This is a genomic window from Streptomyces sp. NPDC001219 (assembly GCF_053597915.1).
Genome location: NZ_JBSFJF010000042.1, coordinates 1 through 57671, shown reverse-complemented (window position 1 = coordinate 57671; position 57671 = coordinate 1). Strand labels below are relative to the sequence as shown.

Below are 57671 nucleotides of genomic sequence, written 5' to 3'. Positions count from 1 at the left end.
TGACCTCGGTCCAGACGTTCGCCTGGGTGCCCAGGACGTGCGCGGCCTGCTCGGGCGTGAGCTCCGGCGGTACCGGCTCGAAGCGGTAGACGTCCTCCAGGGTCCGTACGAAGCCGATCGGCACCGGCTCGTCCGGGGAGGGGTGTTGACGGTGGTCGAGGTACACCTGCTGTTCGGGACACATGACGACGTCATGGCCGGATTTCGCGGCTGCGACACCGCCCGCGCAGCCGCGCCAGGAGGAGACCACAAAAGAGGCCGCGCACTGCGCGTCAGGCAGGGCGGTGGCGGGCGACGGGCGGGAGCCGTCGGCCAGGCCGCCCTCCAGGATCTCGTCCCAGCCGATCAGCCGCCGGCCGCGGGCGGTGAGCCAGCGGTCGAAGTGCCGGATGAACCAGCTCTGCAGCCCGTCCTCGCCGGCCAGCGACAGCTCGGCGATCCGCGCCTGCGCGGTGGCGGAGGCGCGCCACTGGTCCTTGGGGCACTCGTCGCCGCCGATGTGCACGAACGGCGAGGGGAAGAGGGCGAGGACCTCGTCGAGGACGTGCTCGTAGAACCGCAGGGTGTTGTCGGTGGGCGCCAGGACGTTGGGGTTGACGCCCCAGGTGTCCCAGACCTTCAGGGAGGTGGTGTCGATGACGTCGGTGTTGCCGAGTGCGGGGTACGCGGCGATGGCGGCCTGCGAGTGTCCGGGGATGTCGATCTCGGGGACGACGGTGATGTGCCGCTGGGCGGCGTAGGCGACGATCTCGCGGATGTCGTCCTGGGTGTAGTAGCCGCCGTGCGGGCGTTCGTCCCACAACGGTGAGGCCCGGTGCCCGAGTTTGGTGCGCTCCCGCCAGGCACCGGTCCCGGTCAGCTTCGGGTAGCGCCTGATCTCGATCCGCCAGCCCTGGTCATCGGTGAGGTGGAGGTGCAGGACGTTGAGCTTGTGGGCGGCGAGCAGGTCGAGGCAGCGCAGCACCCCGTCCTTGGGTAGGAAGTGCCGGGCGACGTCGAGCAGCATGCCGCGCCAGCCGAAGCGGGGCGCGTCCTCAAGGGCCAGCGATGGCAGGACGGGCTCACACCCTGGTGCGAGCGGCGCCCGGCGGAAGGCCCGCGGGCCGAGGAGCTGCCGCAGCGTCTGCGCTCCCCAGAAGACGCCGGCCGGGCCGCCGCCGGTGATCCGTACGCCCCGGCGGGCGTCGGCCGCCAGCCGGTAGCCCTCCGGGGGCAGGGCCGGGTCCAGGCCGAGGGCGAGGGTGTCCGCCGCCGGGCCGGAGCCGGGCGGCAGCGGCAGGCCGAAGGCCTCGCCGAGGGTGGCCCGCAGCCAGCGCGCGGTGCCCTCGGTGCCGGGCCCGGCCGCCAACGCGGTGTCCTGGCCCAGGCGTACGGTGCCGCGCCCCGGCCCGTCGATGCTCAGCGGCGCCGGGATCAGGCCGCCGCCCGGTGCCGTGGGGGTGGGGTCCGTGTCGGGCATGCCGTCCGTCCTTCACCGAGCCGAAGGCCCGGCCGGCCCAGGGGCGTTCCGGCCGGTACGCGTACACAGCGGAGCGGACCGGCGCGGGGCCGGTCGTCACGGGCGATGCTGCCACGGTCCCGCGCCGTACGGGCCGAACGGCGTGCGGGCCGAACGGCGTGCGGAGGACTGCCGGGCGCGGAGCGGGGCGGGGGGCGCCCTGGTGGTGCGGGCGGAGCTGACCGGCACACGGAGCGGGCGGGGGCGGGCGCCGAAAAACGGCGCAATTCCGGCGAGGAGGCGGGAAGTTGTGCGCCGGGGTACGCGAACGGGCCCGGGCCGCGAGGGACCCGGGCCCGTACCCGAGGCGGGACGCCGTCACCGCGGGACGACACCGGTGTCCTGCGGCTCTCGGCTTTGGGCGCTCAGGGGCTGAGCGTGAGCGGGCGCCGCTGAGCGACTGCGGCGCGCCCGGCCGCCGTGCCCGTGCACCGGCGGCCCGACGGGCCGTCCCGGCGGGGGACGGCCCGTGGCGGCTGCCTGCGGCTACTTCTTGCCGCCGTCCTTGCCGCCCTTGTCCTTGTCGCCACCGGCGCCCATGGACTCGAAGATCTCCTTGCACATGGGGCAGACCGGGTACTTCTTCGGGTCGCGCCCCGGTACCCAGACCTTGCCGCACAGCGCCACGACGGGGGTGCCGTCGAGTGCGCTCGCCATGATCTTGTCTTTCTGGACATAGTGGGCGAAGCGCTCGTGGTCGCCGTCGCCGTGCGACACCTGCGGTGTCGGCTCTACGAGGGTCCCCGTGCCTGCCCCGCGCTCGGGCTCAACAGTGCTCATAACAGCCAAGGGTACTCACGCGCGCGACAACCCGGGAGCCTCGGCCCACCGCCGGGTGAAGCACCGGAGCCACCGCCGCCACCCGGCGCCACCCCGGGCAGCGCGCACGGCGCCGGGCCCGCCCCGCGCCCCCGCGGCCGCTACGAAGCCACCGCCATCCCGTCCCGCTCCCCGGCCGTCAGCCCCAGCTCCGTGGCGAAGGCCAGGGCGGCGTCCGGCCGGACCTCGTACCAGGCGTCCGGGCCGCAGACCGTGTCGAGCAGGGTGGCGACGTCCTGCGCGCGGACCGTGCGGGACTCGGCGGCGGCGAGGAAGGCGCGCACCGCGCCCACGGCGTCGACCTCGGTCTCCGTGAGCGCCACGAGGTCCTCGGCGATCTTCCTGATGGCGTCGTCACCGGGCGCCACCCAGCTCATGGCCGTCTCCAGGCCGTCGTCCGGCATCTTCTCGGGGTACGGGGCGCGGCCCCAGGCGCCGTCCTGCCACCAGTAGACGAAGCCGAAGAGATTGCCGTCGGCGTCCTCCCGCAGGTCCGCCCAGGGAAGCCACTCGGGACCGTCGGCGAGGAAGTCGATCCGGCGGCCTCCGCTGTGCGTGTGACTGCCGTCGGAGTCCTGCCCGCACAGCAGGGCCCGGCCGTCCTCGAACATCTTCAGCCGCCACCAGTAGCTGCCGCCGACGTTCCAGCACTGCAAGCCCTGGTCGCTCCAGGAGAATTCGTCGGCGTCGTCCACGGCGGCCGCCACTACCGCCAGTGTCGCGGCGCGCGCCCACAGGCGCTCCGGGTGGTCCAGATCCTCGGGCACGCTCGGCCTGTGCATGGCCTCTCCCCGTGTGTCCAGCACGGCCCCGCCGACGCGGCCGCGCACCGTCCCCTGTCATCCCGCACCTTAGCGACGGGGTCCGACAATTCCCCATGACGAAGCCGTCACAATAATCAAGTCGTCAACAAAATTTGGCCGAGTGTGCACCTGCCACCCAGGGCCGGAGGAATCAGTTCCAGCCAGTCTGCCCGGCAGCCTCAGCCAGACCGCACGGCACCTCCGGCCACCCCGCGGCCGCGCGCCCCGGCAACCGTCAGTTCAGCGACGGATCGTCCGGATACGTGGCTACCATCGCCAGTTCGTTGCGCTGCCGCCGCAGCACCGCGCGCCACAGCTGCTCCGGATCGGGCGAGGAGACGTCGCCGGGCTCCGACTCGACCACGTACCAGGCGCCCTCGACCAGCTCGTCCTCCAGCTGGCCCGGACCCCAGCCCGCGTAGCCGGCGAAGATCCGCAGGCTGCCGAGCACCGCCGCGAGCAGTTCCGGCGGGGCCTCCAGGTCGACCAGCCCGATCGCCCCGTGCACCCTGCGCCAGCCCAGCGGCTCGTCACCCGACTGCACGCCCGCCCGGTCCGCGGCCGGCGCCCCGGCCGGCGTCGCGCCGTCGCCGTGGGAGAGGGCGCCGCTGTCCACCGACGGGATGCCGCCCTCGCCGGACATCCCGCCCGGCACGACGGCCACCCCGAGCGCCGAGTCCAGCGACACCGGCCCGCCCTGGAAGACCACCCCCGGCTCGCCGGTCAGCGCGGCCCAGGGGGCGAGGATGTCCGCGACGCCCACCGGGGTGGGACGGTTCAGGACCACGCCGAGGGAGCCCTCCTCGTCGTGGTCGAGGAGCAGCACCACCGCGCGGTCGAAGTTCGGATCGGCGAGCGCGGGTGTCGCGACGAGCAGCCGCCCTGTGAGCGAGGACACCTCGGTCATGGCCACATGATCCCGCACTTCTGCCCGGAGCGGGGAGTCAACGCCGGGACCCGTGCGAGAGCAGGGCAGGGCGTACGGCGGCAGCACCGGCGCACGACCTCGGCGCCGGACCGCCCATTGCCGACAATCCCTGGCAATTGCCCCAAAGGGCGATTACGAATCAAAGGCGGACCGTAGCGGAGCGTGTTGTGACAAAGCCATTACACGTTCAAAGCCTGCACGGGCCTACGGGCACACCCTCCGCCGCCCTTACCATTTCAGCTTGGCCCCTGCCCGTCTCCAGGAACGCGAGATCCATGACCGTCTCTACTGACGACGTACTGCTTGTCCACGGCGGCACCCCGCTCGAGGGCGAGATCCGGGTTCGCGGCGCGAAGAACCTTGTGCCCAAGGCCATGGTCGCCGCCCTCCTCGGGAGCGGCCCCAGCCGACTGCGCAACGTGCCCGACATCCGCGACGTACGCGTGGTGCGCGGGCTGCTGCAGCTGCACGGTGTCACGGTGCGCCCGGGTGACGAGCCGGGTGAGCTGATCCTCGACCCGTCGCGCGTGGAGAGCGCCAACGTCGCGGACATCGACGCGCACGCGGGCTCCTCCCGGATTCCGATCCTGTTCTGCGGCCCGCTGCTGCACCGCCTCGGCCACGCCTTCATCCCGGGCCTGGGCGGCTGCGACATCGGCGGCCGGCCCGTGGACTTCCACTTCGACGTGCTGCGCCAGTTCGGCGCGACGATCGAGAAGCGCGCCGACGGGCAGTATCTGGAGGCCCCGCAGCGACTGCGCGGCACCAAGATCCGGCTGCCGTACCCGTCGGTCGGCTCGACCGAGCAGGTGCTGCTGACCGCCGTGCTGGCCGAGGGCGTCACCGAGCTGTCGAACGCCGCCGTGGAGCCGGAGATCGAGGACCTCATCTGCGTGCTGCAGAAGATGGGCGCGATCATCTCCATGGACACCGACCGGACGATCCGGATCACCGGTGTCGACAAGCTCGACGGCTACACCCACCGCGCCCTCCCGGACCGCCTGGAGGCGGCCTCCTGGGCGTCCGCGGCGCTGGCCACCGAGGGCAACATCTACGTCCGCGGCGCACAGCAGCGGTCGATGATGACCTTCCTCAACACCTTCCGCAAGGTCGGCGGCGCCTTCCAGATCGAGGACGAGGGCATCCGCTTCTGGCACCCGGGCGGCCTGCTCAACGCCATCGCCCTGGAGACCGACGTCCACCCCGGCTTCCAGACCGACTGGCAGCAGCCGCTGGTCGTCGCGCTGACCCAGGCGTCGGGCCTGTCGATCGTGCACGAGACGGTCTACGAGTCCCGGCTCGGCTTCACCTCCGCGCTCAACCAGATGGGCGCGCACATCCAGCTCTACCGGGAGTGCCTGGGCGGCTCCGCCTGCCGCTTCGGTCAGCGCAACTTCCTGCACTCCGCGGTCGTCTCCGGACCGACCAAGCTGCAGGGCTCCGACCTGGTCATCCCCGACCTGCGCGGCGGCTTCTCGTACCTGATCGCGGCGCTGGCGGCCCAGGGCACCTCCCGGGTGCACGGCATCGACCTGATCAACCGCGGCTACGAGAACTTCATGGAGAAACTCGTGGAGCTCGGCGCCGACGTCGAACTGCCGAACGGCGCACTGCCCAACTGAGCACGGACGGACCGGCTTTACGCTCCGGCCCCGGCGGCCCTCGCGGCTGCCGGGGCCGCGTGCTGACAACGGGCGTACGGGCACCGTGCGGTGGAGAACCCCACCACACAACTGGGGCGGACCGCATGGTGTCCGCGGCTGCCCCGCTCCTACCGTTGCCGCATGTCGATCACACCCCTGCGAAGGGCCCGCCGGACGGCGGCCGCCCTGTCCGTCGCCCTCCTCACCACGCTCCTCCCCGCGGGCACCGCGGCGGCAGCCGCCACCCCCGCCTCCCGTATGCAACGGGACGCCGACGCGCTGCGGGACGCCGGCGTCACCGGTGTGTCGGCCAGACGGGACACACCCGAGGGGTTACGCACCGTCCGCAGCGGGGTCGGCGCTCTCGGCACCGGACGGCCGGTGCCCGCTGACGGGTACCTCCGGATCGGCAGCACCACCAAGACCTTCGTCGCGACCGTGCTGCTCCAGCTCGCCGGTGAGGGGCGGCTGTCGCTGACCGACACGGTGGACACCTGGCTGCCGGGCGTGGTCCGGGGCCACGGGAACGACGGCCGCCGGATCACCCTCGGCCAACTGCTCCGGCACACCAGCGGACTACCCGACTACATCAAGGACGTCGCCCCGGAAGCGGGCGCCGCCGGATACCGCCACCACCGCTGGACCGTCCACACCTCCGGGCAGCGCGTCGCCCTGGCCCTGCGCCACCCGCCGACCTCCCGCCCCGGTACGCGCTGGGAGTACTCCAACACCAACTACGTCCTCGCCGGCATGGTGATCAGGGCGGTCACGGGCCACTCCTGGGAGCAGGAGGTCCACAGCCGCATTCTGCGTCCGCTGCGCCTGACCCACACCCGCACGCCCGGCAACCACCCGTTCCTGCCGCGCCCGCACGCCCGCAACTACCAGCAGTTCGCGCCGGACGGGCCGATGACCGACACCACGGTCGCGTACCTCCCCTTCGACGGGGACGCCGACGGTTCGATGATCAGTACGGCGGCGGACACCGGACGGTTCTTCGGCGCGCTGCTGCGGGGGAAGCTGCTGGCCCCCGCCCAGCTCGCTCAGATGCAGCGGACGGTCGACGTCCCCGACGACCACGGCGATCCCCCGGGCACCCGCGCCGGGCTCGGCCTCTTCTGGACGCCGCTGTCCTGCGGCGGCGGGTACTGGGGACACGGCGGCAGCGGGTTCGGCTATCTGTTCTGGCCCGCCGTGACCCCGGACGGGCGGACCACCCTCACCGTCTCCGCGCACAGCCGCCCCGGGGACCAGGACACCGCCCGGCGTCAGATACGGGGCGTCACCGACCTGACCGACCACGCCCTGTGCGACGGGCGGGACGACGGCCCCCGGTGACCGGAAAGCCGCCTGCCGTTGCCGTCTCCCGCATGCGGGAGCGGGCCGGGCCTCGTGCCCGCCCCGTCGTACGGCCGTGACGGCCCCTCAGGCGGCCGCGGACCGGCCCGGCTTCCCAATCCACCCCCGCCGGCCGCCCCGGGCGCCACGGGCCGCCTGGCGGACGCGGGCCCGGGGCCCGGGAGAGGCACGCGAGAAAGCACGCGAAAGGCGGCCACCCCTGGGAGGGATGGCCGCCCTGTCTGCCGTGCTGAGGGTCTTACTTACCCTTGGCGGCTTCCTTGAGCTTGGAGCCCGCGGAGACCTTCACGCTGTAGCCGGCCGGGATCTGGATCGGGTCGCCGGTCTGCGGGTTGCGCGCGGTGCGAGCGGCACGGTGGGTGCGCTCGAAGGTGAGGAAGCCGGGGATGGTGACCTTCTCGTCGCCCTTGGCGACGACCTCGCCGGTCACCTCGGCGAGGGCGGCCAGAACGGCGTCGGCGTCCTTACGGGTCACCTCGGCGCGATCGGCCAGAGCGGCCACCAGCTCACTGCGGTTCATGTTTGTACTCCCGTGTTCTTCTTGCCAATGAGGCGTGAGATCGAAGCCGATGCTGCCAGGGTCCTCGGACAGTCCCCGGACCCGGGTCTGGTGCCAGACCCTCGCGCCCGATTACGCATCCTGCCCCCACCTGCGGCGGTAAAGCCAATCCGGCACCCAGGAGGGTCACACGAAAAGCGCCACTGACTTGCCCGTGGTGACGCTCCGTGTCATTTCCGCTCCGGGCCGGCCCCACAGGGCGGCGGTCGCTTACTGCCCGCCTACCCTATGGGGGCCTCAACGACGGCGTGTCCAGCGACGCGCCGTGCTCAGACCCCCGTGGTGGCCGTCACAGCCGGGTCACCGCTCTTCGCGGCCTCCCGGACCGCACCCGCCACCGCGCCCGCGACCTTCTCGTTGAAGACGCTGGGGATGATGTAGTTCGGGTTGACCTCGTCCTCCAGGACGACGTCCGCGAGGGCGCCGGCCGCGGCCAGCATCATCTCGGTGTTCACCGTACGGGAGTGGGCGTCCAGGAGCCCGCGGAAGACGCCGGGGAAGACCAGGACGTTGTTGATCTGGTTCGGGAAGTCGGAGCGGCCGGTGGCCACGACGGCGGCGGTCTGCCGGGCGACGGCCGGGTCGACCTCCGGGTCGGGGTTGGCGAGGGCGAACACGATCGCGCCGTCGGCCATCCGCGCGACGTCGTCGCCGTCCAGGACGTTGGGCGCCGAGACGCCGATGAAGACGTCCGCGCCGACCACGGCCTCCTTGAGGGTGCCGGTGACGCCCTCGGGGTTGGTGTTGTCGGCGATCCAGCGCAGCGGCGAGTCCGGGTCGGCGTCGACCAGGTCGGTACGGCCGGCGTGCACCACACCGTGGATGTCGGCGACGACGGCGTGCCGGACACCGGCCGCGATCAGCAGCTTGAGGATGGCGGTACCGGCCGCGCCGGCGCCGGACATCACGACCCGGACGTCCTCGGTCTTCTTGCCGACGACACGCAGCGCGTTGGTGAGCGCGGCGAGCACCACGATGGCGGTGCCGTGCTGGTCGTCGTGGAAGACCGGGATGTCCAGGGCCTCGCGCAGCCGCGCCTCGATCTCGAAGCAGCGGGGGGCGGAGATGTCCTCCAGGTTGATGCCGGCGAAGCCGGGGGCGATGGCCTTGACGATCTCCACGATGGCGTCGGTGTCCTGGGTGTCCAGGCACAGCGGCCAGGCGTCGATGCCGGCGAAGCGCTTGAAGAGGGCCGCCTTGCCCTCCATGACGGGCAGGGCGGCCTTGGGGCCGATGTTGCCGAGGCCGAGGACGGCGGAGCCGTCGGTGACCACCGCGACGCTGTTGCGCTTGATGGTCAGGCGGCGGGCGTCCTCGGGGTTGTCGGCGATGGCCTGGCAGACGCGGGCGACGCCGGGCGTGTAGATCATCGACAGGTCGTCGCGGTTGCGGATGGGGTGTTTCGACGACATCTCGATCTTGCCGCCGAGGTGCATCAGGAACGTACGGTCGGAGACCTTGCCCAGCGAGACGCCCTCGATGGTGCGCAGCTGCTGGACGATCTCGTCGGCGTGGGCCGTGGAGGTCGCCGCGATGGTGACGTCGATGCGGAGCTTCTCGTGTCCGGACGCAGTGACGTCGAGGCCGGTCACCGAGCCTCCGTGGGACTCGACGGCCGTGGTGAGCTGGGAGACCGCGGTTCCGCTCGCGGGCACCTCCAGCCGGACCGTCATCGAGTAGGAGACGCTGGGCGCCGTTGCCATGGCCGACTTCCTCTGCTTTCACTGTGTCGCTGGATTGCCGTCCGATCGTCGCACCTACCGCGGAGTACGCGGTAGCCAGCCGGAATTGCGAACTTTTTGTTCGCGGACGCCGAGGCGACTTCGGAAAGTGAATTCCACCATACGAGAAGCGGCACGCACAGAAAAGAGGTCCACGTCACCGGGGTGACGTGGACCTCTCTCACTTCTAGCGGCACCGACCCGCCATGCTCGCCTCGCGGCAAGTGGTCGCTCGTAGCGACGATGGTTGGGCCCGGGGGCTTGGATCGAGCCGGTGCCGTCACCCAGGCTAACAAACCCTCCCCGGAAGCGAATCCCGTCCCGCGGGCCGGATTTCAAGACCCCCCGTACGGCGGCGCGGCCGCCCGGCGCGGGCCGCCGTACGGGTGCCGGCAGGCACTCAGTCCCGCAGCAGGTCGGGCACTCCGGCCGCGTCCGGCTCGTCCCGGGTGGCGGACAGCACGGTCAGCTGCTGGGTGGCCCGGGTCAGCGCCACGTACAGCACCCGCAGTCCGGCCGGGGACTCGTCGGCGATCTCGGCGGGTGACACCACCAGCGTCGCGTCGTACTCCAGGCCCTTGGCCTCCAGGGAGCCCAGCGCCACCACCCGGTCGCCGAGCGGGGCCAGCCAACGGCGGGCCTGCGCACGGCGGTTCATCGCCACCACGACGCCGACCGTGCCGTCCACCTCGCCCAGCAGCCGTTCGGCCTCGGCGACCGTGGCCCGCTCCAGGGCGCCGTCGCCGGCGGGCCGGTTCCCGCCGTCCCCGGCCCCGTCCGCGAGCGCGAAGCGGGGCTCCAGGCCCGTGGAGCGGACCGCCCTCGGCGACGGCATACCGGGCATCGCCAGCGCCAGTACCCGGGCGGCCAGTTCGGCGATCTCCGCGGGGTTGCGGTAGTTCACGGTGAGCGTGAAGCGGCGGCGCGGGCGGGTGCCGAGCGCCTCGTCGCGGGCGTCGGCGGCCTCGTCGGGGTCGGACCAGGAGGACTGCGCGGGGTCGCCGACGACGGTCCAGGTCGCGTGCCGGCCGCGGCGGCCGACCATCCGCCACTGCATCGGCGTCAGGTCCTGGGCCTCGTCGACGATGACATGGGCGTAGTCGGTGCGCTCCTCCTCCAGCCGTTCGCGGCGACCGCGGCCGCCGCCGTTGCGGTCGCTGTAGGTGGTCAGCTCCTCCAGGCCGGTCAGATGGTCCAGCGGATCGGCCTCGCGCGGGCGGGCCGGGCGCATCGGGGCGCCGAGGACCGTCTGCAGCTCGTCCAGCAGGGCGACGTCGTGCACCGACAGCGGCCCGTGCCCGGCGGGGTCCAGCCGCTGGAGCGAGCGGGCCAGTTGGCGTACCTCGCGCGTGTTGAGGAGCCGGCGCGCCCAGCGGCCGAGCAGGCGCTCGTCGGCCATGGCGGCCAGCACCCCGCGCGGGGTCAGCTCCGGCCACCAGGCGTCCAGGAACTCCTGGAAGTCGGTCTCGGTGGTGATGTCCTCGTCGAAGCCCTGGCGCGCCTCGGCGGCGAGTTCGGGGTCGGTGTAGCGGCGGGCGACGCCCGACTTGGTCCACAGGGCGTCCAGGATCAGCCGGCGGGCCCGGGGGCGCAGCAGGTTGACCGGTGCGGTGCCGCCGAGGGCGGACTGCCGGATGGCGCGCAGCTCGTCGGCGTCCAGCTCGATCCGGCCGCCGAACGCGACGACCCGCAGGTGGGCGGGCCGGGCGGCGGGCGCGGTCCGGGTGCGTCTGCGGCGGCCGCCGTTGGCGGGGGTCTCCCGGCCGGTGCCGTCCCCGGCGGCGTCGAAGAGGCCGTCCAGGGACAGCTGGGCGTCGCCGTCGCCGTTCCCGTTCCCGGTCCCGTTCGCCGTGGTGGCGGTCCGGCCGGTGTGCTCGGTACCGGGCGCCGCCAGGTCCAGCGCGCCGCGGGCCGCCTTGCGCAGCAGCTTCTGCATCCGCGACGAGCCCTTGACGCGGGCCACCGCCGGCGGGTCGTAGGCGGTCGCCTCGGCGCCGTCCACGAGCGAGCCGAGCGCCCGGATGGCGACCTGGCCCTCCTCGCCCAGCGACGGCAGCACGCCCTCGGTGTACGCGACCAGCAGCGGGGTCGGGGAGACGATCAGGATGCCGCCCGCGTAGCGGCGGCGGTCCTGGTAGAGGAGGTAGGCGGCGCGGTGCAGGGCGACCGCGGTCTTGCCCGTGCCGGGCCCGCCCTCGACCTCGGTGACGGAGGCGGCGGGCGCCCGGATCACCTTGTCCTGCTCGGCCTGGATGGAGGAGACGATGTCCCGCATGGTGTGGCTGCGGGCCCGGCCCAGCGCGGCCATCAGCGCGCCGTCACCGATCGCCGGCAGCTCCTCGCCGTCCAGCGTCGCGGTGACCTCCGGGCGCATCAGGTCGTCCTCGACGCCGAGGACCTTGCGGCCCTTGGAGCGGATCACCCGGCGGCGGACGACCCGGCCGGGGGCGACCGGGGTGGCCCGGTAGAAGGGGGCGGCGGCCGGTGCCCGCCAGTCGATGACCAGCGGGGAGTAGTCCGCGTCGAGGACTCCGAGGCGCCCGATGTGCAGGGTCTCGGCGATCGTGGCGCGGTTGTTCTCCAGGGTGCCGTCGGCGGGTTCGACGGAGGTGTAGGCGCCGTCCGGGCCCTTCTTGCCGTCCTTGCCGAGGAGCAGGTCGATCCGGCCGAAGAGGAAGTCCTCGTACTCGGAGTTCAGCCGGTGGAGATGGACGCCGGCCTGGAAGACCTGGGCGTCGCGCTCGGCGAGCGCGCCGGGCGTGCCGACCTGGCCGCGCTTGGCGGCGTCGTCCATCAGGAACTCCGCCTCGTGGATCTTCTCCTCGAGGCGCCGGTAGACACGGTCCAGATGCGTCTGCTCGGCCGCGATCTCGCGGTCGCGAACGGAATCGGAAGCGTGATCCGGTGCGTGCGTGGCGTTGTGCGCGGCCACCCAGGCCCCCTTCTGCTGTGCGTAGGGCAGCCGTCAACCGTACGCGAACCGGGCACGGTGCGCACCTGGTGAAAGGGACAAAGATGGGCGAGTTTGGTCGGATGTTGACTCAGGTCGCTACGCCGGGTGAGCCCGGAGGGGGATTCCGGTGGCGTTCCCGGACCGGGCGCCCCGGGCTGTCCGTGTCCGGGGCGCCCGGTCCGGGCGCCCCGGGGGACTCAGGCCTTGACCGTGGCCAGCCGCTTGCCGTCCAGCGTGCTGACCTCGAAGTGGTCGATGTCGCCGCGGTTGAGGGCCGCGCCGCCCGCCGCGTAGAGGGGCTCGCGGTTCCACTTCGCGGGGCTGCCGGGGATGCCGTAGCCGCCCTCGGGGACCGCCCAGGTGGTGACGGTCTGCCTCTTGCCGTCCTTGCCGACGGCGACCAGGTCGCAGGTCAGCGGCCCCTTGACGTTGGCGAGTTCCAGGACGACCTGGGTGCCCCAGGGCTTGGCGGACATGGACACGCCCGCCGAGACCTTGGTGTCGGGGTCGACGGAGGTCACCTTCTCGCCCGCGGCGTACTGGGCACGGACGGCGTTCGCCAGCGGCGGCGCGGGCTCCTTGTCCCCGTCCCCCTTGAGGGCGAAGGTGGCGAGCGGCCCGCCGACGATCAGCACGACGGCCGCGGCCACCAGGAACAGCCGCCGCCGGGTACGGCCACGGCGGGTGGCACGGACCTCGCCGAGCAGCCCGTCCAGCATCCGCGGGCCGGGCACGGCCGTGATCGTCTGCGGGGTGGGGGCGGACTGCTTGAACTCGGCGAGCGCCGGCGTCATCGCCATCAGCTCCTCGAGTTCGGCAGCGCACCGGTCGCAGCCGACGAGATGCGCCTCGAACCGGTCCGCGTCGGCGGCGTCCAGGACGCCCAGCACATAGGCGCCGACGTCGCTGTGCCGGTCCGGCTGCGTGGGCGGGATCACTCCGTCACTCCTCGTTCCTCGAGCGAGAGCTTCAGGGAGCGCAGCGCGTAGAACACCCGGGACCGCACGGTTCCGGCCGGCACGTGCAGCACCTCCGCTGCCTCGTTGACCGTACGTTCCTTGAAGTACGTCTCGACGAGGGCCTCTCGGTGGGCCTGGCTCAGGTCGCTCAGCGCCTCCGAGATCGTCATCAGGCGCAGCGCCCGGTCGATCACATCGGCGGCGGGCATGGTCTCCAGCGGGGTCGCGTCGACCTCTTGGGGCCGGGCCTTGCGGCTGCGGTGTCCGTCGATCACGATCCGCCGTGCGACGGTCACCAGCCAGGGCCGGATCGAGCCGGTCGCCCGCTGGAGCTGGTCCGCGTTGCGCCAGGCACGCACCAGCGTCTCCTGCACCACGTCCTCGGCGCGATGCCGGTCGCCCGCCACCAGCCGCAGGACGAAGGCGAGTAGCGGGCCCGCGTGTTCGTCATAGAGGGCTCGCATGAGCTCCTCTTCAGGTGTCGTCCTGTCTGCCACGACGGCATCCTTACGCACTCCAACTCCCGGGTCGATAGCCCAGATCGCCCAAGATCGACGGGGACCCTGCCATGAATCGGACTTGCGGTGAGGAGTACGGACGGGCCGGGCGGGGCGTTCAGCGTCCGGCGGAATAATTCTCCGCGGCGGCGACGGGGCCTTCGGCGGCGCCCCGGGACTGCTCCCGGCGCACCGTCGTCCGCCGCCGGTGCCGCGCCACCCGCTCCCGGTTGCCGCACACTTCGCTGGAGCACCAACGGCGGCGGCGGCCCCGCGAGGTGTCCAGGTAGACCAGGGTGCAGCTCTCCCCCTCGCACTGCCGCAGCTGGTCGCGCACGACCGGGTCGGTGAGCAGCCCGATCGCGTCCCGGGCCACCGCGGCCAGCAGTCCGGCGCACTCGGGCGGGCCGGGCAGGGCGCGGGCCAGGGTGCCGTCGGCGGCGCGGACGACGCGGGGCGCGGGCGGCTGCCCGGCGGCGGCCGCGGAGTTGAGCAGCGTGAGATCGGCCTCGGCGGCCCGCCCGCGCAGCTCGTCGTGCACCACCCGGAGCAGGAGTTCCCGCAGCCCGCGGAAGCGGCCGAGCCAGCGGCCGTCGACGGCGTCCAGCGGGGTGCCGGGCGGCACCAGGCCCGCGCCGGTCAGCCAGGACCGCAAGTGGTCCGGTCCGGTGAGGCGTTCGGCGGCGCCGTCGGCGGTGGCCGCCAGGTCCAGGCAGATCCGCCCGCAGTCGAACCGCAGGTCGCAAGGCGCCGCCATGTTCCTGTCACTCCTTAGGGGCCGGACGTGTGTGCTCCCAGAGTGCCCGGCCCGCGGTCCGGCCGGAACCCTCCGGAGGCGGCCACTCCGCGCACCCCGGCCACCTGGACACCCTGAGTAGACTCTGCATGTATACACCTAATGTATAGTCCCGCCACAGTGCTCCACGGGCCTCCCGCGCCGGTCCGCCGCATGCTGGGGGAACGCCCCTGTCCACCGGCCAGGCCCCCGTACCTCAGCCCCTCCAGGACGAAGGTCTCCATGTCGCGCAAGTCACTGCTCACGAACCGCGCCGGCCTCCCCCACAAGGTCGGCTACGCGCTCCGCCACCCGGACCGGATCACCCCGTACGTCCGGCGTGCCGCCCGCGACGCCTGGCTGCGCCTCAAGCACCCCGGCCATGTCGCGTACTACCGGGCGGTGATGGCCTCCGACGCGGCCCGCGACCCCGAGGCCGCGGTGGGCAGCCGCAGCCACGACCGCTGGCTGGCACTGGGCGAGATGCAGTTCGACTACCTGACCGGGCACGGTCTCCAGCCCGGCCACCGGATGCTGGACATCGGCTGCGGCAACCTGCGCGCCGGCTGGCGCTTCATCGCCTACCTGGACACCGGCCACTACTACGGCATCGACATCTCACCGGACATCCTGATCTCCGCGAAGCGGACCCTGGCCACCTACGAACTCCAGGACAAGCTGCCGCACCTGACCCTCACCCAGGACCTGAAGCTGGACTTCCTGCCGTCCGCGCACTTCGACGTCGTCCACGCGCACAGCGTCTTCTCGCACTCACCGCTCGCCGTCATCGACGAGTGCCTCGCCCATGTCGGCCGGATTCTGGCCCCCGGCGGCTTCTTCGACTTCACCTTCGACCGCACCGAGGGCGCCGAACACCAGGTGCTGCGCGAGGACTTCTACTACCGGACCGAGACCCTGCTGCGGCTGGCCCGCAAGCACGGGCTGGCGGCGCGCTTCATGGACGACTGGGAGAAGCTCCCGCACGGCCAGTCCAAGATCCGCGTCAGCAAACCGGAGTAGGCCCCGGCGGCCCGAGCGGCCCGGGGGCCGCGGAGCCCCGGCCACTGCCCGCACTCCGCCACTCCCCCACTCCCCTACTCCCCGCCGTACTTGTCCGTCTCCGCATGCGGGTCCAACGACAGCCGGTAGCCGCGCTTGACGACCGTCTGGATCAGCTTGGGGGCGCCCAGCGCCACCCGCAGCCGGGCCATCGCGGTCTCCACCGCGTGCTCGTCCCGGCCCGAGCCGGGCAGCGCGCGGAGCAGGTCCGCGCGGGAGACCACCCAGCCGGGGCGGCGGGCCAGCGCGCGCAGCAGCGCCATCCCGGCCGGCGGCACCGGCCGCAGCACCCCGTCCAGGACGACCGCGTGCCCACGGATCTCCAGCCGCCGCCCGGCCACCGGCAACGCCCGCGCCCGGCCCGGGAGTTCACGGCACAGCACCTGCACCAGCGGCCCGAGCCGGAAGCGCTCCGGCTGGAGCGTGGGCACGTCCTCGGCCTCCAGCGGCACCGCCGTCACCGGCCCCACGCACACCGGCAGCACCTCCTGCCGCAGCGCCGTCAGCACCTCGTCGCGGATACCGCGCTCCCCGGCACGGCGCAGCAGCGAGGCGGCGGCAGGCGCGCTGGTGAAGGTCACCGCGTCCAGCCCGCGCCCGGTCACCGCGTCCAGCAGCCGGTCGACCGGCCCGATGTCCTCCGGCGGCATCCAGCGGTAGACCGGGACGCCGACGACCTCGGCGCCGTCCGCCCGCAGCGCCTCCACGAACCCCGGCAGCGGCTCCCCGTGCAGCTGGAGGGCCACCCGCCGCCCGGCCACGCCCTCGGCCAGCAGCCGGTCCAGCACCTCGGCCATCGACTCGGAGGCCGGTGACCACTTCTCGGTCAGCCCGGCGGCCCGGATCGCGCCGCGGACCTTCGGCCCGCGCGCCAGCAGCTCCACCCCGGCCAGCCGCTCCAGCAGCGCCTCGCCCAGGCCCCAGCCCTCCGCCGCCTCGACCCAGCCGCGGAAGCCGATGGCGGTGGTGGCCACGACGATGTCCGGGGCGTGGCCGATCAGGTCCCGGGTGACCGCGAGCAGTTCGGTGTCATCGGGCAGCGGCACGATCCGCAGGGCGGGGGCGTGCAGCACCTGCGCGCCGCGGCGTTCCAGCAGCGCGCCCAGCTCCTCCGCCCGCCGGGCCGCGGTCACCCCGACGGTGAACCCGTCCAGCGGCCGGACGGCCGGCGCCGACCCCGGCTCCGGCTCCGCTTCCGGTGCCGTCCGCTCCCGCTCGCCGTGCTCCTGCTGCTGCTCGTACATGGTCGTCCCGCTCCGCCCAGAGTGGTGTGGTGCCCTGCGCTGGAGCGCCGCCGCGGCTCGGGCGGCACTCCGTGCCAAGAGGCCAGCGTGCCAACGACACGTGACAGCTCCGGTCCTCCCATATTTCCCCGTCGTTACGCCGCTCCGCACGCCCACCCCCGTGCGCCCGGCCGGGCGCACCCTGACCGGGCGTGCCCCGACGGGCATGAGGGCGGCTCACACCTCCGCGTACACGGGCCGCCGCCCCTCCTCCGCCGGTGCCGCCTCCCCCGCCCGCGCCGTCCGCCGCGCGCGGGCCGCGGGCCGGAGGTATACGGCCCAGGTCACCGCCCCGCACACCACGTAGCACCCGAGGAACGACACAAAGGCCGGGGTGCCCGACCCCGCCGTCAGGAACGACTGCCGGAACGCGAGGTTGATGACCAGCCCGCCGAGCGCGCCCACCGCCCCGATCAGCCCCATCGCCGCACCCGACAGCCGCCGCCCGTAGGCCGCGGCCTCCTCCCCCGCCAGCCCGCGCCGCAGCGCCTGGGCCTGGAAGATGCCCGGGATCATCTTGTACGTGGAGCCGTTGCCGAGCCCCGACAACACGAACAGCGCGATGAACCCGACGAGGAACACCGGCAGCGACCGCACCACCGACGCGTGGACGACGACACCGGTGGCCAGCCCCATCGCCGCGAAGTTGCCCAGGGTGATCCGGGCACCGCCGAACCGGTCCGCCAGCCGCCCGCCGACCGGCCGGATCAGCGACCCCAGCAGCGGCCCGACGAAGGTCAGCGACGCCGCCTGGAGCGGGGTGCGCGCGAACTGGTTCTGCAGCACCAGGCCGAAGGCGAAGCTGTAGCCGATGAACGACCCGAAGGTGCCGAGGTAGAGCAGCGACATCACCCAGGTGTGCGGCTCCCTGGCGGCGGCGAGGGCGGCCCCGGTGTCGTTCGTCACCGGCGCGAGGTTGTCCATGAACAGCGCCGCGCACACCGCCGCGACCACGATCAGCGGCACATAGACGGCCAGCACGATCCGCGGATGCGCGGCCCCCGCGGTCCCGATCACCAGCAGCCCCAGCAGCTGGATCACCGGCACCCCGATGTTGCCGCCCCCGGCGTTCATCCCCAGCGCCCAGCCCTTCTTCCGCAGCGGATAGAAGGAGTTGATGTTGGTCATCGACGAGGCGAAGTTCCCGCCGCCGACCCCCGCCAGCGCCGCGACCAGCAAGAACGTGGTGTACGAGGTCCCCGGCTCCATCACCACCGCCGCCACCGCGGTCGGCACGAGCAGCGTCACCGCGCTGATCACCGTCCAGTTGCGCCCGCCGAACCGCGCCACCGCGAAGGTGTACGGCACCCGCAGCACCCCGCCCACCAGCGTCGGCACCGCCACCAGGAAGAACTTCTCGGCCGGCGCGATCCCGTACTCGGGCCCCATGAACAGCACCATCACCGACCACAGGCTCCACACGGAGAACCCGATGTGCTCGGACAGCACGGAGAACACCAGGTTCCGCCGCGCGATCCGCTCCCCCGTCTCCCGCCAGAAGCCCTCGTCCTCCGGGTCCCACCGCTCGATCCACCGCCCGCCCCTCCTCGGCCGGGCCGTGCCACGGCTGCCGGCCGGGGTCTCGTCGGGGCTCTCACTACGGGTCTCGGCTGCCGCGGCCGTCATCGCGCCTCCCAGGGGTCGGGTCCTGCACACCGACGCTAGGGAGGGCGGGTTTCCGTACCGTGCCGCCCGGTGACGCGTACGAAACCTTGCGCTCACCGGGTGCGGCGGGGACGGGTGAGGCTCACCAGGAGTACGGGTCCGCATGGCGCGCGAGCATAGTGACGCGGCGCGACCGCTCCAGCCGCCCCGCGACGCGTCGTTCGACCGTCTCCTCCTCTTGGAGCGGGCATCGCCGGCTTCGTGTTCTCGGAGTCAATCGTGGCGAGCAATCTCGGGGGCCGGGAGGTCATGCGGGCCCAGATTGCCCACCTGCGGAGCTGCGCGGACCTCGACGGGGTCTCGATGCAGATCCTGCCGCTGAGCCGCGAACATCATGCCGGTCTCGCCGGTCCGTTCGTGGTGCTGGAAACCGCAGATCATCAGCACTTCGCCTATACCGAGGCGCAGCGCAGCAGTGAGCTGACTTCGGACCCGGAGGAGGTCAGCAGCCTCACTCAGAAGTATGGAATGCTGCGAATGCAGGCCCTCGACGCCGAAGAGACCATGGGTCTGCTGGACCGGCTGCTAGGAGAGCAATGACCGACCTGATGTGGTTCAAGTCCAGCCACAGCAGCGACGAGGGCGGCGCCTGCATCGAGGTAGCCGCCCACCCCGCCACCATCCACGTCCGCGACTCCAAGGACCCGCACGGCCCGCACCTCGACTTCGCGCCGGGGGCCTGGGCCGCGTTCACCTCGTTCGCGGCACGTACCACCACCGCCGCCCCAACAGCCCCGTAAACAGCCCTACTCGGCCGCTTCCCGGGGCGCGCCCATCCAGATGGTGTCGGCGCAGATGTTCATCCGCAGCCGCTTGCCCGTCTCGTCCCGGGTCGCGACGGCGCGGCGGCTGCGGTAGTCGTGCGGTGCGGACACCACGGCGGTGTCATTCGTGACCACCACGGGTTCGTTCAGCGACGCGCCGCGGGGGCAGTCCCGGTAGCGGAGCGCGGCGGTGACCGTGCCGCCGCGCCGCAGGTCTATCGGCAGGGGCCGGCCGTGCCCGCGGGCGTCGGACTGCGGCCCCTTGCCGAGGTGGACCGCGAAGCCGGGGAAGCCGCGGAACACACAGGGGTCGGTGCCCTTGTTGACGACGGACAGCCGGGCCTCGCGGTGCTCGGCGCGCGGCTGCTTCTTGAGGACGGTGACCTTCCAGCGCAGGCCCTTGGTCGTGCAGTTGGCGTGCAGTGCCGCCATCCGCGGGGAGCCACAGCCGGTCAGGGCCAGGCCCGCGGTGACGGTCATGGTCAGCGCGGCAGCCGCCGCCACGAGAAGTGAACGCCGTCGCACGGCCGATCCCCCTGTTCGTTGCACAGACGATTCCCTGCCGTTAAGGAAAGTTTTCACGGGCTTCCGGTTGCCTGTGGATGATCAATTTCTGCGACGGTCCGCGTGGCGGCGGGTCGTCACCCGTGGACGCCCATCACTCGCGCGTCCGCCTCCGGGAGCCACCACGCGTCCGCGGGCGGCGCCAGCCAGGCGTGTCGTGCGCTCAGGTCCCGTGCGGCCGCCCGCAAGGCGTCCAGCCCCGGATGCCGCAGTCCGCGCCGCCACACCAGGGACACCGGCGACAACGGTACGGGGTCCACGAGCGGCCGCAGCACCATCCCCGGCACCTCCATGAACTCCACGCTCGCCAGCACCGACCAGCCCCGCTTGCGCACCACCCGGACGAACTCCTGCGAGCCCTCGATCTCCGGGAACGGCGCGGCGGTCGCGATCCCGCGCCCCGCGAAGAGCCGCTCCGCCAGGTCCGTCCACTCCACGGTCTGCGGGTTCCCGGCCGCGGCGTAGAGCGTCTCGCCGGCCAGCGCCGCGAGCGGGACGGCGGGCCGGGCGGCCAGCGGATGACCGTCGCGCAGCAGGACCGCCATCGGCTCCAGCCGGACCGGCTGGTGGTCGAGCCCGGCACGTACCCCGGCGGGCAGCGCCGCGATCCGGCCGAAGGAGACGTCGAGCCGGCCGGCCGCCATCTCGGCCGCCGCGCCCGTCAGACCGCTGTGGAAGCGGGCGACCAGCTCACAGCTGTCCGGCACCCGGTCCCTGGCCGCCTCCAGCACCCCGTGGGCGGTGCCGATCGGGACGCTCACATCGACCAGCAGCGGCCGCTCCGGCACCGGCCGGAACGCGGCGGCCAGCTCGTCCTGCGCGGTCAGCACCCGCCGCGCGTACGGCAGCAGCCGCTCCCCGTCGGCCGTCAGCGCGACCCGGCGGGTGCTCCGGACGAACAGCGGGGCGCCCAACTCCCGCTCCAGCCGCCGGATGTCGCGGCTCAGCGCCTGCTGGGCGACGTACAGCCGGGCGGCGGCCCGGGTGAAGTGCAGCTCCTCGGCGACGGCGGTGAACGCGCGCAGCAGTCGCGGATCGATGTCGTACGGCACCGGCCCATCCTGGCAGCACCGGTGCGGCCGGCCACCCCCACCCCATTGACAACACAGCCGCGTGAATAGGCGCTGACCAGGTGTTGGACGGGCGCGGGGAGCCCCGGCGACCGTAGAGGGCATGATCCTCTTCCTCGCCGCCCGGCCGGTCACGGCCCCGCCCGTACGCCCGGCCCCGCGCCGCCGCGCGCCCCGCCGCCCGTTCGCGCCCTACCGGCGGATCTTCGCCGTCCCCGGCACCCGCGCCTTCACGGCCGCCAACCTCCTGGCCCGGCTGCCGATGGGGATGTTCGGTGTCAGCGCGGTCCTGATGATCGCCGGGTCGCGCGGCTCCTACGCGCTGGCCGGGGCGGTCACCGCGACCGGGCTGGCGGCGACGGCGCTGGCCGGGCCGTGGACCGCCCGGCTCGTCGACCGCCACGGCCAGGCCCGCATCGCGGTCCCGGCCACCGCGCTCGCCGCCCTCGGTTCGCTCGCGCTGCTGCTCTGCGTCCACTACGGCGCACCCGACTGGACCCTCTTCGCCGCGTACGCCGCCACCGCGACCACCCCCAACACCGGCGGGATGTCCCGCGCCCGCTGGGCACACCTCTTCCGCGACGACCCGGCCGCCCGGCACACCGCCCACTCCTTCGAACAGGCCGCGGACGAACTGTGCTTCCTGCTCGGACCGGTGCTCGCCACGCTGCTGTGCACCGGCCTCTTCCCGGAGGCGGGCACGGCGGTGGGCGCGGCGCTGCTGCTGTCCGGGGTGCTGCTCTTCGCGGCCCAGCGCCGCACCGAGCCCCCCGTCGCCGCCCGCGCCACGCCCCACATCCCCACCCGCTCCCCGCTGCGCCGCCCCGGCATCCCGCCGCTGCTGCTCACCTTCCTCTGCACCGGCGCGGTCTTCGGCTCCCTGGAGGTGGTCACCCTCGCCTACGCCGACGCCCACGGCCTCCGCTCCGCCGGGGGCGCCCTCCTGGCCCTCCAGGCGGCCGGGTCCGGCGCGGCCGGGCTGCTCCACGGCCTGCTGCGACCCGCGGACGGCCCCGGCCGCCGCTTCCTGGCCTGCACCGCGGTGATGGCTGCGCTGATGCTGCTCCCGCCGCTGGCCGCCGCGACGGGCGGCCCGGCGGCCCTGGCCGGCGCACTCCTCCTGGCCGGCATGGCGACCGCGCCGACCATGGTCACCGGCATGGGCCTCGTCCAGTCACGGACACCGCCCGGTCAGCTGAACGAGGGCATGACACTCGCCGTGACCGCGCTGCTCGGCGGCATCGCGGCCGGATCGGCGGGCGGCGGCTGGGCGGTCGACCACCTGGCGGCCGCGGGGGGCGCGGCCTACGGGGTGCCCGTGACGGCGGCCGCCCTCGCCCTGGCCGTCACCCTGCTCGCCCACCACCGGCGGCCCCGGCGTGCCCCCGGCGCGTGAAACGACTCAGGCCCCGCCGTCCTCTCGGACAGGCGGGGCCTGGGTCTCACATGGGATGAGTGGAGATGGCGGGAATCGAACCCGCGTCCAACGGTGCGGAATCAGGGCTTCTCCGAGTGCAGTTCGCTGCGATTTTCTCGGCCCCGGAGATCACGCGAACAAGTCTCCGACGGGCTCAGCCACTGTTTGATTTCCTTCTACACCCCGTGACCGGGTCTAGAAGTTTAGTCCCCTAGCTGATGCCAGGTTCCGGGTCGGGAACAGCCCCGGGCTGACACTTCGCAAGTCGCTACTTAGGCAGCGAGGGCGAAGGAATCGCGCTTGGTATTGGCGATTATTGGTTGCGACATATGGTTAACGAGATCATTGCCGCTTCCTCGACTCGCTTCCCCTGCTTCGACATCCGCTGTCGAAACCGATCATCCCCATGTTGATTTATCAAGGTGGTGCCTGCGCCCCTCGTGGGGTGCGCAGCCATCGTACGGGAACAACGCCCGCCGTTGCCAGCGTATTCCCGGGAGACCCGGCCGGGCCGGGCCCCGTCGGGGCAGATCAGGCCCGCTGCCGCCGCCGGGCCGCCGAGATCGCCCGGTCCGTCTCACGGCGGTCCTGCTGCTCGCGGAGCGTCTGCCGCTTGTCGTACTCCTTCTTGCCCTTGGCCAGCGCGATCTCCACCTTGGCCCGGCCGTCCTTGAAATAGAGGGCCAGCGGCACGATGGTGTGGCCCGACTCCTGGCTCTTGGACTCCAGCTTGTCGATCTCGGCCCGGTGCATCAGCAGCTTCCGCTTGCGCCGCGCACTGTGGTTCGTCCAGGTGCCCTGGGCGTACTCCGGAATATGTACGTTGTGCAGCCAGGCCTCGTTGTTGTCGATCTGGACGAAACCGTCCACCAGCGACGCCCGGCCCTGCCGCAGCGACTTCACCTCGGTGCCGGACAGCACCAGACCACACTCGTAGGTGTCCAGAATGTGGTAGTCGTGCCGCGCCTTCTTGTGCTGCGCCACGAGCTTGCGCCCGGAATCCTTGTCCTTGCCCTTGTCCTTAGCCATAGTGCGGCCATTTTCGCACTAAGACCCGCCCCCGAGGCCACTCAATACCGTGCGGGCCCGCTTCTCCGCCCCGCGCTCCACGACCAGGTCGGGGGTGAGGCCGGAGTCGTCGACGGTCCGGCCGGAGGGGGTGCGGTAGTGGCCGACGGTCAGCTCGGCGACCGAGCCGTCCGGCAGCTCGCTGGGCATCTGCACCGCGCCCTTGCCGAACGTCGGGGAACCCACCACGACCGCCCGGCCGCGGTCCTGGAGGGCGCCGGCCAGCAGCTCGGCGGCGCTCATCGTGCCCCCGTCGACGAGGACGACCAGCGGGACACGGGTGTTCCCGTCGCGCTCGGCGTACAGGGCGCGCTGGCTGCCGCGCACGTCGTATGTCGCGACCAGGCCGCCGTCCAGGAAGGCGGAGGCGGTGGCGACGGCCTCGGTGACCAGGCCGCCGGTGTTTCCCCGCAGGTCCAGCAGCATGCCGTGGTGCGGGGAGGCCCGGCGCACCGCGCGGCGGACCGCGTCGCCGGTGCCCTTGGTGAACGCGGAGATCCTGACGCGGGCCGGGCCGTGGGCACCGGACGGCCGGTCGACGACGACATTGCGGGAGCTGAGCCGGGTGCGGTGCAGGGTCTCGGTCCAGCGGCGGTCGCCGCGCTGCAGGTCCAGGGTCACCGGGCTGCCGGCCGCTGCCGCGCCACGGGAGCCGTCGGCGGCGGCACCGCGCAGCCGGGCGACGACCTCGGTGACCGGGACGTGCCGGGTGCGGTGGCCGTCGACGGCGCGCAGCCGGTCGCCCACCGCGACACCGGCCCGCGCGGCGGGGCCGCCGGGCTGGACCCGGGACACCTCGGTCCGGCCGCCGGCCGCCTGCCGCACCCAGAGCCCGACGCCGACGTAGCCGCCGCCCAACTGCTCCTGGAAGTCCTCGTACTGGCCCGGCGTGTAGATCGTCGACCAGCGGTCGCCGCTGCGGCTGACGACCTCGGCGGCCGCCTGCGCACCGGACTTGCCGTCCTCGACGGCTTCGGAGGCGGCCCGCTCGACGGCGGCGCGGTCCGCGAGGGCGGACTGCCGGGCCTTCGCTCCGGCGGACGTACGGTCCGGGGCGGCGCGCCCCACGGCGCCCTCCGCCTCGCCGCTCCAGGTGCCGGTCACCACGCCCGCGGCGAGCACGCTGGTGAGGAACAACGTCAGGGCCGCCCCGCGGCGAATGCGGCGGGGCCGGTCGTACGAACACGGGCCCGACATGCCGGTGAGTCTAGGGGACAAAAGGGCGCCGTACGGCAAGTTGACCGTACGGCGCCCCTTGGCAAAGCTCACACCTTGAGGTACTTGCGCAACGCGAAGAACGCGGCGAGCGCGGGCATCAGCAGCCCGATCAGGAGGACCAGCGGAAGGACCGCCGCCACCGAGTCCCAGCCGATGAAGTTGACCACCTGGATCTTCTTCGCCAGCCAGTTGTTGATGAGGGCGTACTTGCCGCCGACCAGCAGCACACAGGCGAAGGCCGCGCCCAGCAGCCCCGCGATGGCGGCCTCCAGGATGAACGGCATCTGGATGTAGAAGCTGGACGCTCCCACCAGCCGCATGATCCCGGTCTCCCGGCGCCTGCTGAACGCCGACACCCGCACGGTGTTGACGATCAGCATCAGCGCAACGACGAGCATCAGCGCCATCACGACTATCGCGGCGATGTTCATGCCGTTGAGGAGGTTGAACAGCGGCTCAACGGTGTCCCGTTGGTCCTGTACCTCCATGACGCCGGGCCGCTCGGAGAACGCCGACTTGATCACGGTGTACTTCGTCGGGTCCTTGAGCTTGACGCGGAAGGACTCCGGGAGCTGGTCGGGCGTGACCAGCCCGGCCACCGGGGTGTCGCCGAACTGCTCCTTGTAGTGCTTGTACGCCTGGTCGCTGGACTCGTACACCACCGGCTTCTGCACGATCGGCAGCCGGTCGAGCTCGGCCTTGATGTCGTTCTTCTGCTGCTGGGTGGCGGCACCCTTGGCGCAGTTGGCGCCGGTGTCGGCGTCGTTCTTGTTGCAGAAGAAGATGGAGACGTTGACCTTGTCGTACCAGTAGCCCTTCATGGTGCTGACCTGGTCGCGCATCAGCAGCGAGGCGCCGAACAGACCGAGCGAGAGGGCTACGGAGACGATGACGGCGAACGTCATCGTGAGGTTTCGGCGGAGACCGACGCCGATCTCCGACAGGACGAACTGGGCGCGCATGGCGTCCTTTCAGTACTGGGGGCCGTACACGCTTAGTGCTGGTAGCCGTACACGCCGCGCGACTGGTCGCGTACGAGCCGGCCCTTCTCGAGTTCCATGACCCGCTTGCGCATCTGGTCGACGATCTGCTGGTCGTGGGTGGCCATGACCACCGTCGTACCGGTCCGGTTGATCCGGTCCAGCAGCTTCATGATGCCGACCGAGGTCTGCGGGTCGAGGTTGCCGGTGGGCTCGTCCGCGATGAGCAGCATCGGGCGGTTGACGAACGCCCGCGCGATGGCGACGCGCTGCTGCTCACCACCGGAGAGCTCACCCGGCATACGGTCCTCTTTGCCGCCGAGGCCGACGAGTTCGAGGACCTCGGGAACCGTCTTGCGGATCTGGCCGCGCGGCTTGCCGATGACCTCCAGGGCGAAGGCGACGTTCTCCCCCACGGTCTTGTTGGGGAGCAGCCGGAAGTCCTGGAAGACCGTCCCCACCTGGCGCCGCATCTGCGGGACCTTCCAGTTGGAGAGCTTGCCGAGGTCCTTGCCCAGAACGTGCACGTGGCCATGGCTGGCCCGCTCCTCCCGCAGCAGCAGCCGCAGGAAGGTGGACTTGCCGGAGCCCGAGGAGCCCACCAGGAAGACGAACTCGCCGCGCTCGATCTCGAGGGAGACATCCCTGAGTGCAGGACGGTTCTGCTTCGGGTAGGTCTTGGAGACGTTGTCGAATCGGATCACTGATGCACCACGGTCGACCTGGATAGGGGTACGGGTTGCCGAGTTGCGGCTCCCGTCGGTGTGCGTGACCATACGCGAACCTCGCAGGGCGGTGCAGTCCCGTGGGGGGTTGGTCCGTTTATTCACGGGACCTACGGGACAAAAAGCGCACAATCCCGCGGGGCGCGCCGTTCCGGCGAGGAGCTGGCACAGTGGAGGAGGGAACCAATGTGCCTTCCGGTGCGTTGGTGCTGTGGAGAAGGAGGTCGCATGACGTACGACCGACTGGTGTGCGCCAACTGCGCGGCCCCTGTGAGCGAGGGCCGCTGCCCCGTGTGCCGGGCCAGCAGGGAACGGCTCCAGCAGCAAGCGGGCGGTATGTTCGCCCAGCTCAGCCCAGCGATTCTGGTGGCGCTGATGATCGTTCTGCTCGCGGTGGGTGTACTGCTCCACCAGACCGTCTGAGACCGGTGACGAGGCTTGCCCGGCGCCCGGAGCGCGGACGCCGAGGGGCCCGGGACGCAGTAGCGTCCCGGGCCCCTTTTACCGCTTCACCGCCTGGCGTCAGGCCGCGGCGGCGCCGCCCTTGTTGATCAGACGGGGCAGCATACGGAAGCCCACACCGCCCGCGATCATCGTGGCCGCACCGATGAGCAGGAAGGTGGTGCCGGAGGAACCGGTCTCCGCCAGCTCGCCGCCCTTGGCCTGCTGCTTCGCCTGGCCAGGGGTGTCAGCGATCTGCTCCTTGCCCTGACCGGGCTGCTCGACCGGCTTGGAGCCCTCGTTGTCGGGGCCGGTGCCGGTGTCACCGATGGAGCTGCCACCGTCGCTGGTGCCGCCGGAGTTGCCGGTGCCACCGGAGTTCTGGTCACCGGTGGTGCCGGTGCCGCCGGTGTTGCCGGTGCCGCCGTCGGTCGTGCCACCGTCGGTGGTGCCACCATCCGTCGTGCCACCGTCAGTGGTGCCACCATCGGTGGTGCCGCCGTCAGTGGTGCCACCGTCAGTCGTACCGCCGTCGGTGGTGCCGCCGTCGGTCGTGCCACCGTCAGTGGTGCCGCCGTCGGTCGTACCACCGTCATCGGTGCCACCGATGCCGCCGGAGCTGTCTTCCCCGCCGATGCCGCCGGAGCTGTCCTCGCCGCCGATCTCGCCGCCGGTGCTGTCGTCGCCGCCGACCTGGCCGGCGGTCTCGCCGCCGTCGGTGGCGCCGGTGGTGTCGCCACCGGACTCGCCACCGGAGTCGCCGCCGCCGATGACCCCGCCGAGAATGCCGCCGATGATGCCGCCGTCCTGGCCCGGGTTCTCACCCGGGCTGGCCGCGGAAGCCGCGCCGGCCGCGGTGAGCGACGCACCGGCCGCGATCACCGCGCCGGCCGCAATGCGCGCTACGCGCAGCCGCGTCTTCTTCGTCATGTACTGCTACCCCCAGTAGCTGAACTCGTCATTGGAGCACCGTTGCACGGGGCGGCGGGCCGATGGGGGTGCACGAGTTCCGGCTCCGCACCATGGGCGGGCCGCTCGATTCCCCCGTTCACACACGCGCCCCAGACATACGCATGCCGCGCTCAGCCTTCCCAGTTCGGTGACTATCGTCAAGGTCGATTAAAGGCTGGATGCCCGAATTACCAAGCGTTGGGCGGTACATGGACATACGACTGTGACCAAACCCCCACAGCAAAAACAACTGCCTCCACGAGGGAGGCAGTTGTTTCACGTGCGGAAGGGGTGTCCCCGTTACTTCTCCTGCTGCTTGCGCCAGCGGATTCCGGCCTCCAGGAAGCCGTCGATGTCGCCGTCCAGAACGGCGCTGGGGTTACCGACCTCGAATTCGGTCCGCAGGTCCTTGACCATCTGATAGGGGTGCAGGACGTACGAACGCATCTGGTTGCCCCAGGAATTGCCGCCGTCGCCCTTGAGCGCGTCCATCTTCGCCTGCTCCTCCTGGCGGCGGCGCTCGAGGAGCTTGGCCTGGAGGACGTTCATCGCGGTCGCCTTGTTCTGGATCTGCGAGCGCTCGTTCTGGCAGGAGACCACGATGCCGGTGGGAATGTGCGTCAGCCGGACCGCGGAGTCGGTGGTGTTGACGCCCTGGCCGCCGGGGCCGGAGGAGCGGTAGACGTCCACCCGCAGCTCGGACTCGTCGATCTCGATGTGGTCGGTCTGCTCGACGACCGGCAGCACCTCGACGCCGGCGAACGACGTCTGACGGCGGCCCTGGTTGTCGAACGGCGAGATGCGCACCAGGCGGTGCGTGCCCTGCTCGACGGAGAGCGTGCCGTAGGCGTACGGGACCTGGACGGCGAAGGTGGTCGACTTGATGCCGGCCTCTTCCGCGTACGAGGTCTCGTACAGCTCGGTCTTGTAGCCGTGCCGCTCGGCCCAGCGCAGGTACATCCGCTGCAGCTTCTCGGCGAAGTCGGCGGCGTCCACGCCACCGGCCTCGGCACGGATGTTGACGACCGCCTCACGGGAGTCGTACTCGCCGGACAGGAGGGTGCGGACCTCCAGCTCGTCGACCGCCTTGCGGACGGCGGTCAGCTCGGCCTCGGCCTCGGCGCGCGCGTCCTCGTCGCCCTCGGCCTCGGCCAGCTCGAAGAGCACCTCGACGTCGTCGACCCGGCCGCGCAGGTCTTCCGCCTTGCGCAGCTGGCCCTGGAGGTAGGACAGCCGACTGGTGATCTTCTGTGCGTTCTCCGGGTCGTCCCACAGGGACGGCGCCGCGGCCTGCTCCTCGAGCACGGCGACATCGGCCCTCATCTTGTCGAGGTCCAGGACGGCCTCGATCGACCCCATGGTCGAGGAGAGGGACTTCAGCTCTTCGGATACATCGACGACTGCCACGCACCCAGCCTAACGGCTGCCGCCGCCGACGTGACCCGGCCCCGGCGGGCCGGACCCGCCGGGCTCCGCACCCACCGGGTCCACGGCCGCCGGGGCTCCGGCCCGCGCGCGCCCGGGGCGCGTCACGGAGTGTCGGGTTCCGACTGGTGCACGCCCGGTGTGCCGTCGCCCGGCTCGTCCTCGCCCGAGGCCAGCCAGCCGCCCAGACCGGCCGCCACGAGCGCGGCGGCGGCCGCCGCGCCCAGCTTGATCCGGCGGCGGCGCACCGTCTCCTGGGACGCGCGGTGCCGGGCCGAACCCGCCCGGCGCTCGCCGGCGGCACGCGGGGTCCGGGCGGTGCCGTGGGCGCCGCCCGCCAGCTCGTCCGGGCCCGGGACGCGCATGCTGGTGTGCGTCTCCCGGTTGGAGTCCGGGACCGCGCCCTGGACCAGGGGGACCGCGCCGCGCGGCGGGGTGGCCTCGGCCGGTGCCGCCGACGGGTGGGACGCCTCCTCGTGGGCCCCGGCGGCCTCCTGCTCGCCCTCGGGCTCGTCGTCGTCCGGCTCGTCGATGTCCAGAGGCGGCATGCCCGCCAGACCGGGCAGCAGCTCCCGCAGCCGGGCGGCCAGCTCCGGGGCCCGCAGCCGGGACGCCGGGGCCTTGGCCAGGCACTGGAGCAGCAGCTGCCACAGCTCGTCGGGGATGCCCGGCAGCGCCGCCACGCTCTCGGTCACATGCCGGCGCAGCACCGCCCCGGGGTGCCCGCCCCCGAAGGGCGTGAACCCGGCGAGCAGCTCGTACAGGACGGTCGCCAGCGCGTACACGTCCACGGAGGCGCGCGGCGGCAGCCCCTCGATGATCTCCGGGGCGAGGTAGTCGGGGGTGCCGATGACCTTGGTCGCCTTGGTGCGGCGCGGGGAGTCGACGAGCCGGGCGATACCGAAGTCGGTGAGCAGCGCGGGGTGCGCGCCGCCGGGGCCGAGCGGGCCCTGCATGTCCAGCAGCACGTTCTCGGGCTTCACGTCACGGTGCACGATGCGGGCGGCGTGCGCGGCGGCGAGCCCGTCGGCCACGTCGGCGACGATCGCGACGGCGGCCTCCGGGGCCAGCCGGCGCTCGCGCTCCAGACGGGTGCGCAGGTCGGTGCCCCGTACCAGCTCCATGACGAGCGCCAGGTCGTTGCCGTCGACGACCAGGTCACGGACACCGACCACATGGGGGTGGTCCAGGCCCAGCAGGGCGGCCCGCTCCTGGACGAAGCGGCCGACGAGCTCCTGGTCGGAGGCCAGCTCCTCACGCAACAGCTTGATGGCCACGGCCCCTTCGGGACCCTCGCCCAGCCATACCGTGCCGGCACTGCCGCGTCCCAGGATCTGGTGGGCGGTGTACCGGCTGCCGATCTTCCGTGCCAAGACTGCTCCGACGTGTCGGGCCCCCGAGCGTCCTGCGGGGGCTGAGGTTGGCGTCAAAGCTACGCGGATGCCAGGGGGTTCAATGCCCCGGACGGTGGCAACCTTCACTTCTGTGAGCGAAATTCTCCGCCGGAAGTCGACAAATCCACTGGGTGAGTCCTAGGGCGTGTCCCGCGGAGGACGGCGGACATGACAGCGGCCACCCGCGGGCCCATGGGGCGCGCGGGTGGCCGGGGTCAACTACGGGCGGCCGGAGTCAGTTGCCGAGTTTCCGCACGAAGCTCTGCACGCTGTCGAAGACCTCCCCGAGCTGCGCGAAGAAGCCCTTCGTCGTGCCGATCCACTCCTGGAGCGGGGTCAGCTCCCAGATCAGCCAGGCCGCCACGAACAGGAGTATCAGCGTGAACAGGCAGCCCTTCAGACAGCCCAGGCCCGGGATCTTCATCGGGTTGGCGCTGCGCTGACGGGGCTCGCGCCGGGGCCGCGGCTCCGGGGCGGGCGGACGCTGCGGCTCGTAACGCTGCGGCGGCGGCTCCCGGCGCCGCTGGGGCGCCTGCTGCGGCTGCTGCTGGGCGTACGGAGCGGGCTGCTGCCGGTACTGGGGCTGCTGCGGGCGCTGCGGCGGCTGCTGCTGGGGGGCGGCCTGCCGCTGCGGACGGCGGCGCAGCGGGTCCTCGCTGGGGTCCAGGTACTGCACCTGGGTCTGCTCGTTGCGGTCGCGGGCGGCCCGCAGCTGGGACTCCCACGGGTGCGGCCCGTCGGGCCCCTGCGGCCCGCCGGCCGGTGCGCCCATGGGCATCGGCGGCATGGCCCTCGTCGGATCGCCCTGCCCGGCCCCGCCTGCCTGGCCACCCGGTCCGGCCGGGCCGCCCGTGGACGGCAGCACGCTGGTCGCCGCCGCCGGGTCGTACGAACCGGCGCCCGACGGGAGCACCTGGGTGGGATCGGCGTCGCCGCCGGGCCCGCCGTCGGCGCCCGTCCCGGGGACCGTGGCGGGCGCGGGGTCGGGGGCGAGCAGCGCGGCGACACCGAGCGCGGCCTCGGCCTCCTCGGGGCGGGCGTGCACCCCGATACCGGCCGCGACGGTGCGCAGCGCCCGGGCGAGGTTCTCGGCGCTGGGCCGCTCCTCGGGCCGCTTGCGCAGACAGCGCTCTATCACCGTCCACAGCGGCTCGGGAAGCGTGGCCGGACGCTGCGGCTCCTCGCTGAGGTGCCGGTGCAGCACCTCCAGCGCGGTCGAGCCGGCGAACGGGGGACGGCCGGTGACCAGCTCGTACAGCAGGATGCCGGCGCCGTAGATGTCCACGGCGGAGGTCTGCGGGCGGCCCTCGGCGGACTCCGGCGCCACATAGGCGGGGGTCCCGACGAACTCGTGGGTGCGGGTCAGGCCCGGGGAGTCGGCGAGGCGGGCGATGCCGAAGTCGGTCAGCATCGGGTGCATCTCGCTGCTGCCGTCCGAGCCGGCCAGCAGGACGTTCGCGGGCTTGAGGTCGCGGTGGACCACACCGTCGGCGTGGCTGGCGGCCAGCGCGTCGGCGATCTGGGCGGTCAGCAGCGCGGCGGCCACCGGGCTGAACGGCCCGCTGTCCCGCAGATAGCGGTGCAGGTCGGGGCCGTCGACCAGGTCCATGACCAGGGCGAGCAGATCGCCCTCGACCACGAGGTCGCGGGTACGGACGATGTTCGGGTGGGTGAGCCGCAGCAGGACGGAGCGCTCCCGCAGGAAGCGCATCACCACGTCCGCGTCGTGCGCCAGCTCCTCCTTGAGGACCTTGATCGCGACCGTCTCACCGGGCTCTCCTGCCACGGCGGCCTCGGCGCCCGCCGTCTCCCGCTGGCGGGCACGCCAGACGGTGCCCGTGGCACCGCGTCCCAGCGGCTCCTCGAGCAGGTACTTGCTGCCTACCGGCCGCACGTCATGCGCTCCCTGGTCGTGATGGTTCCCTGGCCCGGCCCGCCCGGTCAGCTGATCGACTCGGCGCGGTCCGTCCGACCCACTGTAGTGCCGTCGCACAAGCTTTTCGGTTCCGGCGGCCCAGTGCGGGCTTGTGGGAAAGACGCGGGTTCGGGACGGATGGTTGCCTGCCCCGCCGGGACGGTGCGGGGCCGCGCCCGCGCGCTCCCGCCGGAGACCTTCCGAGCTGACCACGGCGGTCGAAATCCGGCCGGGCACGGCACGCAAGCAGGCACTTTTTCGCCCTTAGAAGACCAATCAAGATCACGGAACGGCGGTCGGCGGGCGCGGTGTCAGTGGCAGGTGCGAGGATGCACCCAGCACGATGCGGTGGGGGCGCGCGGTCCTTGTCGCGGCGTGCGCTTGGGACTTGTACGTGCCGACGTGCTCGGGTGTGGTGGGGGGAGCGAGCGGGCCCCGCCGATCCCGGCAGAAGGGACCGTTGACGGCGATGCAGATCCGGCTGACCGTCCTCGGGCCGCGCAGCGGCCACCCCACACGGGCCTGCGATGTGCTGGTGACGGCCCCGGCCGGGACCGCGCTGGCGGCGGTGGCCGGCTCGCTCGCCGCCTCCGTGGCCGGCACCGGCGCGGACGTCGGCGGTTCGGGCGGCAGCGCCCCCGTCGTCCTGTACGCCGGGACCGAGCGCCTCGACCCGCAGCGCGCGGCGATCGGCGAGCCCCCACTGATCGACGGCGCGGTGCTCTCCCTCCAGACCCCCGGCCCCGCCCCGGCACACGGCCTGCCGCACGGCTCCGCGCGGCTCCGCGTCGTCTCCGGCCCCGACGCCGGCGGCGTGCACCTGCTGCACGGCGGCCAGATCCGCATCGGCCGCTCCGCCGACGCCGACGTCCCCCTCGACGACCCCGACGTCTCCCGGCTGCACTGCGCCGTGACCGTCGGACCGGACGGCTCGGTGTCCGTCGCCGACCTGCGCTCCACCAACGGCACCGTCGTGGACGGCACCGACCTCGACGAACGGCCCGCCCCCCTGCCGCCCGGCACCCTGCTGCGCATCGGCGAGTCCGCCCTGCGCCTCCAGTCCGCGCCCGGTGCCCCGGACCCCGCCCTGCCGACCACACCGGACGGCGAGGGCCACCTGCGGATCACCCCGGGGACGACGGCCCCGGCAGGACGCGCGGAGGAGCACGGGGGCGACGGGACGACGGGCCCGCACGGCGCCACCGCCGCCGTCGGCGGCGCCTACACGGGAGCCGGGACGTACACCGGGGCCGGAGCCGGGGCGTACGACCGGGTGGACGGCGCCCGTGCGGCGGCTCCCCCGTCCGTACGGGCGGCGGCCGCGCCCGGCCGCCGCGACACCCCCCTGCGCGGCACCCCGGCCGGATACGGCGCGGCAGCCCCTGAGGGCGCCCCGCGCCCGTCCGGCCCCCCGTACCCGGACACCTCCACCGGCCATGTCTACGACCGCACCCCCGACGGCCCGGCCCCGTCCGCCGGCTGGGGGCCCGGCGTACGGGAACCGGCCGGCGGACACCCTGACTCCGGGCAGCAGCGGACACACGGCGGGCAGCAGGCGCTGGCACCGGCCGACGAGGCACCCCGTAAGGGCGGACGGCGGGGCGGCATCGGAGCCTGGGCACGGCGGCTGGCCGGCGGCCGGCCCGCCGTGGAGCAGGCGGACGAGTTCCGCCCGCCGGAGTACGCACCCGCCGGTGATCCCCTGACCTCCTACGCGGAAGCCCCGGACGACGTCCCCGATAGGGAGGCGCCCGCGGGGCCCGCCGCCGAGGAACGCTGGCCGGACGCCGCCGCCATCCTGCTCACCGCACTGGGCCCGGGACCCCGGCTCTGGGAGCGCGGCCCGGACCACCCCGACGCGCTGACCGTCCGGCTGGGCACCGCCGCGCGCGGCGGCGGCCGGACCGCACTGCCGGTCACCGTCGAGCTGCGCCGGGCGGGCTCCCTCGGCCTCGCCGGACCGCGGGCACGGCTGACCGGACTGGCCCGCTCCGCCCTCGCCCAGCTCGCCGCCCTGCACTCCCCCGGCACCCTCGACATCGTGCTGATCAGCGCGGACCGGGCCCGCCCCGCCGAGGAGCGGGTGGCGGACTGGTCCTGGCTCGGCTGGCTGCCGCAGGTCCGCCCGGACCGCGGCCAGGACTGCCGGCTGCTGCTCGCCTACGACACGGACCAGGCGGGGTCCCGTACCTCCGAGCTGGTGCGCCGGCTCGACGACTCTCCCCTCGGCCCCGGCTGGGCGGACGCCGAGCGGGCGGAGATCGCCGCCACCGCGGCCCACCACCAGGGCCCGTACACCCTCGTGATCGTGGACGGCGACCCCGGCGGCTCCGCGCTCCGCGAGACCACCGCCCGGCTGGCCACGGCCGGTGCGGCGGCCGGCATCCATCTGCTGTGCCTGGCCGAGACCCCGGCCTCCTCCCCCGCCTTCCCGCTGGCCGCGACGTACGAAGCCGCCCGGAAGGCGTCACCCGCCTTCGGGGAGTGCGGGGCGGTCGCGGTGCTCAGCGGTGACGTCGCCACCGCGCTGCGCGTCGTCCAGCCCGGCTCGGGGCCCAACGGCACGGTCGCGACGGTGGACGCGGTCTCCGGCGCCTGGGCCGAACGGTTCGCGCGGGCGCTGGCGCCGCTGCGGGAGACCGACGCGGCGGCCCGGGCCGGTGGCGCGATGGCGCGGGTGGCCGTCCCGCTGCCCGAAGCGTCGCGGCTGCTGGACGAGTTGGGGCTGGCCCGCGCCACCCCGGCGTCCCTGATGGCCCGTTGGGCCGCCGCCCTGGACACCGGCCGGCCCGGCGCAGCGGCGGTGCTGGGCGCCGGACCGCACGGCCCGTTGTGCGCCGACCTCGCCGCCGACGGCTCACACCTCCTCGTCGAGGGCACCGCGGCCACCGGCAAGACCGAGCTGCTGCGTTCGGTGGCCGCCTCGCTCGCCGCCGCCGACCGCCCGGACCTGCTGTCGCTGGTGCTGGTGGACGGCGGCGGCAGCGAGCGCGGCGAGGGGCTGCGGGTGTGCACCGACCTGCCGCACGTCACGACGTACCTCGCCGCCTCGGACCCGGTCCGGATGCGGGAGTTCGCCCAGGCGCTGTCCTCGGAACTGAAGCGCCGCGCGGAGATACTCGCCGGCACCCCGTTCGCCGAGTGGCGCGGCAAACACCTCCCGGCGCCGCGGATCGCCGCACCCCGGCGCTCGACCGAAGGTTACGGAGAGCAGGAACCAATTACTCTCCGTAATCGTTGCCGTAACAAGGAGGAGGAAGGCGGCACACCGGCAGACCCGTCAACGACCGGCACCCTCCGACTCCGCGCCCGCGGCGGAGCCCCCGCCGAGGACGGGGCGAGCCCCCAGGAGCCCACGGTCCCGATGCCCCGACTGTTCGTGCTGGTCGACGACTTCGACGCACTGGTCGCCCCGGCCCTGGGCAGCACGGGCCGCCCCGCCGCCGGGTCCGTGGTGCGCGCCCTGGAGTCGGTGGCCCGGGACGGGGCCGCGCTCGGGGTGCACCTGATAGCCACGACCGGCCATCCGGACCGCACGGCGGAGACCGCCACCAGCGAACAGGCCGGTCTGCGCGTCCAGTTGGGCGCAGCCGCCGATCCGTCCGAGCCGGTCCCCGCGGGCCGCGGACGGCTGTACCGCGCGGCGGACGGCTCCTCGACACCGTTCCAGGCGGGCCGGGTCACCGGGCGGATACCCCGGACGTCCACCCTCCGGCCGACGGTCGTCCCGCTGGAGTGGCAGCGGATGGGCGACCCACCCGCCCGGCGCCCGCTGCGCGAACTGGGCAACGGCCCGACCGACCTGGCCCTGCTCGCCAGCGCACTGCAGCGGGCCGCGCAGTCCTCGGGGGCGGTGACGGGGGCGTCGTTGCTGTGAGGGTGTGGGCTGCCGTGTTGGCGTGAGCCCTGAGGGGCTGCGTTGGGAGGCCTGGGGCACGAGGCCGCGCGCTTCTGTGAGGGCGTGCTGAGGCTGTGCGCTGGGAGGCCGGGCCGTGAGGCCGGCCGGGGGCGCGGGCGGTGTCTGCGGCGGGCCGGCGGCTTGTGCGGCAGGCGTCAGGTCGTGGCGGCGCGGCATGCCCCCGTGCGCGTCGTGCTCGTAGGTGCCACCCATAACAGCCGCGTCACGAAAGGGCGGTTGGCGGGGAAGGCGGTATTGCGGTGCCCGTGGTCAGGGCGTAGGACTGTCGCACACCGCAGGACACCGACCACCGGATGACACTGCACGGCGCATGACGCCGGCGGCGCGCCGTACGGGACGACGCCGCACAGTGCACCGCACCACGGAGCAGCGCAGCACGCATTGCAGCACCGCATTGCAGCACCGCATTGCAGCGGCATCACTACCCGGCGCGGAACGAACGGCGCGAGACCAAGGGCACGGCGCGGCACGGACGACGCCGCATCACACCGACGGCGCGACACCAAGGACACGGCGCGGCACCGACGGCTCGACACAGCGGCAGGGCGCGGCACGGATGATCTGGCGCCGCATCGCACCAACCGCGGCCAACCGCGCTGCGCGGCACGGGCCGTATCGCGGCAACCGCACCGTATGGCACGACAACCGCACCGCATGGCACGGCGGCGAGGGGCGCGCGGCGCGGTGGGGACCGGTAGGGCAGGCGGCAGGGACAGGGGGCTTCGGGGATGCGCAGAGGACTCGGCCGTACGGGGCGTAGGGGTGGACGCGCGGCGGGCTCGGTGGCGGTGGGGGTGGCGCTCGGTCTGGCGCTGGCCGCCTGTGGTGGCGGCAGTGGTGGTGGTGCGAAGGGTGAAGGGGGCGGTAAGGGGGGCAGTACCGCCCCCACGGTGCGGCTGCCCTCGCTCAAGGGGGAGAAGCTTCAGGTCACGGCCGTGTGGACGGGGCCCGAGCGGGAGAACTTCGTGAAGGTGCTGGACGAGTTCGAGAAGCGCACCGGCGCCACGGTCGACTTCGTGCCCAGCGGCGACGACATGGCCGGTTTCGTCGGCTCCAAGATCGCCGGTGGCGGGCCGCCGGACGTCGCGATGCTGCAACAGGTCGGCGTGCTCCACGAGTTCGCGGCGAAGGGCTGGCTGAAGCCGCTCGGGGCGGGGGCCAGGGCGCAGCTGGCCAAGAACTACGCGAAGGGCTGGCGGGATCTCGGCGCCCACAAGGGCACCCCGTACGGCGTCTACTTCAAGGCCAGCAACAAGTCGCTGGTCTGGTACAACGCCCGGGCGTTCGACGACGCCGGGGTGCGGGAGCCGAAGAGCTGGCGGGAGTTCCTCAAGGCGGCGCAGACGCTGTCCGAGTCGGGTGTCGAGCCGGTCTCGGTGGGCGGTGCGGACGGCTGGACGCTGACCGACTGGTTCGAGAACGTCTATCTCTCGCAGGCGGGCCCGGAGAAGTACGACCAGCTGGCCCAGCACAAGATCAAGTGGACCGACCCAACGGTCAAGCGGGCGTTGACCACGCTGGGGCAGCTCTTCGGCCGTAAGGATCTGCTCGCGGGCGGGAACTCCGGTGCGCTGCAGACGGATTTCCCGACGTCGGTGACGCAGACGTTCAGTGGCGGTGACGCCCCGAAGGCGGCGATGGTCTCGTCGGCGGACTTCGCGGCCGCCAATATCGCCCAGACCAAGGCCAGGGTCGGTACGGACGCCAAGGTGTTCCCGTTCCCGGCGGTGGGGGCCAGGTCGCCGGTGGTGACCGGTGGCGATGTGGCGGTGGCGCTCAAGGACGGCAGGGCGGCGCAGGCGTTGCTGGCGTTCCTGGCGTCGACGGATGCCGCGAAGATCTGGGCGCAGGCCGGCGGGTTCCTGTCGCCGAACAAGGAGCTGGACCGGGCGGCGTACGCCGACGGGGTGCTGCGGGAGATCGCCGGGGCGCTGGTCGCGGCGGGTGACGACTTCCGTTTCGACATGTCCGACCAGGCGCCCGCCTCGTTCGGCGGCAAGCCGGGCCAGGGCGAGTGGAAGGACCTGCAGGACTTCCTGAAGCACCCGAAGGATGTCGCGGGGGCGCAGGCGCGGCTGGAGAAGGACGCCGCCGCGTCGTTCGGGCGCTGACGCCGACGGCAACGGCGGCGGGACCGGGGCTGGGACTGGGGCCGGATCGGGGACCGGGGGATCGTCACGATGAGCGAGGTACGGGCCGGCGGGACAGCGAGCGGACGGCGCCGAGGTTCCGGGGGCGGCGGTACGGGCCACGGGCGGGTAACGGGCCGTGGGCGAGTGCCGGGCCGCCGGCAGGCGCCGGGCCGCGGCCGCCCGCCCGGCCTCAGCCGCCCGCCCGGCCGGGGCCGCCGCCACCCCTGGCGGGCCGCGGTGTTCCTGTTGCCGGCGCTGGTGCTGCTCGGTGCGCTGGTCGGCTATCCGGTGGTGTTCTCCGTGGGCCGCAGTCTGTTCGACGCGTCCGGGGACGGCTTCGTGGGGCTGGACAACTACGGTGCGCTCTTCTCCGACGAGGGCATCCGTACGGCGCTGCGGAACAACGTCGTCTGGGTGGTGGTGGCGCCGACGGTCTCGACCGTGCTGGGGCTGATCTTCGCGGTGCTGACCGAGCGGGTCCGCTGGGGTACCGCGTTCAAGCTGATCGTGTTCATGCCGATGGCGATCTCGATGCTGGCGGCCGGGATCATCTTCCGGCTGGTCTACGACCAGGCCCCGGAGCGCGGGGTGGCGAACGCGGTGTGGGTGGGGGTGCATGACACCTTCGCCGGTCCGGCGCCGTTCCCCGGCGCCAGGCCGCGGCCGCGGGCGGATCTGAAGGCGTCCGGGGGCGGTGCGTTCACCACCGGCTCGGCGGTCCGGGCGGGGTCGCCGGTGCTGTTGCCGCTGGTCGCCGTCCAGCCGGGCGATCTGCGCGGGGCGCGGCCGGCCGTCGCCGCCCGGCCGCGGCCGGACCGGGTCACCGGCACGGTGTGGCTGGACTTCACCCGGGGCGGCGGGGGCCGGCCGGGTGTGATCGACGGTGGCGAGAGGGCGCTGGCCGGTCTGCGGGTCGAGGCGGTCCGGGGCGGCCGGGTGGTCGCGTCGGCCACGACGGCGGCCGACGGCGGGTTCTCGCTGCCCGCGGACGCGGCGGACGGGGCCCGGCTGCGGCTGCCCGCGGCCAACTTCGCCGAGGCGTACCGCGGTGTCGACTGGCTCGGTCCGGCGCTGGTCACTCCGGCAATCATCGGCTCCTACGTGTGGATGTGGGCCGGTTTCGCGATGGTGCTGATCGCGGCGGGGCTGGCGGGGGTGCCGCGGGAGCTGCTGGAGGCGGCGCGGGTGGACGGCGCGGGCGAGTGGCAGGTGTTCCGCCGGATCACGGTGCCGCTGCTGGCTCCGGTGCTGGCCGTGGTGCTGGTCACGCTCATGATCAATGTGTTGAAGATCTTCGATCTGGTGTACGTCATCGCGCCGGGCTCCAGCCTGCGGTCCGCGAACGTGCTGGCGCTGCAGCTCTTCCAGTCGTCGTTCGGCACGGATGTCGACGAGGGGCTGGGCAGTGCGATCGCCGTGTTCCTGCTGCTGCTGGTGCTGCCGGTGATGTACGTGAATCTCCGGCGCCTACGGAGGGAGCGTCGCCGATGACGACGGTGGACGGTGCCGTACCGGGCGGGCGCGGCGGCGCCGCCGGTGGCGTACGGGCGCGGCGGCGGCTCGTCGCGCGGATCGCGGCGCGGACCGGCGGCGGTGCGGTGCGGGTCTTCCTGGTGGTGGTGGCGCTGTTCTGGCTGATGCCGTCGGTGGGGCTGCTGCTGTCGTCGTTGCGCAGCCCTGAGCGGATCGCCGGGTCCGGGTGGTGGCAGGTCTTCCGCCGGCCGGCGGAGATCACCTGGGACAACTACAGCCAGCTGCTGTCGGACGACAAGGTGATGGGGTCGCTGCTGACCACGGCGGCGATCACGGTGCCGGCGACGGTGCTGGTGGTGGTGATCGGCTCGCTGGCGGGTTACGCGTTCGCCTGGATGGAGTTTCCCGGGCGGGACGGCTGGTTCCTGGTGGTGGTGGGGCTGCTGGTGGTGCCGGTGCAGGTGGCGCTGATCCCGGTGGCCAAGCTGTTCGGCGCGGTGGGGCTGTTCGAGACGACGGCCGGGGTGGTGCTGTTCCACACGGCGTTCGGGCTGCCGTTCGCGGTGTTCCTGCTGCGGAACTTCTTCGCCGAGATCCCGCGGGAGCTGCTGGAGGCGGCGCGGCTGGACGGGGCGGGTGAGCTGCGGCTGTTCACCCGGGTGGTGCTGCCGCTGGGGGGTCCGGCGATCGCCTCGCTGGCGATCTTCCAGTTCCTGTGGGTGTGGAACGACATGCTGGTCGCGCTGATCTTCGCGGACAGCGGCCATCCGCCGGTGACCGTCGCCCTCCAGCAGGAGGTGCGGCAGTTCGGCAACAACATCGATGTGCTGGCGCCCGGCGCGTTTCTGTCGATGGTGGTGCCGCTGATCGTCTTCTTCGCTTTCCAGCGCCGGTTCGTGTCGGGGGTGATGGCCGGCGCGGTGAAGTGATCTGCACGCCGGGCCCGGTCCGGCCGGGGTTCCGCGCCATCTCCCGTTCACTTTGCTGCGCCTACGATGCCGTCACCGCCGTGCGGCGCACGGTGCGACGGGGCCGTCCCATGGCGGCGGCCCGCGCGGCGCCGTCCCGTGGACGGAGGCGTGGTGCCCCGGTCCTGCCGGGCGCCCCTGCGCGGCGGCCGCGGCGCCGGGCGCGCCCACAGCCGCGGAGACGCACAACAGCAGACAGCGACGCAGCACAGCACAGCAGGCATCACCCAGCACAGCCGTTCACGGTTTTCCCCGTACATCCACGGCGGCAGCGCCGGCACATACCGCACCTCCCACCTCCCCCCACGCACGCGTCGTCCTATGCCCCACGTTCCCGACCCTCTGGAGACGGACCGCACATGACTGCCCCCATCGCAGACCACCGTGCCGATCAACTCCCGCGCCCCACCCGGCTGTCCGAGGTCAAGGGCTGGTTCTTCACCGCGGACCAGCTGCTCTTCGACTGGTTCCTGCGCCATCAGCAAGACCGTGCGGAGCCGGGTGACCTGCTCGAACTGGGCGCGTACATGGGCAAGAGCGCCATCTTCCTCGGTGCGCGGCGGCGGGCCGGTGAGCGTTTCACGGTCTGTGACCTCTTCGACTCACCGGCCGGGGACGCCTCGAACTCGCAGGAGATGAGGAAGTCCTACGCGACCCTGACGCGCCGGGCCTTCGAGGCGAACTACCTGGCGTTTCATGAGGAGTTGCCGACCATCGTGCAGGGTCTCAGCTCGCTCGTCGGTGACCATGTCGAGGAGGGTTCGGTGCGCTTCGCGCATATCGACGCCTCGCATCTGTACGCGCATGTGCACGGCGACATCCTGGCGGTGCGCAGGCTGCTGACGGAGCACGGTGTGGTGGTGCTGGACGACTACCGTGCCGAGCACTGTCCGGGGGTGGCCGCCGCCACCTGGCAGGCGGTCACGGACGAGGGGCTGCGCCCGGTCTGTGTCACCGGCACCAAGTTCTACGGGACCTGGGGTGATCCGGGGCCGCTGCAGCGGGCGCTGGTCGACTGGATCACGGCGCGCGGCGACATCTGGCACGAGGTGCAGGAGGTCAATGGCGCGCCGCTGGTCCGGCTGAGTGCCAAGGGGGCGGCGGAGCCCGCCCATCCGGTGTCCCGGCACCGGCCGGCGGGCGGCCGCGCCCCGCAGCGGACGGCGGCGCGGGCCCCGGCGGGGCGTCCGGGTCCGCGCCCGTCGCTCCCGGCCCGTACGGCGCTGCGCCGGGTGGCGCTGGAGGTGCTGCCGCCGGTGGTCACCCGGGCCGTCAGGAACGCCCGGAAGCGCGCCGGTACCCGCTGACCGCGCCGCGCGCGCAGGGGCCGGGTGCGGGGCGGAGCCGCCCCGGCCCCTGTGTACCGGCCCCTGCTACCGCGGTACCTGCCCGACCAGGACGAACACGTTGCGGCGCAGCAGCATCCCGGCCGGGCGGGGCAGCGGGTGGGAGTAGGTGCGCCGGACGGCGAGGCCGGCGGATTCGGCGAAGGCGCGCAGCAGCGGGAAGTCGGTGAAGCGCACGGGGGTGGGGCCGGCCCGGTGTCCGGCTTCCTGGGCGGTGATCAGCAGGACGCCGCCGCCGGGCCGTACGTACGGCACGTAGGCGCGCAGCAGTCCTTCGACCTGTTCGTCGTCGAGGTGTTCCAGGACGTGTGCGGTGAGCAGGGCGTCGAAGGCGCCGGGCCGGGCGTGCGGGCTCGCGAGGAAGGCGTCGGCCGTGTAGGCGGTCAGTCCGCGTTCCCGGCAGCGGGCCACGGACTGCGGGTCGTGGTCGACGCCGACGCTGCCGGGGGCGCAGCCGGCGAGGGTGTCGCCGGTGTCGCAGCCGATCTCCAGTACCCGCCCGCCGCCGATCCGCCGGAGCTGGCGGCGGAACGGGGCGCGGGCGGGCAGCAGCCGTGCCGGTCCGCCGCGCCGGTGCTCGGCGGGCAGCCGGGCGGTGGAGGCGGACGGGGCGGTGCCCGCGCTGGAGGCGGGCCGAGCGGTCCGGACGTCGCCGCCGGGCGGCCCGGCGTCGGGGCTGTCGGTGGCGGCGGAGCTGTCGGTTCGGCCGGGCATCGGACGCGGTCACCTTCCCTGGGGGACACGGCGCGCGGGGCGCCGTGGGGCTGTGGAACGGGTCTACGGCATCGGGCGCGGCCCGGCGCTACGGCGCGCCGACTTCGCGCACCGAGCGTAATGACGTGACCACGCTCTGTCGATGAGGGGTCTCACCCTTTCAGCGCAGATCCGGTGACCGTGCCGCCGTGGGCGAGTTGAACGGACCGGTCTTGTGCATCGCCAGTCCGGAAAGGCTTGGTCCGCGTATGAAGCCACGGCTCACCGTCGTCGTCCCGGTCCATCGCACCGAGGGGTCCGAGCGGAATGTGGAGGAGTGCCTGGAGTCGGTCGCGGCCCAGACGCTGACCGGTCTGGACGTGGTGCTGGTGGACGGCCCGCCGGGGGCGGGCGGCGCCGGTCCGGCCGCCGCGCTCGCCCGGCGCTTCGCGGCGCGCGACCCGCGGTTCCGGATCGTCCACCACAGCGGGGACGGCCCGGACCCGGGCTGTGGCGCGGTCCGCAACACCGGTGCCCGGCACGCCTATCCGCACACCGGCTATCTCGCGTTCCTGGATGCCGACGAGGATGTGCTGCTGCCGCGCGCGTACGAGGATCTCGTCGGGCTGCTGGACCGGTCCGGGTCGGATCTCGCGACCGGGAACGTGTACCGGCTGGGCGCGGGCGGCCGCAGCCAGTCCGCGCACCATCCGGCGGACCGCGAGACCGTGCTGCGGACCCGTGTCGGCGAGGATCTGTCCCTGCTGTCCGACCATGTCGCCCGGAACAAGGTCTTCCGGCGCTCCTTCTGGGACCGGCACGCCTTCGCGTTCCCCGAGGGCGAGTGGTGCCATGACGCGGCGGTGACGCTGCCGGCGTTCTTCCTGGCCGACGCGGTGGATGTGCTGCACGAGCATGTCTGTTACCGGCGGCTGCCGGAGGGGCCCGGCCGGCACCGGCGGCTCGACGCCCGGGGGGTGCGGGACCGGTTCGCTGCGGTGGCCGGCATCCGGCGCTTCCTCGACGACCCGGCGCGCGACGCGCTGCGCGGTCGCCGGCGCGACTACGACCGGGCGCAGCTCACCGAGGGGCTGCTGGATCTGGTGGAGGCGCTGCCGGGGGCGGCCCCGGAGTGCCGGACGGCGTTCCTGGACTGTGCCCGGGACTTCCTGTCGGGGGTCGATCCGGCGCTGTTCCCGGCGCTGCCCGTGGAGTTGCGGATGCGCTGGTATCTGATCCGTGCCGGGCGGCTGGCGGATCTGCTGGCGCTGCTCACCCACGAGGCGCGCAACCCGGCGGGGTTCACCGTGGCGGGGCCGCCGCTGCGCAAGCGGGCGGTGCTGCCGCTGACGCCGCCGCTGGAGCTGCCGCCGGGCGTGACCCGGCTGGACCGGGCGGACTTCCCGGTCGTGGCCCGGGTGACGGACGCGGTGTGGCGGGACGGGGTGCTGGTGCTGCGCGGCTATGCCTATCTGCGCAATCTGGACGCCGCGGCCCGGCACCGCTATCTCAGGACGGCGGTGCTGTCGTGCGGGCGGCGCCGTGTCCTGCTGCCGCTGCGTACCGTCCCGGTGCCGGCGGCGACCGTGGAGTCCGGTCAGGAGCTGCACTGTTACGACTGGTCGGGCTTCGAGGTGCGGGTCGATCCGGCGCGGCTGCGGCGGGGCGGGCGCTGGGAGGAGGGCGACTGGTCGGTGGGGGTGCTGCTGGCGTCGGCGGGGGTGGTGCGGGCGGGGGCGCTGTCCGCCGCCGACACCGGTTCGGGTGCGGCGCCGCGGGCCCATGAGGTGGCCGGGGGCGGTACGGAGGACGGGGTGCGGGTCACGCCCTGGTACGCGGGCGGGCGGCTGCGGCTGTCGGTGGGGCGCGGGGTGCGGCGGCTGGCCGGCCACGGGGCCGCGGCGGCCGGGGACCTGGAGCTGACCGTCACCGCGCCGGGCCCGCCGCCGGACGCGCTGCGGCTGACCCATCAGGGGACCGGCACGGTGGTGTCGTTCCCGGTGGAGACGGTGCCGCCCGGGGCGGACGGCGCGGGGCCCGGTACGCCGCCGTCCGCGCACACCTTCCGGGTGCGGCTCGACGCGCTCGCCGCGGCCCGTCCCGCGCGGGACGGCGCTCCGCGGGCGGTGCCGCCCGCGCACACCGAGAGCTGGGCGGCGGAGCTGGTGCTGCCGGGTGGCGGCGGCCCGGTCGTCTGCGACCCGGAGCTGACGCCGGTGCCGTATCCGCTGCCGCACGGCCGGGAGCTGGTGGTGGCCGCGACCCCGGCCGGGCATCTGGTGCTGCACGACCGCGTCCCGCAGCCGTACCTGGACCGGCTGGCGTGGCGCGCGGACGGCACGCTGCTGCTGTCCGGCGGGCTGCCGGCCGCCGCGCCGCACCACACCGAGCTGGTCCTCAAGCACCGGACGCACGCCGCCGAGCTGGCCTTCCCCACCACCCACGACGAGGGCCGGTTCCACGGCACGCTGCCGCTGGGCGCGCTGCCCTCGCCGGCCGGGCCGGTGCCGCTGCGCGAGGGCCGCTGGACGCTGCATCTGCGGGAACGGGGCGCGCCCGGCTCGCCGTTGGACGCCCCGGTGCGCTGTGCGCCGTCCGCACTGGACGGGCTGCCGGCGTCCCGTACGGTCCGCGGCAAGCCGTTCACCCTGGACCGGCACCGGCAGGACGAGGCGCTCGTGGTGGCGGGGCCCGCGCTGCCCGCCACCGACCGGGGCCCCTACCGCCGCCGGATGCTGCGCGAGCAGCACTATCCGCTGCACCGCTCCCGCCCGCTGCGCGACACCGTCCTCTACAGCAGCTTCGGCGGCCGGGCGTACGGGGATTCGCCGCGTGCGGTGCACGAGGAGCTGGTCCGCCGGGGCATGGAGGTGGAGCATCTGTGGGCGGTGCGCGACGCGCAGACGGCGGTGCCGGACACGGCGCGTGCGGTGCTGGTGGGCAGCGCGGAGTGGCACGGGGCGCTGGCGCACAGCCGGTGGGTGGTCACCAACACGCATCTGCCGCGGTGGTTCACCCGCCGGGGCGGGCAGCGGATCATCCAGACCTGGCACGGGACGCCGCTCAAGCGGATCGGCGCGGACCTGGCGGGCACGCTGTGCGCGGGGCTGGCCCATCTGGCGCCGCGGCCGCGGGTGAGCCGGCAGTGGAGCGTGCTGCTGTCGCCGAACGCGCACAGCACCCCGGTGCTGCGCTCGGCGCTGGGCTACTCCGGGCGGCTGGTGGAGACCGGACTGCCGCGTACCGACGCCCTGTTCGCGCCGGACCGGGCGGGGGCCGCGGCGGCGGTGCGGGAGCGGCTGGGCATCGAGCCGGGGCGGAGGGTGGTGCTGTACGCGCCGACGCCGCGGGACGATCTGGCCTACGACGCGGGGCACCACCGGCTGCATCTGCCGCTGGATCTGGAGCTGGCGCGGCGGGAGCTGGCCGATGACCATGTCCTGCTGGTGCGGGGGCATCCGCTGGTGGCGGACCGGCTGCCGGCCCACCATGCGCCGTTCGCGCGCGACGTGTCGGCCCATCCGGACGCCACCGAGCTGCTGCTGGCGGCGGATGTGCTGGTCACCGACTACTCGTCGCTGGCCGTCGACTTCGCCAACACGGGCCGGCCGATGCTCTTCCTGACGCCCGATCTGGCGCACTACCGCGACACGCTGCGGGGCTTCACGCTCGACTTCGAGGCCCGGGTGCCGGGTCCACTGCTCGGTTCGACGGGTGAACTGGTCGACGCGCTGGGGGACTTGCCGGCGATCGCCGCGGCGGGCACGGACGCGTACGCGGATTTCCGGGAGGCGTTCTGCCACCGGGACGACGGTGGTGCGGCGGGCCGGGTCGCGGATCTGATGGAGCGGTGAGCGGGGCCGGTCCGCCGCAAGATGGTGGTGTGCGGATCGGCATCCCGCGGCGTTCGCGTCGTTACAGCATGTGCAGGCGCCCTCACGGGCCCGGCACACCCCAAGCCCGGCTCCCGCCCGGTAAGAAGACGGCAAGTGGGCGGAAAAGCGGAGCGGCGGGTGCAACCGCGCGACGGATTTCACCCTCTGAATCATCGGAAATGGGTTCGGAATTCCCTCTCGCGCCAAGAGATGCTGTCGACACGAAATGTAGATTTCAGTGACTGTGAAAGAAGCCCTTGAGCCGCTGGCGGGGCCCACCATCACGCCATCCGCGCAGGTCAGCATCGTGGTCATCGCTTTCAACGATGTCGGCCACGTCGGCGACGCGGTGCGTTCCGCACTGGCGCAGGGGAGCCCCGGCGAAACGGTCACCGAAGTGATCGCGGTGAACGACGCCTCCACCGACGGCACCGGCGCCGCCCTGGACGCCCTGGCCCGTACCGAACCGCGGCTCCGGGTCCTCCACCGTGACGAGAACAGCGGGGGCTGCGGCACGCCCCGCAATGACGGGCTGCGCGCCGCCACCGGGCGGTTCGTGATGTTCCTCGACAGTGACGACGTGCTGCCGCCGGGCGCGGCCCGTGCGCTGCTGGCCGCGGCGCTGGAGCACGACGCGCCGGTCGTGGCCGGGGCGTGTGTGCGCCGGGAGCTGCCCGCGCACCGCGATGTGCCCTGGCAGCCGGCGCTCTACCGGGAGCCGGCGGTGCACGTGTCGCCGGAGGCCAGCCCCCAGCTGGTGCGGGACACGCTGTGCGTCAACAAGCTTTATGAGCGGGATTTCCTGGACAAGCACGCCATCGCGTTTCCCGAGGGCCGCTTCACCTATGAGGATTTCGTTTTCACCGCGCGGGTGCTGGCCGCGGGGCCGCGGATCGTGACCCTTCCCGACCGGGTGTACGTGTGGCATGTGCGCCGTTCGGCCGCCCGGCAGTCGATTTCGCTGGACCGCACGGACGTCGCCAACTGGCAGGCGCGGATCGCGGCGCACCGGGCCAGTGTGCGGATCTTCCAGGAGGCCGGGCAGCCGGCGCTGGCGCACGCCGCGCGGACCAAGTTCCTCGACCACGATCTGCGGATGTACGTCCGTGAGCTGCACACCCGTGGCGCCGACTACCGGGCCGAGTGGTGGCGGCTGACCCGGGAGTATCTGGCGGGTTTCGAGGAGCCGGATCTGCGGGCCGCGCGGGCCCCGGCGCGCTGGCTGGCCCGGGTGGTGCTGGCCTCGCCGGCGCCGCGGGACCTGGGGCGGCTGACGCAGCTGGCGGCCCGGCCGGGGCGGCTGCTGCCGCCGTACGCGGAGTCCGGCGGGCGCGCGGTGTGGTCCGGGGACCTGCCGGAGGTGGAGCTGGACGCGATCGGCACCAAGCCGATGCACCGGCTGCCGGTGACCATAGACGCGGAGCCGGCGGTCAGCAGTCCCGGGGTGCTGCGGCTGCGGGTGCACGACCTGTACGGGCGGCTGGCCGCGGCGGGGCCGGTGAGCATCGACATCGAGCTGCGGCGCCGCCGGGACGACCGGCGCGGCCCGGTCCACACCGCGGCGCTGACCCCGGCCCCGGGCCCGGGCGGCGCGGAGGCCTGCTGGACCGCGGAGATCGTGCTGGATCTCGGGGCGCTGGTCGAGGGGGACGGCCACGACCGGGCCGACCCCGAGCCCTGGGATCTGATGGCGCAGGTCAGCTGCGCGGACGGGGCGGGGTTCCGGGCGGCGCTGCGGGCCATCGGGCCGGGGCTGCGCCGCCGGGTGCTGCCCAGCCGCCGCCATGTCCTGCTGCTGGTGCAGCCGTATGCGACGACGGGCGGGGCGCTGTCGCTGCGGGTCGCGTCGGGTCTGCGCAGTGTGTGGCGGATCGCCGCCCGGCGGCTGCGCAGCTGACTCCCGTGCCCCTCCCCCGCACTTCTGTCCCCGAGCCTAGGATGGCGCTATGTCTTACTTGATCACGGGTGGTGCCGGCTACATCGGCTCCCATGTCGTACGGGCCCTGCGCCAGGCGGGCGAGACGGTCGTCGTGCTCGACGACGTGACGTCGGGCGTGCGCGCCCGGGTCCCCGAGGACGTCCCGCTGGTCGTCGGCTCCACCCTGGACCGTGCGCTGCTCGACACGGTCCTCGCCGAGCACGGCGTCACCGACGTCATCCACCTCGCCGCCAAGAAGCAGGTCGGTGAGTCCGTGGAGATGCCGCTGCTGTACTACCGGGAGAACGTGCACGGTCTGCAGACGCTGCTGGAGGCGATGGCAGCGGGCGGCGTGGGCCGGCTGGTCTTCTCGTCGTCGGCGGCCGTCTACGGCATGCCGGATGTCGATCTGGTCACCGAGGACACCCCGTGCACCCCGATCAACCCGTACGGCGAGACCAAGCTGGCCGGTGAGTGGATGGTGCGTGCGGCGGGCCGGGCGCACGGCATCAGCACCGCCTGTCTGCGCTACTTCAACGTCGCGGGGGCGGCCACGCCGGAGCTGGCCGACACCGGTGTCTTCAACATCGTGCCGATGGTCTTCGAGCGGCTCACCGCGGGCGAGGCGCCGCGCATCTTCGGCGACGACTACGACACCCCGGACGGCACCTGCATCCGCGACTACATCCATGTCGCCGATCTCGCCGAGGCGCATGTGGCGGCGGCCCGCCGGCTCGCCGAGCCGGGCCCGGTGCGGGATCTGACGCTGAACATCGGGCGCGGTGAGGGCGTTTCGGTGCGGGAGATGATCGAGCTGATCACCTCGGTCACCGGGCACACGGACGTCACCGCCGAGGTCACGCCGCGCCGGGCCGGTGACCCGGCCCGGGTGGTGGCGGCCGCCGACCGGATCGCCGACGAGCTGGGCTGGAAGGCCCGCCACGACGTCCGCGACATGATCACCTCGGCGTGGGCGGGCTGGCAGTACCACCGGTCGCGGGGCTGACCCGCGGGGCGGGTGTCCGGTCAGGCCAGCGGGTGTGAGGTCCGGCCGGACGCCGCGTCGATCTCGTCGTGTGCCTTGGTGAGCAGCTTCATCGCGAGTTCGTTGAGTGCCCGGCCGCCCGCCACCTCTTCGCCGACGCGCGGCTGGTTGGCGTCGACGGGGTGACGGCTGGCGTAGCCGTGGGACCGCATCTCGGTCCCGTCGGGCAGCCGTACCAGGGCGGCGGCGCGAGTGCGGTGGGTGTCCTCCTCGAATTCCAGCTCGACATGCCATCCGACAGCGGTCTGCAACATGACGCTTCACCTCCGGAGCCGCTGCTACCAGGGTGCGCCCGCGTGCCGTCCGCCGCACGGTGTGCGGGGGCCGGGCCTCCCCGTGGAGGCCCGGCCCCGGTGGTCTCGCCGGTGCCGCGCGCCTACGGCTGGAGGGTGATCGAGTTGATCGGCGTCATGTTCTTGTCGATGTAGTTGTTGGCCGGCAGGTAGCCCTGGCATCCGGTGCCGTTGTAGCCGGTGCAGGTCCGCATGGTCGCGCCGCCGGACTGGTTGTTGTAGATGCGGTGCACGCCGACCATGTTGCTGAGGTTGTGGGCCCCGTAGCTGTAGTAGAAGTGCGACGGGTGGCCGCCGTTCCAGCCGGCGTTCTGCGGGTAGATGCAGACCGCGCCGTAGGGGCATCCCTGGGTGGTGGCGGCCTTGGCCGCGGCGGGTCCGGCGGTGCCGACGACCATGCCGGCCGGGACGAGCAGTGCCGCGACGGCCGCGGCGGCCAGGCCGGCGCGCTTGAGTACGGACATGAGTGTTCCCCCTGTCATACGGCCCCGGGAGGTCCTCTCCCGCGGGTGCACCGGTGGCCGGTGCCGTGGGTCAGCCTGTTGCAGCGGGACGGGGCGGGCAACGGCATTCGGCTGTCGCCGAAAGGGGCTCACGGGCCGGGGCGCCGGGCGGTGCGGGGGCGTGCGGGCGGGGGTCGGCGGCGCGCCCGGCGCAGCAGGTCCGCCGGGGAGCGGTCCGGCACGGTGAGGGTCAGGGGCGTGTGCCCGCCGTCGCCGGGGTGCGCCGCGCGGACCGGCAGTTCGCGGCGGAACGGCCCCGCGGTCACCCGCAGCGCCACCCGCCAGGTGCCCGGGGGGCCGCTGCGCAGCAGGGCGCGCACGGTGTAGCGGTCGCCGGCGGCCCGCTCGACGGTGGTGCGCAGCGCCACGGTGCGGGTCCCGTCGTGGAGGAGCAGCCGCAGTTCGGCGTCCACGGGGCAGCCGGGGAGGGTGAGCCGCGCGGCGAGGGCGGCCCGGCCGGAGCGGGTGCGGTCGGCGGTGCCGCGCAGGTCGTCGCCGAGGGGGCGGCGGGCCCCGTGGCGGTCCAGGTCGAGGTGCAGGTGGCCGTGCGGCCGGGAGCGGAAGAGGGCGGCGACGGCCGGGCCGGCGGGGCCCCGGCCGGTGATGCGGGGTGCGAAGGCGTCGGCTTCGCCGGGGTCGTCCGGTGCGCTCTCCGGGACCAGCCAGGCCTCGCGGCGGAGGGTCTGCCCGGCGGCGGCGCCGGTGCCGTGCGCGGTGACCGCGATCTTGAAGCCCCAGACGCCGTCGGTGAGCGGTCCGCCGTCCGCTGCGGTCGCCGGGTCGACGGCGGCCTGCCAGGCGCCGTCCGCGTACCGGGCGGGGACCCGGTGGGTGGTGCCGTCGCGGCGCAGCAGGATCTCGGCCCTGTCGCCGCCGAGCCAGGGGAGGGCGGCGGTGCCCCGCAGGTGGAGGACGCCGCCGGCCCAGTGCTGCCGGGTGAGCCGCTGGCGCAGTACGACGCGGTCGGTGAGGTCGTAGCAGGTGTCGGGGAGGGCGTGCCGCGGGTCGCGGAAGTAGGGGTAGGCGGCGTAGACGCGGCCGTCGCCGTCGAGGTGGGGCGGGTCCGGGTGGTGCTCGGTGTCGGCGCGGACGACGGCGGTGAGCTGGTCGTCGAGCCCGGCGCGCAGGCAGTGGGCGCGCAGCCGGAGCCGGGGCGGCAGGGCGGCCGCCACCCGGTCGGTGAGGTAGCGCTCCACGAGGGGGCGCGCGGCGTCGGCCATCGCGGTGCGGCCGGCCGGGTCGCGGGCGAGGTAGGGGGCCCCGAAGGGCATGAGTATCTCGCCGTGGAAGTGCCGGACCATCAGGGTGTCGCGGTTGGCGCCGGGCGGGACCGCGGCGGCGACGCCGTCGAGGACGGTGCCGATGTAGCGGAGGTAGTCGCACCAGTCGGTGTCCTGGCGGCTGGCGTTGCTGTTGTCCTCGCGTCCGTGCAGGTAGTAGCAGGTGCGTTCGGCGAAGACGGAGACGACGTCGGCGCGCAGCAGGGCGGTGATGCCGAACGGCAGGTCCTCGGCGAGCAGCCGGCCCTCGACGAAGCGCAGCCGGTGGCGTTCGACGAAGGAGCGGCGGAAGAGCTTGTAGGCGGCGAGGGACCAGTAGACCGGGGAGTCGAAGACGGAGACCCGCTCGCTGGTGGTGCGCAGGTCGACGGGGGCGGCGCGGCCGTCGGCGCCGGCGATCCGGCCGTAGACGATGTCCGAGCCGCACTTCTGGGCCGTCCGGGTGAGCCAGAAGAGCGCCTGGGGGTCGAGGCGGTCGTCGGAGTCGAGGAAGAAGACGTAGTCGCCGGTGGCGCGGGCGAGTCCGGCGTTGCGGGGTTTGCCCGCGCCACCGGAGGCCTCCTGGTGCAGCACCGTCAGCCGGGGGTTGCGGCGGGCCTGTTCGGCCAGCCATTCGGCGCTGCCGTCGGTGGAGCCGTCGTCGACGGCTATCACCTCGATGTGGCGCCGGTCGAGGGTCTGGGCGAAGACCGAGCCGAGGCAGCGGTCGAGGTAGCGGCGGGTGTTGTGCACCGGCACGATGACCGACACGGTCGGCGCCGGGGCGTCCGGTCCGGCGGCGGCCGTGGCCGCGGGGTCGTCGGGGACGGGCACGGTGCGCTCCGTTCTCTCGTCTGTCCCCGATGGGCCCGGCGTCGCGGCAGGGCAGGGGGACTGTCAAGACATACAACGCGGGCCGCGCGTGCGCCGACCGTGGAGGACCGCCGGTGGCTCCGATGCCCGCCACCCCACTAGAGGCGGTCCGGCTCCTGGAGGTTCCCCGGGCCCGGCCCGGCGGGGGCCGCCCGGCAAGGCGCCGGCCCGGCGAGGGGCAACAGCGCGGCATCCCCGACAAGCGGTACAGAAATTTCAGGTAACGGACAACAACCTTTTCGGGTGAACAGTAGTCAGAAATCTGACACCGCAGGAGACCCCTTTGGGCCTTTTACGCGTTCTGTACTCAACTCGTCACGAGGAGTAGCACCGCATGTCCGAGAGAGGCTCCGCCGCCGGACCCCGCTTCAGCGTCATCGTGCCCGTGTTCAAGGTGCAGGGGTTCCTGCGCGAGTGCCTGGACTCGGTGCTGGCGCAGGAGTTCACCGACTTCGAGCTGATCGCCGTCGACGACTGCTCACCCGACCGCAGCGGCGCCATCCTCGACGAGTACGCCGCCCTCGACGGCCGGGTGCGGGTCCTCCACCTCCCGGAGAACACCGGCCTGGGCCCCGCCCGCAACGCCGGCCTCGCCCGGGCCCGCGGCGACTACCTCCTCTTCCTCGACAGCGACGACACCCTGGTACCCGGCGCGCTCGGCGCCCTCGCCGCACGGCTGGCCGCCACCGGCAGCCCCGAGATCCTGGTCTTCGACTACGCCCGGACGTACTGGGACGGCAGCACCCGCCGCAACGCCCTCGCCGCGCTGCTCGACGAGTCCGGCGCGCCCTCCTTCCCGCTCGCCGAGCGGCCCCGGCTCCTCGACCTGCTGCAGATCGTCTGGAACAAGGCCTACCGCCGCGACTTCGTCGAGGAGCACGGCTTCACCTTCCCCGCGGGCTACTACGAGGACGCCCCCTGGACGTTCTGCACGCTGATCACCGCGCGGCGGATCGCGGTCCTCGACCGGGTCTGTCTGCACTACCGCCAGCGCCGCCAGGGCGGCAACATCCTGCGCACCACCAGCCGCCGGCACTTCGACGTCTTCGACCAGTACGCCCGGGTCTTCGACCACCTCGACGCACACCCCGGTCTGGCGCACTGGCGCCCGCACATGTTCCGCAAGATGGTCGACCACTATCTGACCGTCCTGGACAAGCCCGGCCGGCTGCCGCGCGGCGCCGAGGCCGAGTTCTTCCACCGCGCCGCCCGCGACTACCGGCTGCGGCTGCCGGCCGGTTTCGTCCGCCCGCCGGGTGTGGCGGGCGGCAAGTACGCGCTGCTGGCCAGGGACGCCTATCCGGCGCTGGCCGGGCTGAAGGCCGTCGGCAAGGTGCGGCGCACGGTGCGCAGGCACGCCGGCAAGCGGGTCGGGCAGGCCAAGCGCAAGGCCGTGGACCTGCGCTACCAGGCGCTGCGTCGGCAGCCGCTGGACGAGAACCTCGCGGTCTACTCCGCGTACTGGAACCGGCTGCCGTCCTGCAACCCGCTGGCGGTCTACGAGAAGGCCAGGGAGCTGGCGCCGGACGTGCACGGCGTCTGGGTCGTCAAGAAGCAGCTCGCCGACGCGGTGCCGGCCGGCATCGACCACGTGGTGCTGAACTCCCCGCGCTACTGGGAGGTGATGGCCCGCGCCAAGTACCTCGTCAACAACGTCAACTTCGCCGACAACGTGGTCAAGCGCGAGGGCCAGATCCACCTCCAGACCCACCACGGCACCCCGCTGAAGTCGATGGGCACCGACCAGAAGCGCTACCCGGCCGCCGCCAAGGGCATGAGCTTCCGCAAGCTGCTGGCCCGCGCCGACCGCTGGGACTTCTCGCTCTCCGCCAACCGGCACACCACCGAGCAGTGGGAGCGCGTCTACCCCTGCGACTTCGCGTCGCTGGACGCCGGTTACCCCCGTAACGACGTGTACTACCGGGCCACCGCCCAGGACGTCCTCGACCTCCGCGAGCGCCTCGGCATCGCCCCCGGCAGGACGGCCGTCCTGTACGCGCCGACGATGCGCGACTACCAGGTCGGCTATGTCCCGCGGCTCGACCTGGAGCGGCTCTCCCGCGCGCTGGGCGAGAACTTCGTCCTGCTGGTGCGCACCCACTACTTCTACGACCGGGACCCCGGCCTCCAGAAGCTCCAGGAACGCGGTGCGCTGATCGACGTCTCCGGCCACCCGGCCGTCGAGGAACTGTGCCTGGCCGCCGACGCCCTGGTCACCGACTATTCGTCGATCATGTTCGACTACGCCAACCTCGACCGGCCGATCATCACCTACGCCGACGACTGGGACACCTACGTCCGCTCCCGGGGCGTCACCTTCGACCTGCTCTCGGGCCTGCCCGGCGACACCCCGGGCGCCGTCGCCACCACCGAGGACGAGCTGATCGAGGTCTTCCGCAGCGGCCGCTGGGACGACGAGCGGACCACCGCGCTGCGCACCGCGTTCCGCGCCCGCTTCTGCCCGTGGGACGACGGCCACGCCGCCGAGCGCGTGGTCCGCCGCGTCTTCCTCGGCCAGGAGACAACCCCGCAGCCGCTCCCCCGGGAACAGCGCACCCTCGCACCGTCCCCCCGCGCCGCGGCCACGGCCGCCGGCCTGCTCAAACTGCCGTGGCAGCGGACGGCGGCCCACGACGAGGTGCAGGCGGCGGAGGCCACGGGGACCTCGGGGGGCGGCGGCGCGGCGGGGGTGGAACGGGCGGGCTGAGGCCGGGGCCGGGCCGGGGCCGAGTGGGAATACCCGCCCCGGCTCGGCACGTTGTGGCCCCGAAGGGGGCCCGCGCACCCCCTACGGGATCTGTTCGCCCCCACCCTAGGGACCCTCCCACCCCCGGCCGGCCCCCACCCCGCCGCCCGCCCTCACTCCGCCCCGAGCGCCGCCACGACCGAGGCCGACAGCGCGTCGAGGTACCCCTTGGGCAGCTCGTCGCGGACGACCAGCAGCCGCCAGTACAGCGGCCCGGTCAGCAGGTCCAGCGCGAGCCGGGTGTCCACGTCCGGCGGCAGCTCGCCGCGCTCCACCGCCCGCGCCACCACCGCGGCCGCGACGCCCTCCTGACTGTCGTGCAGCGCCGCCTTCAGCGCCTGCGCCAGCTCGGGGCTGCGGGCCGCCTCCGCCAGCAGGTCCGGGATGATCTGCGAGGCCATCGGGTGCCGCAGCGCACGCGCGGCGACCTCCAGCAGCATCCGTACGTCGCCGGAGAGCGACCCGGTGTCCGGCGCCGGCATGCCCGCCACCGCCACCGCCGAGACCACGTCCAGGACGAGGTGCAGCTTGGAGCGCCACCGCCGGTAGACGGCGGTCTTGCCGACGCCCGCGCGCCGCGCGATGCCCTCGATCGACATCCGCGCGAAGCCCACCGCGGCCAGCTCCTCGAAGACCGCGGCGCGGATCGCCTCGGTCTTGTCCTCCCGCAGTACGGCGGCGCCCGCCGGGGCCCGGCGTGCCGCCGCGGGTTCGCTCCCGCTGCCCTTGTGTGCCATGGCATGACCCTACCGTCACGACGCTACGGTTGCGTTTCGACGCGAGCTCCCTTTAGTGTCAGCGTCACGACGATACGGGCCCGTCCCGTCGCCACACCCCGTTCCGCCGCCCCCGTCCGCAAGCGAAAGCGGCCCCATGCCCCAGACCCTCACGCCCCCGGCCCCGGCGCCCGCCCGGGCGTCCGCCCCCGGCACCTCACCCGACCCCGAGCTGCGCGCGCTGGCCGAGCGTCACGGCCTCACGGTGAGCGGCGCCCGCCCCTCGCTGCCCGAGTACGTCCGCCGGCTGTGGCAGCGGCGGAGCTTCGTCGCGTCCTTCGCCGGCGCCAAGCTCACCGCGCAGTACAGCCAGGCGAAGCTGGGCCAGCTGTGGCAGGTGGTGACCCCGCTGCTCAACGCGCTGGTCTACTACTTGATCTTCGGTCTGCTGATCGGCACCAGAAGCGATGTGGAGGACTACATCCCGTTCCTGGTGACCGGCGTCTTCGTCTTCACCTTCACCCAGAGCTCGGTGATGGCCGGTACGCGGGCGATCTCGGGGAACCTCGGCCTGGTGCGGGCGCTGCACTTCCCGCGCGCCTGCCTGCCGATCTCGTTCTGTCTGATGCAGCTCCAGCAGCTGCTGATGTCCATGGGCGTACTCGCCGCCATCCTGCTGGCCTCCGGACAGCTGCCGACCTGGTCGTGGCTGCTGGTCGTGCCGGCTCTGGTACTGCAGTTCCTGTTCAACACGGGCCTGGCGATGGTGATGGCGCGGCTGGGCTCCAAGACCCCGGACCTGGCGCAGCTGATGCCGTTCATCATGCGGACGTGGATGTACGCCTCCGGCGTGATGTACAGCATGAGCGCCGTCACCGCGGGCAAGCACGTCCCCGCCGTCGTCCAGTTCCTGCTGGACATCAATCCGGCCGCCCTCTACATCGACCTGATGCGCTTCGCGCTGATCGACAGCTTCACTCGGGAACAACTGCCGCACCATGTGTGGGCGTTCGCCGCGGGCTGGGCGCTGGTGATGGGCGTCGTGGGCTTTGTGTACTTCTGGAAGGCTGAGGAGCGGTACGGACGTGGCTGAGCACAACAACGGCGCCCGGCAGGCCGGGGACCGCGTCCCGACGGTGATCGCGGACGATCTGCACATCGTCTACCGGGTCTACGGCACCGGCGCGGGCAAGGGCAGCGCCACCGCGGCCCTCAACCGCATCGTCCGCCGCAAGCCCACCGCGGGCGTACGCGAGGTGCACGCGGTCAAGGGCGTGTCGTTCACGGCGTACCGGGGTGAGTCGATCGGTCTGATCGGGTCCAACGGTTCGGGCAAGTCGACGCTGCTCAAGGCGGTGGCCGGCCTGCTGCCCGCCGAGCGCGGCAAGGTCTACACGCACGGCCAGCCCTCGCTGCTGGGCGTCAACGCGGCCCTGATGAACGACCTGACCGGCGAGAA

The 57671-nt window shown here is 73.3% G+C and carries 45 protein-coding genes and 1 other RNA gene (1 of these 46 running past the window's edge); 18 read left to right on the top strand and 28 right to left on the bottom strand.

What is annotated here, in order from left to right:
- From ACWC9R_RS24840 to ACWC9R_RS24825, 4 genes are all read right to left on the bottom strand, one after another.
- Window positions 1–1459, bottom strand: partial view of a beta-N-acetylhexosaminidase gene (locus tag ACWC9R_RS24840; protein ID WP_450734621.1) — the 5' portion only. 248 nt of this gene lie to the left of the window's left edge; the window shows 1459 of its 1707 coding nt (coding positions 1–1459); the start codon lies at window positions 1457–1459; its stop codon lies beyond the left edge, outside the window.
- 525 nt (window positions 1460–1984) lie between these two features.
- Window positions 1985–2278 (bottom strand): DUF3039 domain-containing protein, encoded by a 294-nt coding sequence (locus ACWC9R_RS24835; RefSeq protein WP_078568732.1) that lies wholly within the window; start codon window positions 2276–2278, stop codon window positions 1985–1987.
- Window positions 2279–2418: 140 nt separating this feature from the next.
- Complete coding sequence (locus ACWC9R_RS24830) at window positions 2419–3099, bottom strand: hypothetical protein (protein ID WP_362608607.1); 681 nt, start codon at window positions 3097–3099, stop codon at window positions 2419–2421.
- A 256-nt stretch (window positions 3100–3355) separates the two neighbouring features.
- On the bottom strand, window positions 3356–4027 hold the full coding sequence (locus ACWC9R_RS24825; protein ID WP_362608608.1) for a YqgE/AlgH family protein: 672 nt from the start codon (window positions 4025–4027) through the stop codon (window positions 3356–3358).
- Window positions 4028–4323: 296 nt separating this feature from the next.
- On the opposite strand from ACWC9R_RS24825, the gene murA reads away from it, so the two are divergent.
- On the top strand, window positions 4324–5670 hold the full coding sequence (murA, locus tag ACWC9R_RS24820; RefSeq protein ID WP_362608610.1) for a UDP-N-acetylglucosamine 1-carboxyvinyltransferase: 1347 nt from the start codon (window positions 4324–4326) through the stop codon (window positions 5668–5670).
- Between the two features lie 162 nt (window positions 5671–5832).
- Window positions 5833–7029, top strand: coding sequence for a serine hydrolase domain-containing protein (locus tag ACWC9R_RS24815; protein ID WP_450734618.1), 1197 nt, complete (start codon window positions 5833–5835; stop codon window positions 7027–7029).
- A gap of 259 nt (window positions 7030–7288) precedes the next feature.
- Here the strand turns inward: ACWC9R_RS24815 and ACWC9R_RS24810 are convergent, their stop codons facing one another.
- The 6 genes from ACWC9R_RS24810 to ACWC9R_RS24785 form a co-directional block, all read right to left on the bottom strand.
- On the bottom strand, window positions 7289–7570 hold the full coding sequence (locus tag ACWC9R_RS24810; RefSeq protein WP_006605312.1) for an HU family DNA-binding protein: 282 nt from the start codon (window positions 7568–7570) through the stop codon (window positions 7289–7291).
- Between the two features lie 308 nt (window positions 7571–7878).
- Window positions 7879–9312: a malic enzyme-like NAD(P)-binding protein gene (locus ACWC9R_RS24805; RefSeq protein WP_450734616.1), complete on the bottom strand. Its 1434-nt coding sequence runs from the start codon at window positions 9310–9312 to the stop codon at window positions 7879–7881.
- 418 nt (window positions 9313–9730) lie between these two features.
- Window positions 9731–12262, bottom strand: a complete 2532-nt coding sequence (locus ACWC9R_RS24800) for a HelD family protein (protein ID WP_450734614.1) — start codon at window positions 12260–12262, stop codon at window positions 9731–9733.
- A 218-nt stretch (window positions 12263–12480) separates the two neighbouring features.
- Window positions 12481–13221: an anti-sigma factor family protein gene (locus tag ACWC9R_RS24795; RefSeq protein WP_450734612.1), complete on the bottom strand. Its 741-nt coding sequence runs from the start codon at window positions 13219–13221 to the stop codon at window positions 12481–12483.
- Window positions 13218–13757, bottom strand: coding sequence for a sigma-70 family RNA polymerase sigma factor (locus ACWC9R_RS24790; RefSeq protein ID WP_450734611.1), 540 nt, complete (start codon window positions 13755–13757; stop codon window positions 13218–13220). The genes ACWC9R_RS24795 and ACWC9R_RS24790 overlap by 4 nt, the downstream gene beginning before the upstream one ends.
- A 100-nt stretch (window positions 13758–13857) precedes the next feature.
- Window positions 13858–14496 (bottom strand): CGNR zinc finger domain-containing protein, encoded by a 639-nt coding sequence (locus tag ACWC9R_RS24785; protein ID WP_450734610.1) that lies wholly within the window; start codon window positions 14494–14496, stop codon window positions 13858–13860.
- 261 nt (window positions 14497–14757) lie between these two features.
- Between ACWC9R_RS24785 and ACWC9R_RS24780 the strand changes: the two genes are divergently transcribed.
- Window positions 14758–15534: a class I SAM-dependent methyltransferase gene (locus ACWC9R_RS24780; protein WP_450734608.1), complete on the top strand. Its 777-nt coding sequence runs from the start codon at window positions 14758–14760 to the stop codon at window positions 15532–15534.
- A 74-nt stretch (window positions 15535–15608) separates the two neighbouring features.
- Here the strand turns inward: ACWC9R_RS24780 and ACWC9R_RS24775 are convergent, their stop codons facing one another.
- Window positions 15609–16817, bottom strand: coding sequence for a uroporphyrinogen-III synthase (locus tag ACWC9R_RS24775; RefSeq protein ID WP_450734607.1), 1209 nt, complete (start codon window positions 16815–16817; stop codon window positions 15609–15611).
- A 216-nt stretch (window positions 16818–17033) separates the two neighbouring features.
- Window positions 17034–18482 carry a nitrate/nitrite transporter gene (locus ACWC9R_RS24770; RefSeq protein ID WP_450734605.1) on the bottom strand — a complete coding sequence of 483 codons (1449 nt, stop codon included), beginning with the start codon at window positions 18480–18482 and terminating at the stop codon, window positions 17034–17036.
- 240 nt (window positions 18483–18722) lie between these two features.
- Here ACWC9R_RS24770 and ACWC9R_RS24765 point away from each other — a divergent pair, with 240 nt between their 5' ends.
- Together ACWC9R_RS24765 and ACWC9R_RS24760 are read left to right on the top strand one after the other, a co-directional pair.
- On the top strand, window positions 18723–19061 hold the full coding sequence (locus ACWC9R_RS24765; RefSeq protein ID WP_450734603.1) for a Scr1 family TA system antitoxin-like transcriptional regulator: 339 nt from the start codon (window positions 18723–18725) through the stop codon (window positions 19059–19061).
- Window positions 19058–19261 (top strand): DUF397 domain-containing protein, encoded by a 204-nt coding sequence (locus ACWC9R_RS24760; RefSeq protein WP_450734601.1) that lies wholly within the window; start codon window positions 19058–19060, stop codon window positions 19259–19261. The genes ACWC9R_RS24765 and ACWC9R_RS24760 overlap by 4 nt, the downstream gene beginning before the upstream one ends.
- Before the next feature lie 6 nt (window positions 19262–19267).
- Here the strand turns inward: ACWC9R_RS24760 and ACWC9R_RS24755 are convergent, their stop codons facing one another.
- A complete protein-coding gene (locus tag ACWC9R_RS24755; protein WP_450734600.1) occupies window positions 19268–19810 on the bottom strand; it encodes a DUF4232 domain-containing protein in 543 nt (180 codons plus the stop codon).
- A 116-nt stretch (window positions 19811–19926) separates the two neighbouring features.
- Window positions 19927–20901, bottom strand: a complete 975-nt coding sequence (locus ACWC9R_RS24750) for a LysR family transcriptional regulator (RefSeq protein ID WP_450734599.1) — start codon at window positions 20899–20901, stop codon at window positions 19927–19929.
- A 121-nt stretch (window positions 20902–21022) separates the two neighbouring features.
- On the opposite strand from ACWC9R_RS24750, the gene ACWC9R_RS24745 reads away from it, so the two are divergent.
- Complete coding sequence (locus ACWC9R_RS24745) at window positions 21023–22315, top strand: MFS transporter (protein WP_450734597.1); 1293 nt, start codon at window positions 21023–21025, stop codon at window positions 22313–22315.
- A 57-nt stretch (window positions 22316–22372) separates the two neighbouring features.
- Here ACWC9R_RS24745 and ssrA read toward each other — a convergent pair.
- From ssrA to ftsE, 5 genes are all read right to left on the bottom strand, one after another.
- Window positions 22373–22742, bottom strand: a transfer-messenger RNA (tmRNA) gene (gene ssrA, locus ACWC9R_RS24740).
- A gap of 125 nt (window positions 22743–22867) precedes the next feature.
- Window positions 22868–23365, bottom strand: a complete 498-nt coding sequence (smpB, locus tag ACWC9R_RS24735; RefSeq protein WP_362608636.1) for an SsrA-binding protein SmpB — start codon at window positions 23363–23365, stop codon at window positions 22868–22870.
- An 18-nt stretch (window positions 23366–23383) separates the two neighbouring features.
- The gene (locus tag ACWC9R_RS24730; protein WP_450734594.1) at window positions 23384–24601 is read right to left on the bottom strand and encodes a S41 family peptidase; all 1218 of its coding nucleotides are present in this window, start codon (window positions 24599–24601) and stop codon (window positions 23384–23386) included.
- A gap of 68 nt (window positions 24602–24669) precedes the next feature.
- The gene (ftsX, locus tag ACWC9R_RS24725) at window positions 24670–25584 is read right to left on the bottom strand and encodes a permease-like cell division protein FtsX (RefSeq protein WP_450734592.1); all 915 of its coding nucleotides are present in this window, start codon (window positions 25582–25584) and stop codon (window positions 24670–24672) included.
- 32 nt (window positions 25585–25616) lie between these two features.
- Window positions 25617–26306 (bottom strand): cell division ATP-binding protein FtsE, encoded by a 690-nt coding sequence (gene ftsE, locus ACWC9R_RS24720; protein WP_018091242.1) that lies wholly within the window; start codon window positions 26304–26306, stop codon window positions 25617–25619.
- 249 nt (window positions 26307–26555) lie between these two features.
- Between ftsE and ACWC9R_RS24715 the strand changes: the two genes are divergently transcribed.
- The gene (locus tag ACWC9R_RS24715; protein ID WP_362608641.1) at window positions 26556–26750 is read left to right on the top strand and encodes a hypothetical protein; all 195 of its coding nucleotides are present in this window, start codon (window positions 26556–26558) and stop codon (window positions 26748–26750) included.
- Between the two features lie 99 nt (window positions 26751–26849).
- Here the strand turns inward: ACWC9R_RS24715 and ACWC9R_RS24710 are convergent, their stop codons facing one another.
- From ACWC9R_RS24710 to ACWC9R_RS24695, 4 genes are all read right to left on the bottom strand, one after another.
- On the bottom strand, window positions 26850–27698 hold the full coding sequence (locus ACWC9R_RS24710; RefSeq protein WP_450734590.1) for a hypothetical protein: 849 nt from the start codon (window positions 27696–27698) through the stop codon (window positions 26850–26852).
- Between the two features lie 321 nt (window positions 27699–28019).
- Window positions 28020–29126, bottom strand: a complete 1107-nt coding sequence (prfB, locus tag ACWC9R_RS24705) for a peptide chain release factor 2 (protein WP_088797903.1) — start codon at window positions 29124–29126, stop codon at window positions 28020–28022.
- Window positions 29127–29248: 122 nt separating this feature from the next.
- Window positions 29249–30517 (bottom strand): serine/threonine-protein kinase, encoded by a 1269-nt coding sequence (locus ACWC9R_RS24700; RefSeq protein ID WP_450734588.1) that lies wholly within the window; start codon window positions 30515–30517, stop codon window positions 29249–29251.
- A 256-nt stretch (window positions 30518–30773) separates the two neighbouring features.
- Window positions 30774–32432: a serine/threonine-protein kinase gene (locus ACWC9R_RS24695; RefSeq protein WP_450734586.1), complete on the bottom strand. Its 1659-nt coding sequence runs from the start codon at window positions 32430–32432 to the stop codon at window positions 30774–30776.
- 490 nt (window positions 32433–32922) lie between these two features.
- On the opposite strand from ACWC9R_RS24695, the gene ACWC9R_RS24690 reads away from it, so the two are divergent.
- The 5 genes from ACWC9R_RS24690 to ACWC9R_RS24670 all read left to right on the top strand — a co-directional run bounded on the left by ACWC9R_RS24690 (window position 32923) and on the right by ACWC9R_RS24670 (window position 42252).
- Complete coding sequence (locus ACWC9R_RS24690) at window positions 32923–36330, top strand: FHA domain-containing protein (protein ID WP_450734634.1); 3408 nt, start codon at window positions 32923–32925, stop codon at window positions 36328–36330.
- A gap of 770 nt (window positions 36331–37100) precedes the next feature.
- Window positions 37101–38483 carry an ABC transporter substrate-binding protein gene (locus tag ACWC9R_RS24685; protein ID WP_450734585.1) on the top strand — a complete coding sequence of 461 codons (1383 nt, stop codon included), beginning with the start codon at window positions 37101–37103 and terminating at the stop codon, window positions 38481–38483.
- Window positions 38484–38552: 69 nt separating this feature from the next.
- Window positions 38553–39995 carry a carbohydrate ABC transporter permease gene (locus ACWC9R_RS24680; RefSeq protein ID WP_450734583.1) on the top strand — a complete coding sequence of 481 codons (1443 nt, stop codon included), beginning with the start codon at window positions 38553–38555 and terminating at the stop codon, window positions 39993–39995.
- The gene (locus ACWC9R_RS24675) at window positions 39992–40906 is read left to right on the top strand and encodes a carbohydrate ABC transporter permease (protein ID WP_450734581.1); all 915 of its coding nucleotides are present in this window, start codon (window positions 39992–39994) and stop codon (window positions 40904–40906) included. Before ACWC9R_RS24680 ends, ACWC9R_RS24675 begins: the two co-directional genes overlap by 4 nt.
- A 398-nt stretch (window positions 40907–41304) precedes the next feature.
- Window positions 41305–42252, top strand: a complete 948-nt coding sequence (locus ACWC9R_RS24670) for a class I SAM-dependent methyltransferase (RefSeq protein ID WP_450734579.1) — start codon at window positions 41305–41307, stop codon at window positions 42250–42252.
- 66 nt (window positions 42253–42318) lie between these two features.
- On the opposite strand, the gene ACWC9R_RS24665 is transcribed toward ACWC9R_RS24670, so the two are convergent.
- On the bottom strand, window positions 42319–43005 hold the full coding sequence (locus ACWC9R_RS24665) for a class I SAM-dependent methyltransferase (protein WP_450734577.1): 687 nt from the start codon (window positions 43003–43005) through the stop codon (window positions 42319–42321).
- Window positions 43006–43253: 248 nt separating this feature from the next.
- On the opposite strand from ACWC9R_RS24665, the gene ACWC9R_RS24660 reads away from it, so the two are divergent.
- From ACWC9R_RS24660 to galE, 3 genes are all read left to right on the top strand, one after another.
- The gene (locus ACWC9R_RS24660) at window positions 43254–46838 is read left to right on the top strand and encodes a bifunctional glycosyltransferase/CDP-glycerol:glycerophosphate glycerophosphotransferase (RefSeq protein ID WP_450734575.1); all 3585 of its coding nucleotides are present in this window, start codon (window positions 43254–43256) and stop codon (window positions 46836–46838) included.
- Window positions 46839–47103: 265 nt separating this feature from the next.
- Window positions 47104–48756: a glycosyltransferase family 2 protein gene (locus ACWC9R_RS24655; protein WP_450734574.1), complete on the top strand. Its 1653-nt coding sequence runs from the start codon at window positions 47104–47106 to the stop codon at window positions 48754–48756.
- A gap of 49 nt (window positions 48757–48805) precedes the next feature.
- The gene (gene galE, locus ACWC9R_RS24650) at window positions 48806–49783 is read left to right on the top strand and encodes a UDP-glucose 4-epimerase GalE (RefSeq protein ID WP_450734573.1); all 978 of its coding nucleotides are present in this window, start codon (window positions 48806–48808) and stop codon (window positions 49781–49783) included.
- 20 nt (window positions 49784–49803) lie between these two features.
- Here galE and ACWC9R_RS24645 read toward each other — a convergent pair whose 3' ends face one another.
- From ACWC9R_RS24645 to ACWC9R_RS24635, 3 genes are all read right to left on the bottom strand, one after another.
- Window positions 49804–50076 carry a DUF1876 domain-containing protein gene (locus ACWC9R_RS24645; protein ID WP_450734572.1) on the bottom strand — a complete coding sequence of 91 codons (273 nt, stop codon included), beginning with the start codon at window positions 50074–50076 and terminating at the stop codon, window positions 49804–49806.
- 122 nt (window positions 50077–50198) lie between these two features.
- The gene (locus tag ACWC9R_RS24640; RefSeq protein WP_450734570.1) at window positions 50199–50579 is read right to left on the bottom strand and encodes a hypothetical protein; all 381 of its coding nucleotides are present in this window, start codon (window positions 50577–50579) and stop codon (window positions 50199–50201) included.
- Window positions 50580–50707: 128 nt separating this feature from the next.
- Window positions 50708–52711 carry a glycosyltransferase family 2 protein gene (locus ACWC9R_RS24635; RefSeq protein ID WP_450734568.1) on the bottom strand — a complete coding sequence of 668 codons (2004 nt, stop codon included), beginning with the start codon at window positions 52709–52711 and terminating at the stop codon, window positions 50708–50710.
- A gap of 373 nt (window positions 52712–53084) precedes the next feature.
- On the opposite strand from ACWC9R_RS24635, the gene ACWC9R_RS24630 reads away from it, so the two are divergent.
- Entirely contained in the window at window positions 53085–55457 is a 2373-nt protein-coding gene (locus tag ACWC9R_RS24630) for a bifunctional glycosyltransferase/CDP-glycerol:glycerophosphate glycerophosphotransferase (RefSeq protein ID WP_450734566.1), read from the top strand.
- 152 nt (window positions 55458–55609) lie between these two features.
- Here ACWC9R_RS24630 and ACWC9R_RS24625 read toward each other — a convergent pair whose 3' ends face one another.
- A complete protein-coding gene (locus ACWC9R_RS24625; protein ID WP_450734565.1) occupies window positions 55610–56233 on the bottom strand; it encodes a TetR/AcrR family transcriptional regulator in 624 nt (207 codons plus the stop codon).
- Window positions 56234–56369: 136 nt separating this feature from the next.
- Between ACWC9R_RS24625 and ACWC9R_RS24620 the strand changes: the two genes are divergently transcribed.
- Both ACWC9R_RS24620 and ACWC9R_RS24615 read left to right on the top strand, forming a co-directional pair.
- The gene (locus ACWC9R_RS24620) at window positions 56370–57305 is read left to right on the top strand and encodes an ABC transporter permease (protein ID WP_450734563.1); all 936 of its coding nucleotides are present in this window, start codon (window positions 56370–56372) and stop codon (window positions 57303–57305) included.
- Window positions 57298–57671 (top strand): ATP-binding cassette domain-containing protein (locus ACWC9R_RS24615; protein WP_450734561.1); only part of this gene is annotated, 374 nt, incomplete at its 3' end. The genes ACWC9R_RS24620 and ACWC9R_RS24615, both read left to right, overlap by 8 nt.

Excerpts from the sequence above, each read along its gene's own strand:
- ACWC9R_RS24835 (WP_078568732.1), bottom strand. The coding sequence starts at position 2,278 with ATGAGCACTGTTGAGCCCGAGCGCGGGGCAGGCACGGGGACCCTCGTA.
- ACWC9R_RS24830 (WP_362608607.1), bottom strand. The coding sequence starts at position 3,099 with ATGCACAGGCCGAGCGTGCCCGAGGATCTGGACCACCCGGAGCGCCTG.
- ACWC9R_RS24825 (WP_362608608.1), bottom strand. The coding sequence starts at position 4,027 with ATGACCGAGGTGTCCTCGCTCACAGGGCGGCTGCTCGTCGCGACACCC.
- murA (WP_362608610.1), top strand. The coding sequence starts at position 4,324 with ATGACCGTCTCTACTGACGACGTACTGCTTGTCCACGGCGGCACCCCG.
- ACWC9R_RS24815 (WP_450734618.1), top strand. The coding sequence starts at position 5,833 with ATGTCGATCACACCCCTGCGAAGGGCCCGCCGGACGGCGGCCGCCCTG.
- ACWC9R_RS24810 (WP_006605312.1), bottom strand. The coding sequence starts at position 7,570 with ATGAACCGCAGTGAGCTGGTGGCCGCTCTGGCCGATCGCGCCGAGGTG.
- ACWC9R_RS24805 (WP_450734616.1), bottom strand. The coding sequence starts at position 9,312 with ATGGCAACGGCGCCCAGCGTCTCCTACTCGATGACGGTCCGGCTGGAG.
- ACWC9R_RS24785 (WP_450734610.1), bottom strand. The coding sequence starts at position 14,496 with ATGGCGGCGCCTTGCGACCTGCGGTTCGACTGCGGGCGGATCTGCCTG.
- ACWC9R_RS24780 (WP_450734608.1), top strand. The coding sequence starts at position 14,758 with ATGTCGCGCAAGTCACTGCTCACGAACCGCGCCGGCCTCCCCCACAAG.
- ACWC9R_RS24775 (WP_450734607.1), bottom strand. The coding sequence starts at position 16,817 with ATGTACGAGCAGCAGCAGGAGCACGGCGAGCGGGAGCGGACGGCACCG.
- ACWC9R_RS24770 (WP_450734605.1), bottom strand. The coding sequence starts at position 18,482 with ATGACGGCCGCGGCAGCCGAGACCCGTAGTGAGAGCCCCGACGAGACC.
- ACWC9R_RS24760 (WP_450734601.1), top strand. The coding sequence starts at position 19,058 with ATGACCGACCTGATGTGGTTCAAGTCCAGCCACAGCAGCGACGAGGGC.
- ACWC9R_RS24745 (WP_450734597.1), top strand. The coding sequence starts at position 21,023 with ATGATCCTCTTCCTCGCCGCCCGGCCGGTCACGGCCCCGCCCGTACGC.
- smpB (WP_362608636.1), bottom strand. The coding sequence starts at position 23,365 with ATGGCTAAGGACAAGGGCAAGGACAAGGATTCCGGGCGCAAGCTCGTG.
- ACWC9R_RS24730 (WP_450734594.1), bottom strand. The coding sequence starts at position 24,601 with ATGTCGGGCCCGTGTTCGTACGACCGGCCCCGCCGCATTCGCCGCGGG.
- ftsX (WP_450734592.1), bottom strand. The coding sequence starts at position 25,584 with ATGCGCGCCCAGTTCGTCCTGTCGGAGATCGGCGTCGGTCTCCGCCGA.
- ACWC9R_RS24715 (WP_362608641.1), top strand. The coding sequence starts at position 26,556 with ATGACGTACGACCGACTGGTGTGCGCCAACTGCGCGGCCCCTGTGAGC.
- ACWC9R_RS24710 (WP_450734590.1), bottom strand. The coding sequence starts at position 27,698 with ATGACGAAGAAGACGCGGCTGCGCGTAGCGCGCATTGCGGCCGGCGCG.
- ACWC9R_RS24690 (WP_450734634.1), top strand. The coding sequence starts at position 32,923 with ATGCAGATCCGGCTGACCGTCCTCGGGCCGCGCAGCGGCCACCCCACA.
- ACWC9R_RS24685 (WP_450734585.1), top strand. The coding sequence starts at position 37,101 with ATGCGCAGAGGACTCGGCCGTACGGGGCGTAGGGGTGGACGCGCGGCG.
- ACWC9R_RS24680 (WP_450734583.1), top strand. The coding sequence starts at position 38,553 with ATGAGCGAGGTACGGGCCGGCGGGACAGCGAGCGGACGGCGCCGAGGT.
- ACWC9R_RS24675 (WP_450734581.1), top strand. The coding sequence starts at position 39,992 with ATGACGACGGTGGACGGTGCCGTACCGGGCGGGCGCGGCGGCGCCGCC.
- ACWC9R_RS24670 (WP_450734579.1), top strand. The coding sequence starts at position 41,305 with ATGACTGCCCCCATCGCAGACCACCGTGCCGATCAACTCCCGCGCCCC.
- ACWC9R_RS24665 (WP_450734577.1), bottom strand. The coding sequence starts at position 43,005 with ATGCCCGGCCGAACCGACAGCTCCGCCGCCACCGACAGCCCCGACGCC.
- ACWC9R_RS24660 (WP_450734575.1), top strand. The coding sequence starts at position 43,254 with ATGAAGCCACGGCTCACCGTCGTCGTCCCGGTCCATCGCACCGAGGGG.
- galE (WP_450734573.1), top strand. The coding sequence starts at position 48,806 with ATGTCTTACTTGATCACGGGTGGTGCCGGCTACATCGGCTCCCATGTC.
- ACWC9R_RS24645 (WP_450734572.1), bottom strand. The coding sequence starts at position 50,076 with ATGTTGCAGACCGCTGTCGGATGGCATGTCGAGCTGGAATTCGAGGAG.
- ACWC9R_RS24640 (WP_450734570.1), bottom strand. The coding sequence starts at position 50,579 with ATGTCCGTACTCAAGCGCGCCGGCCTGGCCGCCGCGGCCGTCGCGGCA.
- ACWC9R_RS24630 (WP_450734566.1), top strand. The coding sequence starts at position 53,085 with ATGTCCGAGAGAGGCTCCGCCGCCGGACCCCGCTTCAGCGTCATCGTG.
- ACWC9R_RS24625 (WP_450734565.1), bottom strand. The coding sequence starts at position 56,233 with ATGGCACACAAGGGCAGCGGGAGCGAACCCGCGGCGGCACGCCGGGCC.
- ACWC9R_RS24620 (WP_450734563.1), top strand. The coding sequence starts at position 56,370 with ATGCCCCAGACCCTCACGCCCCCGGCCCCGGCGCCCGCCCGGGCGTCC.